This is a genomic window from Photorhabdus cinerea, assembly GCF_011189575.1.
Classification (GTDB): Bacteria; Pseudomonadota; Gammaproteobacteria; order Enterobacterales; family Enterobacteriaceae; genus Photorhabdus; species Photorhabdus cinerea.
Genome location: NZ_PUJW01000011.1, coordinates 115,343 through 173,013, shown reverse-complemented (window position 1 = coordinate 173,013; position 57,671 = coordinate 115,343). Strand labels below are relative to the sequence as shown.

Below are 57,671 nucleotides of genomic sequence, written 5' to 3'. Positions count from 1 at the left end.
GGCGGCATCCGCTTTGGTATTACGAGCCACAGCAGGAATAAATCCCACTTGCTCACGAGAAACAACATCCAATGCTGTATAAATTGTCGGGATAAGTCCCGTCAGGGTATTTCCTGCCATTTGTCACTCCAATTAATCTATGATTGACACGCCGTCTTTAAGTGCTGTTTGCTTACCCGCAATATCAAGTGAATCAAAAGCCGAGCGTTTCATTGTTTTTTGTCCGTGCTGATGCTGCGTCTGTTGTGAACCGCCGCCGCTATTGCCGGATGCTTTAAGAATGTGATCTTTCTGTGGATACTGTTCGACCAAGAATTCCAGTGCTTCATCAAAATCAGCAAGCTCACCGGGTTTAGTGCGTGAAAACACTTTGTTGCCTGATGGGTCATATGCAACCACTTTGCCATCTTCGATTTTGAATGACTGACCGAAGCGTGCCTGAACAAAATCAGAAGGAATTGCTATCTTATCTTTGATAAACGCAGAGCTACCAAAGCGCCCGCCGATCATCTCTTTATAAAGCTGCTCTTCCAATGTTTTGCTCTTGCTGTTGGCCTCATCAAGCTGCGTCTGGAATGCCTTAGTAATTTCTGCCTTAACCTGGTCAACCGCACCAGCATCAATCAGTTTTTTCTGATCGATTTTGGTCATAGTTTGCAGGGCTTCAATGGCTTTAGCCGGGTCGTCAATACCAGCGAATTGCGTGAGTTTGGCTTCCGCCGTTTCTTTCGCTTCACGATGCGTTTTTGCTTCACCATTCAGCGCTGTAATTTTGCTCAACGCGGCAGGAGCGTCGAATGGGATTTCTTTGCCGTCATCATGCACATATACCGGCATACCGTTCTCAACAACTACTTTTCCGTCTGCATCTAATTTCAATTTCATGAGTTAATCTCCGAACCTTCCGGCTTAAAATAAGGTCATCCGACCCGCGCACCGCTTCGCATCCGCTAGCAGCAGGTAATAAAAAACCTGCCGAAGCAGGTTGTGATTTGAATTAAAAGAAATATCTAAAATCATTCATATCCAGCATCTTCAAATGCCTTTTCATCCAATTCTTTAAGCTTATCCAAATTGATAAATTCGCCCTTGTCTGTGAAGAACGCCGAAGGATCTATACCGCCGTCGCGCATTAGCCTGGCTCTTGTTTCACCGAGTATTTCAATTTGCCGTTTAAGTGGCTGGTTTTTAAGCCACTCAAGATAAGAAATATCAGCGGGAACTTGTCCATCCATACTGGCACGTGTCCCTACAGGCATTTCGTTAGCATTAATACCCAACTCTTTCCAAGATTTAGTCACAAGATTTTCAGTGGAACGGCAACAGAAATGTATCCTGCCGGGACCTTGCAGATAAGGGATTTTGTGGCCGATAGGTTTACCATCAAGCGTATATTTCTTGTGGTCACGAATAATGCACATTACTGATGTTTTATTATCAAGAGTGGAAAGCCATTGTTTGCACTTAATCAACCCACTGTTTGCGTGAGCAAATTCATTGCGGGCAATTGACTGCAAGTGACTAACGGCTGTTTTTGCAATGCTGGTAGCATTAGCCCAGCTCATCTGCAATGCACCGTCACTATAATTTAGCGCTGCATGGCCTCTGATTTTTTTACCGATTTCATAAGCACTATCGCCGTTAAGATAACCATTCTTGACTGTATTACTGATGCGAACCAGCCGATCCTGTTCAAGTCCTGAAGCCCACTCAGATAGCAACTTGCCTTGAAATGGCCTTCCCATCGTAGTCGCATAAATCATATCCTGAGTGATCCCCATCAACGGATAATGTCGAAGAACAACATCAGGCAATAATGATTCAAAAAGTGAGGGATAATAACCCGCCTCATATTTAGCTAATGCCAATAACTCATCAGCCAAATCAGTAAATGCGACTGTCACTGATTGCTTGTTTATTTCTCTGACACTACCAAGCAATGATTCAAGTCGTTTTACTGTGAATGATTCAGCGCTTAAGTTACTATCATCAAGAGCCATTACCAACTTAGTCACTAATTCAGCGTCAAACTCATTGAGTTTTTTAACCATCCTGCGAGCAACGTGATTAGAATACCGGCCAGAAAATAACTTCCTTGCTATCGCTTCATCACGTAATTTGCTGTTTACCGTTGCCATTTAGTCACCTAACAAATCTGGACTCTGATTATTTAACTCATCTAAAACAGATTCTGAATCTGCATCAGGATCAATAATTTTTAGTGATTGAAGTGCTCTAATAACATCAATGCGCCGGATATCTCCACCTTGTCTCAGTGACTGGATAGCCAGAGCTGCCTGTGGGTTAAATACCTGCTCTGATGTTTCCAGTTCTGTTCTAACATCAACATTTCCACCAGCCGATAACTCAAGCCACTCAGCCATAATTTGAAGAATATTGTCCAATGCATCTTCAAGACTGTTTGCCATCGTATAGAGAGGAGATTGCTCTTGCATTTTCTCCTCAGTTACCTGATCTACAGCTTTTGTCGATGTATTCTCAGTACGCAGTAATTTGGCACCGGCCTGCCGCATTTGTTTTTCAATCTCATGCAATGACTCTTTACCTGCGCTGATGGCTGAACCGGAATGTTCTGTATATTCCATCCCCTGTTTTGAGCGATCGCTGAATCTTGTGGCTGTTGATGAGCCAATCGTTAGCTCCTGTCCATCCTCCAGTCCGAAAACATTAAGCAGAGGCACGCGAGCGACATGTAGAATATTGTCCTGTTCGCTTTGACTCTGCCAATGTTTGATGTTCAATAAAGCAAGATTTAACAGGGGCGGTGATGCCCGCATTAGCCCAGAACGTTTTGTATAAAGTTGAACAAAAGGTATATCTTCTCGTGATGTATCCCATTCATCGAATACAGCCCATGATGATGAGCCATTATTATCTGTTGATTTTCTATAAATAAACACATGACCTGGGACTATATGCCTAATCTGTTCTATCCGGTTCTGACCAAAGTCATCTGCATCAACCGTGATCACTTCTTTGATGCGCAATTCAGTAATGACTACTTTCCCACCAACAGTTTTTGACTTCCAGCCTATAACTTGGCGGGGATTCAACATGACCGCATACGGCCTTGCACCCATGATTTTTTCATCTGCTTTTGTACGTGTAGTGAAGTGATCGACACGAGGATACTCTACTAATGCATAAGCTACACCGTATTGAAGTGCCAAACTAAACCATTCTTGCGCCCAAACATCCAGCCTATTTCCCTCAAGATCAAAATTTTTACATAATTCAACTATCTCTTTTGGAACATTTTCGCTCAACTGCGTGGGTTCTGAAAATACGCGCCCTATGTCCTGTTTAATTGTTTCTTCATAGGCAGGAAGAAGAGTAGCAACAGCCAATCTTTTTTCATACGAGTCTTTATCTTCGTTGGGCCAACGCGGCATGTATTGCTCACCCGATTGACGCATATAAAGCGCACCACCCATTAAGGCGTCATTAATATCCCATGCTTCGATCATGTTATTATAATCAAGATTAGGGGTTGAAATATCTGGCATGATGATTACATCCGAAGTTTGGTGACTTTGCCGACTTTCTTCGGCGGTGAATGCAGAACGCGGTAACGTGTGGCGTCCCAATCGTGATCTTCTTGTGACGTATCCACGTCATCAGGATTCTTGCTATCTCTGACTAAAACAGGAATTCGACTTATCCAGCCACGACAATAATCAAATACGTAGAAAGCTGATTTTTCGGGCATGCCTGATTCGGTTTTCTTGCCTTCAATAACAGCCTCAAGCATGTCGGCAAAAAGAGATGCACCGTTAATGCGCGAACCCGGTTTTTTGTTTGATTCGACCCACTTCACGTCTTGTTTTTCCATCTTCTGCCCGATTGATAGCTCATTATCAGCGGTGTTATAAATTGCACTATCAGCAGGGCCTGGCATAACTTTTTTGCAGATACCCGGCATGATGTGCATCTGTCCTTGGCCTTTGGTTTCTTTCGGCTCTTCTTCTTCAATTCCCACCAGCCGCTTGTCTATCCACATGACACCCTTAGCAACGTTTGTAGATGACATGTTTAGCCCTGTGTTTAACTCATCAGGCGGACACCCATACCATTCACCGATTAGAATTAATGACCCAGCAGTAGGACAGAACTTGCGTCCATCGTGCAACGTTGCTTCACTACCGTCAGATTGCGCCCACCACAGGTTAGAAAACGGCTTTGACTCCCCCCAGTCGTGAGAGCGATCAACTGTCCAACTATCAGGGATTTTAAACGGCTTGATAACATGTAAATTTGCATTCCAAAGATGGTCAAACCTACCGCCGCTTGTTACATCCCATGAGCCTCCTACCCACGCTTTTTTTCGATTAGGGTCTTTAATGCTCATCAGTGTGGCAATGTACTGCGGATCAAGATAAGGGTTTTCTTTATACGAGCCGTGAATAGCAACGCGGGTTAATGTGACTTCTTCATCTTTCTCTGTTTGTGGATTAAATACTTTTTGAGTTTCACGAATTACCGTCCCTCGTGGCACTGGTTCAATAAACCGTTTTTTCACCCATGCATGACCGATCCCAAACGGGTTTGTTGTGCTGAATGTTTCCAGTTGAATCGGCTTTAATAAAGATCCATCTTCTCTGGGGTAGTCTTCTGGTCTAAACGATGAACGTCGACACGAGAACATCATTTCATAAAAATCAGAGGATGGTTGCTTTGTTAGCTCGTTAAATCCTATAAAAGGAAATTCCTGCCCGTGGTAATCCCAGTAATCCTCCGACTCTTTACCAAATCGGAATAAAAGTTCTTCCCCGCTAGGCCACACCCAACGCAATTCTGATGCAGAAGAAAGAAACCTAGCACCATCATTAAACAGGCGATACATACGCTTTGACTGTGTAATAATATCAGCGAGGTTTTTATACTCAGTGTCGAAAATAACACCGCGCCAAAATGAACCATATCCAATACCAACATTACGCCTAAATCTTGCTAGCTGCGCCGCAGTTTTACCAGGTCCGCGAGTCCCCTCATACAGAATTTCATTACATGGGCAACTCAAAGCCAACGATTGAGATCCCGGCAATGGCTTCCAAACTACTTTGTAACTCATTCACCAAGAGCCTCACTCTGCTGTTTTTGTGCTACTGATTCCCAATCATCAACATTGTCACATGTCGGAACTGGCATAATGTTATGAGTTACAACAGACTTCTGTTCAATTTGATCTTTAAAAGCTTGAACACTCACATGCTTACCAAGCAATTCAAGATTTTTAACTTTATCCGGCCATTTAATTTTCTTAAGTAACGTTTCGGTACTTTCTTCTCCCGACATTGCAATGACATCTAGTCCCGATAACGTTGTACGCCAAACTACCGGCCATTCTTTCACTGATTTTAAATCGCCATCATGAGTGAGTATGTCCAAGACATCCATTTGGTCAATTTCGACTAAGCGACGAAGCACATATTCAGCGTCAACCTGTACACGCTCGTTTCGCTTTGATTTCAATTCAGCAATACGGGATTGAATGTTATGTTTTGCTAAGTTTTCACAGCCAATATTTCGTGCTGTACTTTCACTGTACCCAGCACGAATGGCCGCCTGTGTCGCGTTCAAATCAACAAGGTACTCGCAACAAAACATTTCCTGCTTGTCTGTGAGTGACATTTAATTAATTCCCTTAAAATAAAAAGGCCGCATTGGGCGACCTGTTATCTGATTATATGCCTGCTTGTTAACCCACTCAGGCGGCGCGGGTTTCCTGCTTTCCACATCAAAGCCCTCACTGAACCCTTTCCATCTTGGAAACAGTTGGAATCAGAATTTCCTGCTAAAAAGTCAGTATCCACCCGCCGGGCGTCCATAAAGAAATCACTACTATCGAGCACTCTATTAGCAGAATGCTCTGAATGAGTTACTCTTCGTCTGCCGATGAAATCTCACTTTCATCGAACCATGCCTCAGATGCGCGACCGTCAGATGCCCTATAGATGACTAAATAGTCATTGAGGTTGTTTATATATTCAGCCCGGCCTTTAATCTCACCCACTTCACCGCTGATGTTGATTTTGACAGCTTGCTTTAAATTATATCTGAACATTGTATTTTTCCTGTTTCTGATAGATATCTCTTTCAACTTTCCCGCCTGTGCCATTTATGAAAGTATCAACTGAAAAAAATTTTTCAGCTGCCTCCCCAAGAACTTTTGGTACTTTTTTCATAAAACTACGATGCTCAAGCTTCCTGTAGCTTTTACACGGAAAACCCATTCCCTCCGCTTCTGCTTTAGCCTTCCTGTCAGCATTGATGTAATCAACCATTTCAAGACTGGTCATGGTTGGCGCTTCGGTTACAGACGAATGGGTTTTGACTGTTAATTGCGTCATTATGCAATCCTTACTTAGGTAATGAACCTTTGCCGCATAGGAAATCAGCCCGTCGAAGTGCATCAGCTATAGCTGGATCCTCAAAGGCTCATTCCTAAATAAAGGCTCGACGTTTTAGTTGCGCTGCGGTGCGCGGTGAAATACGGATATAAAAAAGCCCCGAATTAAACGAGGCTGTTACTGACACTGTGTTTTAAAATGATCCTCTATTGCTTCAGACATCCTTTTCATCCAGTCCGCCAGCTTTAACGCGGCATCTTTCTCTGACGTCAGTTTCGGAAAGTCTTCAAATTCCATTTTCGCGGTACATCTACCGAATTGATTTTTGTTAATAATGAGAGTTTGCTCAAGGATTGTTTCTGAATTTGTGTGTGATACGTAGTATTTACTGAGTTGCGTGCCCTCTTCTCTGTCTTTCTCAAAGTAAATCAAGTCAACTTCCGTTTTCATTTTGTCACCTATTGACACTGAGTTTTGATGTAGTCCTGCAAGCCTAATACCTGCTGATTGATTACTGCTATTCGTTCTCTGAGGGTCCAATAATCCCTCTGAGCGGTGTCAGTAGGTCGGGCGGTGGCTGCATTAACCACGCCGGAGGGGGAATCTGCTTTACTCTTTGGACAGGTGGCTTTGACGAGCAACCGGCGACGACCATTGACAACATCATTGCGAAGAACGTCGATTTCAGATTTGGCATTGGCAAGCTCCTTTGTGTGCTTCACATCCAACTCAGACAGGCGCCTTATTCTCTCTTGCTGATTAACGATTTCACTCTGTTGTTCCAATAATTCACTCTGAAGTTGAACTGTTGTACTAAGCTGTCTGGTGTATTTACCGTAATAGTGATACGCCAGCAACGAAGCAAGAGCCAGGGCAATAATCGTGTAGCTATGAGAATTAAACTTCATCATATCACCCTACAAAAGTGAAAAAGCCTTATCAATCACCTCATCACTATAGGGCTGGCTACCATTTTCCACGGTAATAATGGCTTTAATCAGCTTTGCCATGAATGCCCGATCAAACACATTAATAGCTTGATCACAAGTCACCCCTGTGTCTTTACACACACGATTAACATAACCCTCGGTATTATTTTCATTGGGAGGCGCATATCGTGAAATGATCCCGCTCACTGTATTGATTCCATATTTTTTATGATAATTCTGAAGAATTTTAATTATTGCCCGGATACCATATTCAGGACTGGCAAACTGACAGAAAGATTTATCGGTACGCTGTGATCCAGGCACCAGACCTTGCCAATAATCCCCCCAGCGAATATTGCCGGGATTATTGTTTCGTATGCCCCTGCTTATTATACTCATTCTTTTATCCCCGCTTTACGATTCAAAGTCCCGCGCATGAGTTGGCCAAAAAAATCCGTTCCCAGATAACCAATAATCACGCTGCCGATGTACGCTAAGTCAGTACTCAGATTTAAGAAGACGAGCAAGTCACGAATAAACCATGCAATAAGTGCACACATCAGCGCGTCAATCATCGTCTTCCAGAACTTACCGCCGTTATATCGGCCTCTGAGATACGCCATTGTTGCAGCCAGTGCCGCCCCTAAACCCTGTTCTTTGACTGATAACAGCCATAACCATAGCTGCATCCAGATGTCAGGCTGCTTGTCCATGAGTTTCATATCCACCCCCATAAAATGGGCGTCCGTGGGGTGAACTATGTTACCCCTGTGAGTTGTAGTTAATTAAGGCGCCAACCGCAACAAAGATTGGAGTGTTGAGACATTGCGGCGGCGAAAATGAAAAAGCCTCGCAACTAGGCGAGGCTATATATTGAATTCATATTTTTTGGGGTTTTAACAACTGGCTTGCGTTTCATACACCTCAACGCGCATGCTGCAAACAACCTTCATCTGGCTCATACCCCATAACTACTTGGGGAGCATTGCGCTCTAAGCGTTCAGCCTGCTTCCAATTAATACCAAATTGTTCCATTGGAGTTTTACCATCTGCAAAAAGTCCAGAAATGATCTCTTCTGCCATTTCCTCTATTCGCTGCATTGAGTATGACATAATATCCCCTCGGATACGGTTCTTTCTTAAGAAAAGACACACCCTTATATGTCAGTATTTGAGATTCACTTGACAAAAAACCACTCTATCTTTGAGTGGTGTCACATGTTTTACGCCCGCTTAATATGCGATATAAGCTAAGTTATTTCAACTTATTTTGTTCACTTTTGTTCGCTTTTGTTCATTTTTAAGCGCAAGAATCATCGCCGGTGTGCCCCTGTTGTAGTCCTCATCATATCTAAACCCGCTTTCCAGGTAATATTTCTTCACGCCTTCCAATGGTGATACAATTGCTAACTTATCTACAGAATACCCCATTTTTTTCAAAAAGATGCCATAAGCAGCATATGAATCCAGTGCCAAACCAAGCATTTGATTTTTTAAATCTGCATGAGCATCCTTTCTTTTTTCCATCCAGCTTATTTCAACAGATGAACACTGATCATTATACCCACCAAAAGCATAACCAACCGGCAACCCTCTATAATAAACAACTAATTTTATCGGGTGATTATAAGAATAGCTGGTGAATACGGTCGATTTCAGCGAAGGAACCCACGTAAAATTCCCTAAGTTCTTTACGGCATCTAGATCTTGGAGGGCTTGTTCACTCGGATATTCTAATTTTAATGAGGGGTCCGGGTACTTGTATTTCAGGCGGTCTTGAACACTCTTGAAGACAGCAGATTGGTAATCTTCAGACACTATCAACACTCCAATATATTGATAATTATTATCACCGATCATACAACATTTTGATACTGTGTCACATCTTAAATTTATGTCTCAGAAGAAAAGTTATCCACAGCTAATACATCAATAATGAGACAAATATACCGCCAGAATCTAATCAAATACAAAAGCCATATTTACGTAGTATTGGGTATGCCACACCAGCCAGTATGCAGATAGTAACTATTGTCTACGACTGGGGGATGTGGGCTTTATATTCGATGTGTCTTTATTGATGAGGCTCTTTCGCTTCTTGCTCCCGAGCCTACCCGAAGAAATACTACTTGATTTCTCAGCAATCAATTAATTTAAAAATATTTTTGCGATAATCGTAATTCATAGACTCTATTTCCCGCTTAGTTTGGTTAAAGTACTCTTCTTCCAATTCTACACCCAAAACCCTACGATTCAGCTTCAGTGCCGCCTTTAGTGTTGCGCCCGACCCCATAAAGAAGTCCGCCACCAAATCCCCTTCCCGACTGCTGGAGCGGATAATATGTTCCATTAATTCGGCGGGTTTCTCACAAGGATGTTTACCTGGGTAATACTGAACAGGTGCAAACTGCCAGACGTCAGTATAAGGCACATCTACCGTCACCGAGAACGGACGGCGCAGCAGCCCATATTCCAGACTCAATTCCTCATACTGGCGTGATAAAGTAAGATGAGATCCTACTAACTCATGATATGGTCTGTTTAATTCTCCGCCCCGGTGTTTTTCTCTGGCTATTCGAGCAAACAGCGCCTGTAGCTTTTGATAATCCACTTCATTGGGTAATTGCCATCGGCTATCACTGAACCAGTGACTGGCCAACTTTTTTCCCGTCGCAGCGTGAATTTCTTTGGCTGTGACGCCCAACGCCTTTCGTGCATCACCGAAGTAATCTATTAGCGGTTTAAATACCGACTGTTTCAGTTCCCGACACTGGCGGAAATAACCCCCGCATTTCGGGTGATAGGGTCCTTGATAGTGTTCGGCAAAAATAATACGTTCGGTAGCCGGGAAATACATCCGCAGGCTTTCTTTATTCTGCCTGCGCCACGGACCAAAAGGTTTTGACCAGATAATCTGGTTAAGCACATTGAACCGCCCACGAACAAGGATTTCCGTATCAGATGCCAGGCGCGAACCACAAAACACATACAAACTGCCGTTGGGTTTCAGCACACGCCAGAATTCAGTCAGTATTTCATCCAGCCACACAAGATAAGCCGTTATATCCTCCCATTGTCTGTCCCAACCACACTCTTTTACCCGAAAATAGGGCGGATCGGTGGCGATTAGGTCGATGCAGTTGTCTGGTAACGTTTTGATAAATCGTAGAGAGTCGTCATTAATTAATATGATTCCACTTAAATTCACAGTATTTTCCAAATCGATACTGGCTTACTCGCGGGTTAGCACAGAACAGGCGAATGACAGGCGTCGTCAACTCCACCCGCCGTTCATTTTACCGCTTAAGAAGTTACTCCATCAGTGACAACGCTTGAAAAAGGTGTCGTTGTCCCGGCTTTCCATCAAGCCAGCCAGACAAAATTGAGTTAAAAGTAATTGGCAACGCGGTGTTGATAGCCCCGTCAGAGTGGAAACATCAGGAATAGAAACCCAGTCATACAGTGGCACTGTTTCCAACACACAAGCGGCAGTTGTTGTCATATCTTCATGTTTTAGCATGATAATTCAAACCTTTGGTCAGTTATTGTGCATAGACACACATGTAACTCTGAACAATGACAACAGCAAGTCTTATCTGAATTTCAGGCAATAAAAAACCCCGCACTGGGCGAGGCTTGTTAATTCGATAAGCTGCGTGACATAGCTATCACTCTTATCACAATAACACCCTTTTTACGATCGTAAAGTTTTTTGCTGTTTATTTTCAAAAATTACCGAATAATTAATATTGGCAGGTTCCCGCTCAATGTGTTTGTCCATTTCTAGCTTGATATTCAGCATCATTAACATGCCATCAATAACACCCTCCGCCTTTTGTAATTTTTTACCGATATGACCGTCAGAGCATTTATGATCATGGGCTAATTGCATGAATGTTTTTCCGAATACGTAATAGTCAAATAATAAATCATGAATGTCGCTATTGTTCTTGTTTAACTTTGCCATACAGCTAGAAATAACAATAGCGTCATCTTCACAGCATTGTGGCCGCGATTTAACTTTACTGGGTATGAGTCCCTTAAATCCAGCAGCAATAGGGGACCAATAAACGTCTTCCCTATTATCAGCCGTCCAAGCGCCCCAGCGCTCTAGAACTTGTTGAATATCACGCATATGTTTACCCCGGCTATTTTAAGTGTTCGGCAATACTGTTGCTATGCGACAATCATAACGAGTGCTATATACTTTACGTAGACGGCTCTCTTTATTTATTCCGACTTCTTGTCTGACTGTGAGAGTTCCATTTCGTTTTTGAGTGACAACATGATGATGCTTTGTTTCCTGTCGTAAAAATCTTGCTTCATCAATTGCCGCCGATATATCAGTGAAGATTGTCATTGCTTAATCTCCTGAGTTTCTTTAATTTCTCATCAAATTCAGTCTTGATCGCTTTGCACTCTTCGATAGTCCATCTATGACGATCATGATTACTCTCAATATCTTCAACAGCCTCAATACCAATGCGATCAATAAGCTCAATCCGATATGGAACCAGGTTCCCCGAGTGATGCCGATTGCAGACAATACATTGTTTATGTATTTGTCTTATATCAAAGCGTAATTGCGGCGCTGCTGATGTCGTTCTATAGTGCCCTGCGTCCCATTGTGATGATTCTGTAGTGCCGCATGAAATACACGGCTTATCTTTATCCCGATATCTGATATATGCATTAACAGAACGCTGGGCTTGCTGAATAAAATAACTTCTTGGCTTTACTGCTAACGAATTAAATTCAAAAGATGATATCTTATTTTTGAACAACTTTAGACAAGACGATCCATTAGCTCTTGCTATAGAAATAAGAAATAAAGAATGGGTTGGATATAATCCTGATGATAAATCAACCCGAGGTAATCAAGAGAGTATCATAATAGCTCTTGTTGATCGGGGTTTTTCAAAGAAACAAGCTGAATGTATAGAGCTTGTTGCGTGTCCAATAAAGAGATAACGTTACTATCAGGGTATATTCTTATGCCAATATCGCTCTTGTAATTTGAACGTACATAGGAGTAAACAAAATGGCTAAAAATTTTATTCGTCTACCCGAAGTTCAACGCAGAACTGGTTATAGCAAGGCGTGGATTTACAGACTTATCGCAGATGATAAATTCCCAAAGCAAGTTAAAATAGGTACTCGCTCAGTCGCTTTTGTTGAATCAGAAATTGATGGCTGGATAGATCAACGTATCGCTGAATCTCGCGGTGAGGTAATGTAATGAAAAAATTTATATTACCTACTGACGAACAGAAGAAATATGTTCTTTCCGTTTATGGAGAATTCGAGCGAAGAATAAGGGAAGCAGAGAGAAAAAGATTAACGAGTATATCGAGAGGACATTGCCACAAATTAGAAAGTCTAGGTCTATTTCCCCCTCGCTGTCATTTTGGTCGTAATTCCTGCGCGTGGCTTTTAAGTGATGTTTTATGGTGGATACGTAATCCTCCAACTATAGAAAACGTGAATAACCCATAGTGATTCTTGTTAAGTAAATTTTGACAAAAAATGTATTAAGAAATGTTAAATATATCGTCAACTACATTTTTAATAACTGACGGTTAAATTTATGATCAACAAACGTTTAAAAGCCGCTCGTTTGCGTGCAAAGATCACGCAAGAAAAACTTGGAATTGCAGCTGGCATAGATGAAAAGTCAGCACGAGCGAGAGTATCACAGTATGAAAATGGAACCCATCAGCTAACCTTCGAAATAATGTGTGCATTTTCCAAAGTATTAAACGTTCCTGAGTGCTATTTTTATATTGTAGATGATAATTTTTCTGATGTTGTTTTAACTATTCATCAGATTTTAGTGAATTACAAACACACTTCTAAAAATTGAATACTGTTTGAGACAGCACTGACACCTAATAATGGCGCTAACCGTATCCAGAGGTTAAGAGGTTAAATATCACCGCGACAATACATGTGGGAGAAAATGGAAATAGGTATATTCACCTGTCAGGGCATGCAGGTCTTAGACGCCTTGTCAGGGGAACACGATACGGTGCCAATCCCCCCCTAAAATGCTGGCAATGGGGATAGGCTAGCAAGGTCTTAATTCAAGTATTGTTAAAAGTGTTAGATTCTGTATTATCTTTTCTATTGGTTACCGAGTGATGGAAAGTATTTTTAAGGATGAATATACCTTAGCCGATTTTATCGGCAACATAACAATGGATATGGCTAAAACAGCTATTATTGCTGTTGCCGGAATAGTTTTGGTTACTGGTATTTTGGTAGCTTATGATTTAGACATTCTTGACAAAAAATATGGAATAAGTGAAAAATTAATAGCATTTTTAAGAGAAGCAATGAAAAGAACACCAGAAGCGGAATTACAATATTTTTTAATGGATTAGGAAGGTTGAGGTGAATAGTAAATATTTTAAAGCATTAGGAGGGATGATACTATTATTAATAGTGACATTTATATGGATGTCGCCCACAACTTATGCCAAAGACATTAAATTATGTGAGTAAAAAATTTTATAAATATTCTGTCCTCATGTTTTCGCCTGTTTAGACTCTGATTTTTAGGGGCTTTCCTATTATTTTTTATGGTATTAAATAGCCCTTTCCGTAAAAAATCACTAACCGCAGAAACACCATGAACAAATTACTTCAATTGCGCCAAAGGATGGTTATACCGTTATCCCTGAACTGATCTTGTGAACGGTGGCGGCAGTAAAAAAGCCAAAGGTTTTCTGGCTTATCCCCGTGACACCAAAAACGACAAGACGCGTGATTTTGCTACCCTGCAAGCTGGAAGCCCCTCCCCCTTGAGGACGATAGTCTGATTAATCTCTGAAAATTATTAATCCAGGCTCCAGTTATTTACAGAATTCTATCAATTAACGATTATGACTTAAGAAATCTTCTACACCACCCTATTCAATACTCATCGGAATTAAATAATTCACACATATGAATAGTATCTCATAGTTATATTAACTTATATTTAAAATTGATTTATCAAATAGTAATAATATTTTATTTTCCCAACAAATTAAATGTAATCAGTAAAAAAATCAGTTAAATAATTAAAAATTTCCATATCAGATATATCCCGCTCATTTTCTACCAACCGTTCAATTTGTCTTAACAGCACAATAGCACAAAAGTTTCCAATTGATAAATAACCCTCCCCTATTGCAGAATAAAATATCGTTAATTATGTTGACCATATTTACCCAAAATGTAATCTACAATGAAATATATAATTAACCGATTCTCGTAATAAAAATACCGATAATAATTATATTTCCGAAAAACTTGTCATTGCGGGTAGTAACGTATTAAACTGATTGCATAATTCAAACATATCAAGTTCGAAACCTAAAAATTAAAAAAAGGAATTATAATATGAGAAATAACGTAACTATATCATCTCAGATTATTAACACATTAACAGTAAGCAATGAGCCATGGGGAATCAAAGATAAAAATTCATGCTTCATTTATGGTAATCTGGCATTAAAATCTCTTCAGAATTTTTCAAATTCATTTGAATACGAGGGACATTATGAAAATGAGCTTCCTTGGGATAGTTCTAAATTTGCAGAAGAATTTATTAATCATGATAAAAAAGTGATGGAAAAAGAGCAAACGATATGCTCACTAGAAACACATATATTTGGCAAAACACAAATTCTATCATCTTATTTTTTTGAAAAATCACCTTTTTATCACGAAGATGGAAGTTGCATGGGAGTAATATATCATGGGTGGAAAGCAAAAGACTATTCATTAACTTGTCTACATCAATATCATGACAAATTACCTGCATCGATAATGTTCCAACCACCCACTGATCTTTTTACTCAACGTGAATGGGATATTATTTTTCTTTTTTTACAGAAAAAGACCAAAAAACAGATTGGACAGATATTGAATATTACCTATCGTACTATTGAATCTCATATGGTTCAGATATATCGAAAAACAGGCATTAACTCCAGCCAACAGCTAGAAGAATATTGTCTGGCTAATAATTTTAATCACTTTATACCAGAGAAATTTATATTGTCTTAGATTACGTATTAATTCCCAGTTTCTATATACTTCCTTTGTCTATTATTAATGGACAAAACAATCAGTTCCATTGGAATATATTTTTATTTACAAATATCATAATTATATTCAATAATTTTTTAAAGGTTATTTATGAGTGAATCAGGATGTCAAAAATCTCCTATTATTACCTCTCAGTTAACGAATACATGGGACAGAAGTTCCGAGGCATGGTTTGTAAAAGATAAAGAATTACGTTTCATTTATGCAAATACAGTATTTATTAAAGCCAGCAAGTTACCTGAAAACTTTAATGTTATCGGATATACTGATAAAGAATTACCTACACCATTTAATTGTTTTGCTCACCTTTTTGAACAGCATGATCGTAAAGTCTTAGAATGTATGCAACGGATATCATCTATTGGGATTTATCCTCAAGGCAGCGATCAACGACCCAAATCCTATTTTTGTAATAAATACCCACTAATGGATGAAAATAATCAATGTATTGGAGTAATATCCCACGCCAAAGAAATAGACCATTTTGCAGTATCTCATTACATCAAGAATAACACCTCTATATCTATTCGGCTTAAGCCACCTAACGATATATTAACAAAGAAAGAATGGATTATTATTTTTCTATTCTGTCGCGGTATCAGCAATAAATGCATTGCCGATGAAATGAAAATTTCATGCCATACTGTAGAAAAATATTTTGAATGTATCTATAAGAAGCTATCAGTCGGTTCAGCTATTGAATTAAGACTATTTTGCAAAGAAAATGGTTATGATACATTTATTCCATCAAAATATTTTAAACCTATAGGCCATTTTTTATTATAAATGTTCGAGTTTACTATTATGTATTTTTATATTGGTTATTTAGTTAACCTGAATTACTAATGAGATGTGTATAGATTTAACAGAATAACTTTATATCAATAAATATAATTTATGATTCACATATTATGTCTTTTACTTTTTGCCAACGATTTTCAACATCAGGGTAATAATTGATAATTATAGAATACAATCGGCCAATATACATCTGACCTAACATTACTAGTGCTTTACCGAGTGTATTGTAAGGTCATCATAATGGTTAAATTTTTTGTAAATTCCTTTGCAGTATATATCACTATTCAGCAAACAGACTCCACAGTAAAATATCTTAATTTGGAGAAATCAAGCTAATTTTTTCGTTCTAATGCTTATTACGCCTGTGCTGTCAAGATAAAAAGCCATTAATACAAACCACAGAATTAACGAGGTAAGGCTCCGATTGTTACAGATATCTAAATGGAATTTGAAATGCAACTTTATCTTTCGCAACTATACTGTTCTAAGTAAGTTTTCTATTTAATTATGCTTTAAAAACTAAATTCAGAAGAATGTAGCTAACCTTAATTTTATTTAAGAATAGCTATTTAAGAAGTTCCTTGCTCTTCCGGACTGAAACGCTCTGATAGTCAATCCTGCCGCCATATTCAACAAAAAGCTTATCGAATTACGATACTTAGAATGTTACATTTAAGAAAAAATCTTTAACTAATTCAGCACTATTTTAATTAGATCTATTTCCCCGGTATTATTCTGTTCCGAAGGAATAATACCTTTTATTTCATCCTGTTATAAGTATCTGTTATCAGAATAACTCTTAGATCTTCAATTCATGACAGAACATTTATGACACAGATCACTTATTGATCAATAGATTAAAAATCCAACTCATTAACCTGACTACTTAATAAATAGAACAAATAATCTCTATACAAAATAGTATTAACAGTGATATTTATTACCATTGAACATTACTTTGAAAAACAATAAAGAGTTTAATTAATAAATATATGTATTTTGACGAATAAATTATTATATTCTATTATATGACCAAGCTATTTTAAGTAGAATCAGGAAATAACCCCATCTCATATAACGGCTTGAATAATAGTTTAGGATCTGCAATGAAAAATATAAGAAACAAACCTAATAATATCACTCCACAATTAATCTATACGTGGGAAAGAAGTGATGAACCCTGGGGAGCTAAAGATCTCCAGTCACGATTTATCTATGCCAATCCCGCTTTCTATCGACTACTCAATCTGCCTGAAGATTTCGATATTACAGGGCTTTCAGTCAGTGAATTACCTTCTCCTGTTGCAGAATATGAAAGAGAATTCCGCCGTCAGGATCAAAAAGTTATTCAAACTATGCAACGGGTAACCTCGCTAGAAACACATCCACTTGGAGAAAATAGGGTTAAGCAAACTTACCTCTGTAATAAATATCCGCTTTGTGATGAAAATGGTGACTGTATTGGTATTACCTTTCATATATACAAAACACAGGATTTTTCTGTTTCTTATTATTATGAAAAAACATTGCCAGAAACGCTAAAGTTTATACCACCTAACGATATACTGACTCAAACTGAATGGGAAGTTCTCTTTTTAACTCTGCGTTCAGTGGATAAAGAACACATCAGTGAAGAATTAATGATAAGTACAGAAGATGTTGTTAATCATATTCAGTCTATTTACCAAAAATTTAACTTACCTAAGCATAAAGAACTAACGGATTTCTGTAAGGAAAATAAATTTGATCTTTATATTCCAGAAAGATTTATCACTATTGGTAGCATAGAGCTAAATTGATCATAAACTCAGATATTAAGAGTTAAACTCAAAAACTGTCAAAACGGAATGATAATATGAAGAATAAATTAACTATCTCATCCCAAGTCATTAACACAATGCAGCAAAGTAATGACCCTTGGGGAATAAAAGACAAAAATTCATGCTTTATTTATGCTAATCAGGCATTTAAATATCTCCAAAATTTTCCAAATTCCTTTGAATATGAAGGACTTTTCGATGACGAACTTCCCTGGGATGGTGCTGAATTTGCAGAAGAGTTTATTGCTCATGATAAAAGTGTAATGACAAAAGAACAAAGAGTATGTTCACTTGAAACACATGTATTTGGGAAAGAACAAATTCTGTCCTCTTATTTTTTTGAAAAATCCCCTATTTATCATGATGATGGCAGTTGTATAGGCATTATGTTTCATGGTTGGCCAGCCCAGGATTTTTCATTAACCCGTCTATACCACGGAAAACTCCCCGCATCAATTATGTTTCAACCACCGACTGATCTTTTCACCCAACGAGAATGGGATATTATTTTCCTCTCTTTACAAAAGTATACCAGTAAACAAATGGGGCGAGTATTGAATATCTCCTACCGTACTGTTGAAACCCATATGTCACGGATATATAAAAAGATCGGCGTGAGTTCTAGCTATCAATTGGAAGAATATTGTCGCTTTAATGATTATGATCTCTATGTGCCAGAAAGATTTGTGCACCCGGAAAGCAGAATGTTTCTTTAACCCATAGATTTATAAAGGATTTTCTACCAACATGAAGAAGAACTATGTAATATCACCTCAAATTATTAACACAATGGAGATGAGCAATGAACCATGGGGAATAAAAGATAGTTCTTCAAATTTTATTTATGGTAATTCAGCAACAAAAAAATCCATTCATAATTTCAAAGAATCGTTTGATTACGAAGGGCTTGATGATCATGAACTTCCCTGGGATGGTGCTGAATTTGCAAAAGAATTCATTGTCCACGATAAAAATGTCATGACCGAAGGACAGAGAGTATGTTCACTTGAAACACATGTATTTGGCAAAGAGCAAACTCGGTCCTCTTATTTTTGTGAAAAGCTGCCTTTTTATCACGAAGATGGGAGCTGCATAGGAATTATGTATCATATGTGGAAAGCTAAAGAGTACTCATTGGCCCACTTATATCAATATTATGACAAACTACCCTCTTCCATTATACTCCAACCACCAAATGATCTTTTTACTCTACACGAGTGGGATATCATCTTCTTATTCTTACAGAAACACTCCAGAAAACAGATTGGACAGATACTGAATATTGCCTATCATGCTGTTGAGACTCATATGACCCGAATATATCGTAAGGTTAGTGTTCATTCCAGTCAGCAACTGGAAGAATACTGTCTGGTCAATAACTTTAACCACTTTATACCAGAGAAATTTTTATTGTCTTAGATTACGTATTAATTCCCAGTTTATATATGCTACCTTTGTCCATTATTTATTGATAAAATAGATAGCTCTGCGGGAATATGTTTTTCTTCATAAAGAATATACCTACATTCAATAGGTTAAAAAACAATAATTACCTCGAAGGATATGTATGAGTGAATCAGCATTTAGAAAAGTCCCTTTTATTACCCGTCAGTTCACAAATATGTGGGATAGAAGCCCTGACGCATGGTTTGTAAAAGACAATGAATCCCGTTTTATTTATGCAAATACGGTGTTTATAAAAGCCAATAAGTTACCTGAAAACTTTGATGTTGTCGGATATACTGATGAACAATTACCAACGCCAGTCAATGGTTTTTCCCACCATTTTAAAGAACATGATCGTCATGTCTTAAAATGTATGCAACGAATATCATCTATTGGGACTTATCCTCAAGGTAATGGTCAACGACCTAAATCCTATTTTTGTGAAAAATATCCCTTGATGGATGAGAATAATCAATGTATGGGAATTATTTGCCATGCTAAAGAAGTAGAGCATTTTACCGTATCTCATTATATGAAGAATAGTACACCTATATCGATCAGCTCCAGGCCCCCGAATGATATTTTAAAAGAAATTGAATGGATCATGATTTTTCTATTTTGCTGCGGTATTAATAACAAAGATATGGCCAATGAAATGCATATGTCATGCCGCACTGTAGAAAAATATTTCGAAAATATCTATGAAAAATTGTCTGTCAGCTCAACTATGGAATTACGCTCACTTTGTAAAGAAAATGGTTATGACCTATATGTTCCACCAAGATATTCTCTATCTATAGGTCATTTTCTACTGTAAGCAATCGATTTTGCTATTATTTTTTCTCTTTGAATATATTGACAATTTGAGTAATAACTAGGAATACAATCAATGATATTGCAGATTCTTCTACTCCATCAAGTTATAAATCTTGACACTGACTCTTTATACTCCAAATATGTTAAAACGTTTTAAATAACTGATAATATACCGCCCATTGTGGCGGATGTAGCGCCTCTAAAATAACCCTCTACTTATCTGACTTCTGATCACTACAAGGCAAGGCGATAGCCCGCGCACAACTTTCACTCAAAACTCGCATCACCGTTTCCGCACCACTTCGATTAGGATTTATTCGTATCATCCGCTTTTCTAAAGTGGAATCAGATTGACGGAATGTACCAGATAACCGGTAAAACAACGGTGGAATTTCGAACTTTGATTCAGCACCAACCGGATAAGGCAGCGCACCAAGTTCATGTGCAAAGCAAAGGACTTGTTCTGCAATCTCGTCATAAAATTCTACCAACAATACTTTAGATTGTGCGTTTGCAATCACTGCCTGTTTTACCTGCGGTATTATTCCCTGATTAAGCCAGGTAACCAACGTTTCACTCACTTGAGCCTGCACAGCATGCATTACCGGCGCAAATACCAGCCCGCGCAACACTTCCAATGCCTGAAATCCCTGCACCTGACTTCCTCCGGAATACATACTACGTCGGATGCTGTCGATTGCCGCTTTTTGACCTGCCACCACACCAACACCTTGCGGGCCAAACAATTTAAAACTGGAGAAAGTTGACAACGCAGCACCACATTCACAACCAATATGTTCTACTTTCATAACTGCGTAATTATCATCAACCAGTACCGGTAACGACGCAGCATTCATCAATGAAATTACAGTAGCCAACTCATAAGAATCATCGATTTTCTGGCGCGTATGTTGTACCAACCCGGCTACCGGACGATGTTGCAAAATCGCAGCATGTACTCGTTCAGATTGATTGAAATCAGCCCGTATAAGATTTAAACCCATCTGTCCAGCAATGGTAGCGGTTGTGGGATATAACGGTGCATCATGAACCAACAGAGTATCGCCCACGTTAACTAATGCCGCCAGACCACTGCGTATTGCCCCTGTTCCCGCTCCTTGCACTAATACAGCTGACTCAGCGGAAAAGAAATCTGCAATAACACATTCAACTCGCTGCGTCATCTGTGGTTGGTTCAGTCCCGGAACCAATCCCAAATCTCCAGTAGTCAAGAAATCGGCACCGGGAAAATGGCGGCAGATAATATCAACTAAATGGAACTGTTTTTGCTGTGCCTGTTCCATATTCAAGCTACGTAATGGATGAGTGTTCAATATCTGCTCTCCGACCCTCTCCCTTTCTTGTTGCCATCACAAACATCACAAAATAGAGGGAGAGGATCTATTTATTCAATTAACGAATACCTACCAGATGAATGACGTTAGCCAGAACACCAACCACAATCGTTGCAATAGGCCCAATAGCCATTTCAACTAAAGGACGCTTAGACGTGCGATTAAGCAGATAAATGCCCGCCACCACCATAAATCCCATTCCCGGCAGAATAGCGTTGGAAGCAATCATTCCCCCCACTAATAAGGAAACCTCCAACATGCGGGTAATGACTGTTCGAATATGGTCGCCACAGGCTTTCACGCCAGGATATTTATCCAGCCAGATAGCAATTCTTGCCAGTAGTTTGATTTCCATAAACATAATCACACTGCCAGCAATGAAGGCAATCCACAGGTTATTCGTGGCTAATCCGGCAACAAACACGAATTTCATACCCACCGGGCTATACACCCCGGTAGCAATAGCAGTCATGCCGACTAATGGAACAAAGCTGATTGCCCTGGCCAAAGCCACCAACGTAGCGTTAGCCCCTTCCCCCTGCGCCATCAATTGCAGTGATACCGGCCCTTCTGCCAGCAGACTGAGTGACATCGAAGCTGCCACAGCAGTCAAGCCACCACTCACTACCAATAGCCAGATGTTATTTTGAATACGCTGTATTCGCGTAGAAAATAATCCAACCAACATCTCATTTGCACCTTTAGCTGAAGCTTGTCCATCTCCTGCTTTGGGAGCACGTTCTTTCATTGCAAAGTAGAACATTACAATCATCGAAATCAGGAGCGCTACCCCGTTGGGGTCCAGTTGCACTGGTTTGCTCAGGGCTCCACCAAAACTTAGTGAGCCTATCGCTTTCGTCGCGATATACCCCACCAGTGTCGCAATCAGCACCCATATCCCTTTGCGATATCCATATTGATACGCCACAACAATCGCAGGGAATAACGCAAAGCAGGCAACGATAGGATCGCCAACCTTACTCAGATTGTTCATGAAATTAACGGGTAAATGGGCAAAGATATCAACAACAGATCGTAAACCCGTCATCAAAGCAACGGCATACAATGCCCCCAGGACACCAGAAATCACGAAACCTTTTTTACTGTTTGCGCACCAGGTACCGATCACATCTGTTCCCAGCAACAAGCTATGCACCAAGATAATCGGTGCTGTAAGCGAGAATGGAATGCCAAAACCGATAACCAGACCAAAACTTAAGGCAAAACTGGTCGCCGCTAAGGTTTTACGATTCATACGCCCTTCAAGATGTTCCGGGATTAAAGGGCGCAACCCGTCATGAAATACCGCAATACCACAGTTAGCCATCATGGCTGATATCCCACCAATAACAGCCAGCAAACCCGCTTTAAACGGATCAATTTCCATTAAACGTGTGAAAAATTCGTATTCCATCTTCTATGTCCTTATGAAGAAAAAATAGCCCTGATAATCACCGGGATGACAGCTTCTATATCCTGACCAATAAAACCAAATGCGGTCTTCCCGGCGTTCACATGCGCAATAATCTCTTCGTCAGACAGAATTTTTCCCGGCATACTGAGCGTGACACATTTATCTATACCCACGATAGCAATTGCCATTGCCAAGGCACCCCCACCAGTATTACAGGCACCCAAATAATAATCCGCACTGCCACTCTCCAGTGCCATGGCTGCTTCAATGTCGCTCATTAAGGTAATGGACGAAGCTTTATCTCCAGCCAAACGGCGTAAAGTTTCCACAATTTTTTCTTTCTCAATTTGTCCTCCGATAACAAATCTCATATGTTTTTCCTTTATTTGAAAAATACCGCGGGGTTGTCACGTAACATTAGATCAATTTCTATTTGCGTTAATCCAGCATTCCTCAGCATTGGAACAAAGGTGCGGATTAAATATTCAAAACCATTGCCACCATTGGCCTTAAGATGGGATCGGCGGGTTATATCCATCGATAACATGATACGGTTAAGCAGACCGCGCTGGGACAGTGTCTGTAGCATGGCGACACGTTTTTCATCCGGGTAGTAATCGTTCTTGCCAATCGTGTCAAATTGTATATAAGCCCCCTGTTCAATCATACGCAGGATATTGTCCAGATTGTCCCGCAAGTCACAATGTCCGATAACTACCCGCTCAGCATCTACACCATGCTTTTTCAGTAACGCCAGTTGCTCAAGCCCCATCGTACTTAATGAAGTATGTGTAGAAATGGGGCGTCCAGTTTCCAAATGCGCTATCGCTGCGGCATGAAATACTTTCTCTTCATCAGGTGTGATAACACCCTTACTGGAACCAATTTCCGCAATCACTCCAGCTCTCAGCGTTGTGCCATCAATACCCTGCTCAATTTCAGCGATCATTTCATCCGCCAGTTGCTGGGCAGTGGTATGCGCTACATGCTCAGGAAAAAAGGCAGACTGGTAATAACCCGTTGAGGCAATCACATTAATGCCAGAATTCTGCATCAAATCCAGCATAAACTGTGGATTACGCCCCATGTAACGATTGGTCATTTCCACAATATTGCCTACACCAAGGTTGACCAATGTTTTCATCTCATCACAAATCAAGTCATATTGATCCAGCCGACAATCAATGTTGTTTTTAAATGACGATAAATCAATATGCAGATGCTCATGTGAATAGGTATAGCCAGACGCATCAATCCTATTTTGCTTAGTCATCGGGAAGGCTGTCCGAATAAAATGGTGACAATGAATTTATTCACAGGTCATTTCCCCATTAACAGGAATACGGTTTCCCTGGCTGTCATAAAGTCCTTCCAGCACTGGATGCCCTGACTGGATACCGCTGACCAATGCCACATCACTACGAGTCACAAATATCTGAGTGCGAAAGCACAGCACCACAGCACAGCCAACTGGATATTCACCACCAAGAGAAAAGTGGTAATCAATACTGGTATTATCCATCGGTAACAAATGAGTAGATATAATCTGTCCATTTGGAATGAAGACTAACGCGTTATAAGCCTGCCCGCGGCGATAATGACCGCCTCCATAGCAATAGCTGTTGCCATTAAACCGGTGAGATATTTCCGTCAGATACAGCATAGCAACGCTTTCAGGCTGTTCTCCCTGAAAATTAGCCAGGATTGTGCCTGTCAGTGCATGTCCGGGTTCTGTATGGGTAACACCATACTTTGCGAGTAACGGTAGTGTGCTACAGCTTGATGCCGATGGCGCATTTATCTGCGTCACCTCAACCCCTGCCTGTCGTAAAATGTCTTTTGCTTTTAACAAAGTGAACAAATTTGGTGCAGGCACTGTTCGCTGCTGTGCCTCCTGCCACAATAAGCAAGGAAAATGGGTCAATCCCACTAGTTTTACGCCGGGCATCGCCATAATACGATGAGTAACGGCATTCAATGCCGATAAATGAAAACCTGCTTCCTGACCCGGATAAAGATGATCATGATCATCATAAATTTTTAGCATAATGCACTGCACATGTCCCTGATGCTGCGCAAGACAAGAAATTTCCTCCGCTTTTTCTAAAGAAAACACCGTGATCACTTCCGGGTGTTGCTGTATCACAGTGGAGACCATATTCCGCGGGATCTGCACCAGATGACCAGCATGAATAACTGGGATCTTCCGTCTTATCAATGTCCTTGCTTCCTTGAAATCCACCGCTGTGACACCCCGATAGCCTAATTCTATAAGCTTGCGTGCCAGCCAAGGATTACGCCCAATCTGTTTGGTCATCAGATACAGAGAAATATCATGACACTTCGCTACAGCAAGCAATTTTCTGGCATTTACCAAAACTTGCTCAACATCAATGACATAAGTATCAGGCAGCAAAACCCCTTGCGCCCATAACATATGGGCTGCCTCAATCAATGCCGGATTTTGTTTGTTCAGTGCATTAATAAATATGCTGTACCTCCTGTACTACTTCAGCGGTCAATGCCATTGCAATAAGTTAGATGTTCAAATCATCATTTTTTTGAATATTTGATGGAAAAAAAATTCCCTTCATCTCTGTTGTCGTGCTATTGCTGATCCTTTGCCGCCCAAAGGCTAAACAGGTTTGCCAGCAAATACCCTTCTTCACAGGGATGTAACTGCACGTCAAAATGTGCCAACAGCGAAGCGTTAATCACTTGCAAATGAGAAAAGGCATCAGACTGACGTACTTCCATCAACAGTTCAGTATCCAGTGAACCAATTTGTTCTCCCCGGCGTGAGCGCATCAACGCATTCGCCATATGTGTTATCGCCATTTCCCCCAACGCATTCCTGACGGGGATTTGCCAATCTTGCTCAAGCTGAATCACGACTTTCATCATGCCATCACAAATGTCCTGATCGATGACATTTCCCTGACAGAGCAGATTCAGTCGATTTTCCATTTCATTTTACTCCGTCCATTTTAAATCAGTAACTTGGGTCCTGTTGACCGGCCAGTACTCGTTGTTGATGAACCAATAATTCTGTTTTATCCACTGTGGTACGCAAAAGTTGCTGAATCGGAATATCATCAGCTCTGGTTAAAATTACCGCTTCAGAAGCTTGCATAAAACAGACATTTCCACGCAACGGTACCGCAATCAGCTCCCGGGAACTCAATTCAATTTCTCTGCTAACGTTCCAAATCACGGCATCAATGTCCCCTTTAACTACCTTATACAAACATTCGTGGTAAGAGATATCCACCAACGTGATATCCTGCCCGGCAAAGTACACTTCGGTCATGATCTTCTGGTCGGCAGAACGATTATCTAACCCAACACGACTGATGTTATGCTCTTCACCCTTGCGGTAAATCAGTTGGTGTCCACCAACATAGGTGTGTGGCCCCAATTCAAGTACAGCGAGAACATCACGCTGTTCCAAATAAGTTTGTGCAGCCAGACCTGACACTACAGCCATGTCATAAATACCGTTACGCAGACATTCTACCCGGGCATCCGAACCTCTCATGTGAGCAAAGTAAAACGGAATACCACCAAACTGCGCTTTTAAACCACTCGCCAGCCCTTCGTACAATCGGGTATAAGGTAACGGCATCGCACAAACTACATTACCGATATCAGCATGTGCCAACAGTGCTTTGTGATCCATGCTAACCAGATAACTGCCATTACGCCCCCGCCGATCCAGGCGAACCGCACCAGAATTCTCCAGTTTTTTTAATGCAAATTGTACCAATCCAACAGACAGCGCATAGTCAGATGCCAGCTCATCAATAGTCTTTAAACGATTACCACAGCACTCACCTAGCAGATAACGCGCCAGATACGCCTGAGCAACCCCCTCTTTTTTAAGCAGCTCACGACTCATAATTATTCTTCATTTTTTTGAATGTATTTATATCCAACTTAAGAGGATAAATAACAATCGGAAAATAACAAAAATGCGAATCAAGTCACGAATAAGGGGGTGATTTTTACAATTGAGGAAGAGAATCTGCCTTACCTTTGTACTGAGGCAACTCAGGAGGGAAATTCCTGTTAGTGGGTGAAAATTGCTCGCTCAGTGTCTGGTTTCTGCTTCAGCCGCCAAGCCAGCAAGAAGGGTTATATCAATTGGGGTGAATTACAGTATCTCAGGGCAATCAATGTCGATTTAAAGAAAAAATGGACGCCTATAAGGCGTTCATTCCAGACAATGGTTATTACTGTAGCCCTATTTTCTGGATTATGGATATACCCGTTATCTTTCAAGTTGCCTCTTTGTTGGCTGCACTCACTCACCCCGGTCACAGAGTTATCTATGCTCCCGGGGATTCGCTCCCTTGCCGTCGCGATCCATCTTGAAATCCATTGGGTATAAACCGTTAATCAAATCATTAGCAATCAACCAATAAGATGATAATCAACAGAAAAAATAGGCAAAATACCATACATAATCCCGGATAAGATGACCTTTGTGTATGCGCCCTTAACAGGCGCATACATCAGAATCACTTATTCAACTGAACAAGCATCAGCCCTTGGGATATAATCAAAGTGTAATTCTCGATACCGATTCCTTTTTATGCTCCAAACACCGTGAAAACGTTCTGCATTACTGGCGGTATACCTCACCGTGTGGCGAATGTTACTGTGTCCAAGATAATCTTGTATCAGCCGGGTATCCACTCCCCTGTCAGCAAGAGCAAAACCACAGGCATGGCGCAACATATGTGGATGGGAACCTACTGAAATATTAGCCTGTCGCCCTAATTGGTTAATCAATTGATAAATACGCTGACGTGTAAGCGGTTTTCCGGAGCGTGACAAAAATAACCAATCGCTTTCCGCACCTCGAAAAGTTTTACGTACTTCAAGCCACGCGTTAATCGCCTTGATTTCATAACCCAAGAGGGGATGGTTTGTACAAAACCCGCCTTTTAAGCGACGAATATACAAACTTCCATCATCCAAATCCAAGTCGGATAACCGTAAATACCTGGCTTCACTAACACGTAAGCCATGAACAAAACTCATGTATACCAGGCAATAGTCGCGCTCACCATTAGCACTACTTTTTGCCACTGCCAGCATACTTTCCACTTCGTATTGTGTTAGATGTCTACGTTGACGCATTATGGTCTATCCCAAATATTTTTTATCTCAACGCATGTAATATTTTGCGTTATCTGTAACTGATTCAGACCAGGAACCAACCTTAAATCCCCTATGGTAAAAATGTCTAAACGAAATTGCTTTTGCTGTGCCTGAGCTTCGCTCAAGTTGTGTAATTGATAGGTATTCAATGTCTGTTCTCCGGTAGCCCCCTATATTCTTACCATCATAAGATGAAAAGAAAAATACTGATTCAATTAACCATCACTCGCTAAATAAGTTGATCTGTCTGAAAAAACAACAGAAATTATCATAATAAGCCCAACAATCATTTTAACAAAGGATAGGCCAATCAGATCGATTTTTGCTTCAAATCACGCAGGGTCTCGGTAAATCTTTGCAGGCCCATTTACCGATTATTTGACACAGAAATTACAAGCGCCAGGGAAACAGCTTCTAGCTCTAGTCCGGGAAACAATCGTAGAATTTTCCTCAGTAATGCAGTGAAATATGAAGTTTTTATTGCTATCTCTCGCAGAGGTCAAACAGAGCAAGTATTGGATAAAGCATATATTGCTCATAATGTTGGTATAATTGGTATGATGGCAATTGCATTTACACGTGTATCAATCAATTCACTGGCTGATGTGTACTTTGCATTATATGACAAAACAATTCATTTAACAATTAGAATAAATTATCAGTAAATAATCTAAATAATTTCAATATTAACTACCTATTCCAATGACGTTATTGTTGTAAACCATTATTAAGAATGTGTAGTTAACATCAGCAACGTACAAAAACTGGAGTGCACACGCAGTACGTAAGGAACGATTCACTTAGCTTCCCCGTTAAAGTTCAATTAAAAGTGGGGGCTTTTGTTTAAACGTTGCTCATTTTCGCTCCTTATGACAAAAATGGTAAACAAAATATTCTAATAAGATAAAAATAAAATAATATTGATAGCTATATTTTTCTACATGTGAATATCTTACACAAAAGAATAAATGATTTAATTAACAGATGCAGATAAAATAAAAAAATCTTATCTTTTTACAAATTAATTATTGCAATCCATTATATATTCAGGTTATTTTAAGTGAAATCAGTAAAAAACCACTCAGATAGTTACTTAAATAACAACTAATGAGTTATCATGTCAAATATAAAAAACAAATCGAATAATATCACTATGAAATTAATTTTTATGCAAAAAAAAAGTCATAATCCTTGTGAAACCAAGAGTTGTCAGTCAGAATTTATATATGACAACTCTACCTTTTACCAAAAGCTCGATTTACTTAAAGATCCCAATATAACAGGGTTTTCAATGGGTGAATTGACCTCACATATTGCAAAATATGAAGAGGAATACTACCGCCAGAGTCAAAAAGTTATCCAAACTATTTCAAGAGTGACTTCATTAAATACCCACTCGTTTGAAAAAAATAAAACTAAGCAAACTTGTACCCGTTATGAATATTCACTTTGTAATGACCATGATCGTTGTATCGGTACCACTTTGCAGATGTACAAAGCTCTAAAATTTTCTGTTTCTTACTGAGGTTAATCTCTACGCACCAGAGATATTTTTGCAACCAAAAATCATAATGTTTTCTTAAATCAAAATTTATATAAAAAAATATGACTAGAAAAAATTTTATTATTTCATCTCAAATAATAAACACCTTGGAAACTAGCAACGAACCATGGGGGATAAAAGATAAATCTTCCTGTTTTTTTTATGGAAATAATGCATTGACTAAGCTTCAAAATATAAATTCTAATTATGATTATCAAGGTAAATATGATAGTGATATTCCGTGGCAAGGCAATGAATTCTCTGAATATTTTATTAAACATGATTTGAGGGTGATGGAAAATGAAGAAAGCATTTTATCATTAGAAACACATGTATTTGGACAGGATAGAATTTTATCATCTTATTTCCAAGAGAAACTTCCGCTATATAATGATAATGGTGAATGCATCGGCATCCTTTTCCATGCTTGGCAAGCCCAGAATCATTCACTAACTCGCCTATTTCACAATAAACTACCTGCTTCCGTTATATTTCAATCACCGACTGAACTTCTCACTCAGCAAGAATGGGAAATCGTTTTCCTTTTTTCACATAAATATAGCAAAAAACAAATCAGTCAATTACTTAATATCCCTTACAAAACCATAGGGAAGGATATGAGAAAAATTTATAATAAATTAGATGTAAATTCTGATTTACAACTGGAGGAATACTGCCAAATAAATAGTTTTAATCTCTATGCACCAAAAAGGTTTTTATTGTCTTACTTATAAATGTCGTTTATTTGTTTATTCAAATTTTTTATAAGGTAATAATGTTATAAAGGTCAAATATGAGTCAATCAGGATGTAAAAAAGTCCCTTTTATTACTCCTCAATTAACTAATATGTGGGATAAAAGCTCAGAATCATGGTTTGTGAAAGATAAGGAATTCCGTTTTATTTATGCAAATACAGAGTTTATTAAAACCAATAAGTTACCTGAAAACTTTAATGTTGTCGGATATACTGATGAAGAATTACCTACACCGCTTAATCAATTTGCTCACCTTTTTGAGGAACATGATCGTAAGGTCTTACAATCTATGCAACGAATATCATCGCTTAACACTTATCCTCATAGCAAAAACGAACAATCTATATCCTATTTTTGTAACAAATACCCATTAATGGATGAAAATAAGCAATGTGTTGGTATCATTGCCCATGCCAGAGAAGTGCATAATTTCACCGTGTCTCATTATATAGAGAATGATATTCCTATATCGATTAGATTTCAGCCGCCTAACAATATATTGAAAGAGAAAGAATGGACAGTCCTTTTTTTATTTTGCCGTGGCGTTAACAATAGGTATATCGCCAGAGAAATGAAAATTTCATATCGTACCGTAGAAAAATATTTCGAAAGTATCTATGAGAAACTATCAGTTAACTCAGCTATTGAATTAAGAATATTTTGCAAAGAGAATAATTATGATCTCTACATTCCACCTAAATACTTTAAATCTATAGGCCATATTTTGCTATAAATAATCGATTTTATTATTACATATTCTCTCTATTCTGTTTAACTAATCTGAGTTTTCTCTTAATCTGATATATGGGCAACAACTTGATGTAAAAGAGATCGAGACAGGGAGTCTATAACCCTGTTTCAATCCCGAAATTCCAGCGACCCCAAATCAACGAACAATAACGCCCAACAGAATACCTAATGCGCCAAAGTCAGCATCACTAAATGTCGCGTTGGCAATACCGATATTCCCCAAGACAGGTAATAAGAATACGGGCAGGAAAGTGATCAACAAGCCCTGAGTAAAGGCACCAAGAATAGCTCCTCTGCGGCCACCTGTTGCATTACCGAAAACCCCAGCCGCAGCACCAACAAAAAAGTGTGGCACAACACCCGGAATAACTACTGTCATACCCAATGCATACAGTACAAACATACCGATAATACCCGCAACAAAACTGCTCAAGAAACCTACCAGTACCGCATTAGGAGCGTAAGAGAATACAACCGGACAATCCAATGCAGGTTTAGCATTCGGAACCAACTTGTCGGAAATTCCTTTAAATGCAGGAACAATTTCTGCAATTATCATTCTCACACCTTGTAGAATGATATATACACCGGCAGCAAAGGTAATAGATTGCATTAACGAAAACATAAATCCATTTTTACCACCACTGACTTCTCTTACAAAATCACCACCAGCAAACAAACAGGTGATAATAAAAATAATCGCCATTGTGAAAGCAATAGCAACCGACGTATCACGCAGAAACAGCAAACTTTTCGGAACATTCATCTCTTCCGTTGAATGTTCTTTATTGCCCAGTTTACTCCCAATAAAACCAGACAGGACATAGGAAAGTGTAGAAAAATGCCCAATAGCAACTTCATCAGAACCTGTTACTTTCTTCATATACGGATGAGCAATCGCCGGAAAGAAAACCATAGCAACACCAACAACCACAGAACCTATAACCACTAGCTTAGTTCCGCTGATCCCAGCAGTTGCCAGAATCACTGCCACCATCATGGACATAAACAAGGTGTGATGCCCTGTCAGAAAGATGAATTTCCAGGGTGTAAAACGGGCAATCAGGATATTGATCACCATGGCAAAGAACATAATCATTGCCATTTCTTTACCAAAACTTTTCTGTGCAATGGAAACAATCGCTTCGTTATTTGGTACTACCCCCTGAATACCAAAGGCATGTTGGAAAATTGCAGCAAAATCCCCCAGTGAAGAAACGACTAACCCGGCGCCCGCCCCCAAGATCACAAAACCCATTATGGTTTTTATGGTGCCTTTGATACATTCAGTCACTGGTTTTTTTTGTGCGATCAGACCAATAAGTGCGATAAATCCCACCAAAACCGCAGGTTCTGACAGCACATCACTCATCAGAAAGTGGAAGAATTCCATAGCTACCTCCGGTTACAGTGCACCAAGCTCAGTTAATGCCACGGACAGGCGTTGTTTCATTGCGTTTTTATCCACCATGTTGTCCAGTGCAACAATTTTGCCATTGACTGCCTGAGCAACTAATTGTTCTGCAATATCTTTTGTACCAACAAAAATATCGCTTTGAGTTGCTTTTGCTGACCCCAGATCAACGTGATCAACACTGGCATCTATTCCTATATCCTTCAGGATATTTTTGATGCTCATTTCCATCATCAAGCTGGTACCTAATCCATTTCCGCAAACGACTGTAATTTTCATACTGTTTTCCCATAGCAAAAAATAATGAATTAATATTTGTTGATAACAGAAAGAATCTCTTCTTTACGCTTAGCTCCCATCAATAACTCTGTATCTTGTTGATTATCAAAAAGCGCTGCAAGCTGAGAGATCACTTCGATATGACTGGCACTGTCGATCGCTGCCAACACGATCAGTAATTTAACTGGATCATTTCCTTCAGAACCGAATTCAACTCCCTGGCTAACAACGGTTAATGCTAACGATAATCTGTTCACCCCCTCTTCAGGTCTGGCATGTGGCATAGCAATTCCCGGCCCGACAACGTAATAAGGCCCAATTTCTTCATGAGAACGATAAATAGCATCAATATAACGGGGAGAAATTGCACCATTTTCCACCAACGGTTGGCAAGCAACCGCGATAGCTTCTCGCCAATCTTTAATATTCGGGATCAATTGGATCACATCTTTGGTGAGTAAAGTTTTTAGCATCAGCCTCTCCTGGTCGAAACTTTATTCTGTTTAATGATGTTCAGCTTTGTCAGGAAATGAAGCAGATCGTCAAAACACCCTAAATCCGGCTCTGGCATCTCAAACCATATCATTCACAATATGAATATATTTCATCCTTATTCTGCTAAACCTAACTTCAAATTCGCTTTCTGGTGATATTAGTCACAAATGGTAGCGCTATCTACCATCATAAGTCATTATTGTGATAGCGCTATCATTTGTTATCTGAATGATTTACCAGAATGGCCACGCCCATCATGTTTTTTTCCCCCACGATTTACTTGAGATAAGGTAGAATCCCATCGTCAAATTCATAGCCGTTAATTAAAAAAATAGAAAAATATTGATGGAAAAGACACGAAAACGCCGTAATACAGGGCGAGTAACACTACAAGATGTTGCTAAGTATGCCGGTGTCGGTTCAATGACAGTCTCACGCGCATTGAGAACGCCAGAAATGGTATCGGATAAATTACGGGAAAAAATTGAACAAGCCATACAGGAATTGGGATATATTCCAAATGGTGCTGCTGGAGTACTCGCCTCTGGCCAAAGCAATATTATCGCGGTTCTTGTTCCATCATTGACAGATAAAGCCTGCGCCACATTTATACAATCATTACAACAGGTGCTAAATAAACATTCTTTCCAGGTTTTACTTGGATGTCATGAATATAACCGTAATAAAGAAGCTGAAATTATCATGACATTGCTGCAAAGTAATGCGGCGGCGCTGATTATCTTCGGTTCCCAATTGACAGATAAAGCCTACAACAACATTTCTCATATCAATATCCCGATTATCAATGTTGCAGGATCTCATCAACAACAGACGACTATCAATATAGAAATAGATTTTTCCGAAACTGCCTATACTCTGACTGAGTATATGCTTAACAAAGGTAGGAAGCATATTGGTTATATTGGTGCACAAATGGATAACCGTTTACAAAATCAGCAAATTAATGGCTGGAACAAAGCAATGCTACATCACTATCAGAATGCAGACCAAAATATCACTACCCCCGATGCTGCCAGTATGCAATTTGGTCGCCAGGCAATTACTGAGATGTTATTACGGCAACCTGAACTGGAAGGTGTTGTTTGCAGCCATGAAGTGATTGCCTTAGGAGTGATGTTTGAATGCCAACGTCGTCTACTAAAAATACCTACTGATCTGGCTGTCGCTTGTTTAGAAGGCTCAGATAATTGTGATCACACACAGCCAACACTGACATCCATCCGCATTGATTACCCCAAAATAGGCAAGGATACGGGAAAATTACTGGTAAGGTTACTCAATAAACAAGGTGAAGATGAGCCAGAATGTCAAAATAATCAACATCATCTGTTTTCGTATAAGTTTGAGCCCAGACAAAGCACTTAGCAGAGATGAAAACCTCAACCCCAGTAGCGGCACAAATTGTAATGAAAGCTTATAAAAACGCTAATTACTTAGCTACTGCCTAAATCTGGTGGCTTAAAAGGAAAACCGGCGCAATCTTCAACTCTATTTGCCATATCAGCGATTGTCGTTTCAGCAAGAGCTGTTTCCAGGACACAAGTAATGCGCGCAAACTCATTTTCCAACACTGGGGTAATATTGTGCCCAATATAACATTTAGGATTAGGTTTGGAACGATGCAACGTAAAATACAGCGGGTCTTCAACTGCACGATAAATATCTAGTAATGAAATTTGCTCCGGTGGCCGGGCCAGTAACGCACCGCCACCTTGACCCATTTGCGAATAGGTAAGTCCCGCATCTGCAAGAGCCCCTAAAAGCCGACGGACTACGGTCGGGTTAGTATTCACACTTCTTGCGATATCTTCAGAACGCACGGCTTGTCCATGATAAAGCGCAATATCAGTGAGAATATGAATAGCCACAGCAAAGCGGGTAGATGTTGGCACCGGGGTATCCTATATACCTAAGGATGTTATTGAGAAACGGCAGAAAACTGGAAAAAAGATTACATAATATGTAACTAATTTTGCCACATAATAAGTAGTGGAATTCGGAATGTCAACCTGTTCGATTAACACCCTTACTCCTTCAGCTCTGCCGTCACATACAATACCATCTAAATACATACTTCTATACAAGAGTGACCTTATATCCCATTAAGACTTCGTTACATTGATCTCCCTTTTTTTAAATTGCATGAGCACGATCAATCTGAAGCGTATCGGCGGTCTGCTGTAATTTTACTAGCTGTTCGCCCTGCACTGTCCATATATGAACGAAACGAGAAATAAATCGTTTGCCGTTCTTTACTTTCCCTAAATAATTACCTAAAACAATCACATGATCACCTGACTCGAAAAATTCAGAACTTTCTACAATAAATTCCTCAAAGTCATTAAAAAATGGAACAAAAAAGTTATTTAATACATCGTCAATTCCTTCATAAACTCCACCATGTAGAGCTCCTTCGGTAATATCCCAAATAATGTCATCCCCCATCAACTGGCGAACAATATTGATATCACCCATAGACTCGTAAAAACGACGAACAATAGATACATTTAATGAATCTGACATTAATAATTCTCCTTCAAATTATCCTGCTATGAAAAATGGCTGGCTCTTATAAAATAAAGCGAACCGGCCTGTATCTTGGGATGTTCAGTGAAAAAAGCCTTAACTAGCACCCCTAGAAAATGATGCGAGCATCTTTCATCTTAGGCAATATATTGCGAGTAAGATATCCCCTTACTTAGGTAAGCATGGGTATATATAGCAGTCATCACACATTTTTGGCGTTGTAAATATCATCTGGTCTAGACACTGAAATATCGATTTAAGCTGCCCTTTAAGGTATTTCGTTTATTTCTCCCAATGTTACCCCGGATTGAGCCATTACATTTGTCGCTAACCGGGTCAGTTCCTTTGCGGAATATTATGACAATAAAGGGATTGAGCAGAATTGATGAACCGGGCATCAAGCCCGGTGATAGAAAAATCAAATGTATACTTAATATCAATACTCTTTAGGATTAAAATTGTGTAGATATTTATAATTAGATAAGCGCAGGATAATCGGTATAGCCTACTGCCCCAGGAACCATAAATGTTTCTGGCTGTTGTTCATTAAATGGCGCTTCGGCTAAAAACCGGTAAGGTAAATCTGGGTTAGAAATAAATAATTGACCAAAACTCACCGCATCAGCTCTGCCATCAGCAAGAACTTGTTCCGCACTCTCTTTAGTCAGTTGCTCGTTAGCAATATAGGTTGACCCAAAGGTATTCTTTATTTCCTTACTGAGATCACCGTCAACAGCAGCATCCCGCGAGAAGATGAAAGCAATACCTCGTTTACCGAGTTCACGCGCGACGTACCCGAAAGTCGCAATAGGGTTGGAATCCTCCATAGAATAAATACCACCGCGTGGAGACAAATGCATACCAACACGTGATGCTCCCCAGACAGAAATACAAGCATCTGTTACTTCCAGCAATAACCGGGCACGATTTTCTACTGAGCCACCGTACTGATCCGTACGTATATTGGCGTTGTCTTGTAAGAATTGATCGAGCAAATACCCATTAGCGCCGTGTATTTCTACTCCGTCAAATCCCGCCGTTTTCGCATTTTCTGCTCCGCGTCTGAACGCTTCGACAATGCCGGGAATTTCATTAGACTCAAGCGCCCGTGGAACCACAAAGGGACGCTCTGGACGTAATAAGCTGACGTGACCATCAGCCGCAATCGCACTCGGGGCTACTGGTCGTTCCCCATTGAGGAAAACAGGGTCCGAAATCCGCCCTACATGCCAAAGCTGCATAAAGATACGCCCACCAGCGGCATGTACTGCATCCGTGACTAATCGCCAGCCTGCAACTTGTTCATCTGACCAAATACCAGGCGTATTAGCGTAGCCAACTCCCTGTGGAGTTACTGAAGTCGCCTCACTGATAATCAAACCAGCAGAAGCGCGCTGAGCATAGTATTCCGCCATCAGAGCATTGGGGATACGTTCTTCTCCTACTGCGCGGGTACGTGTCAAAGGAGCCATAATGATACGATTTGGCAAGTTGAGATCACCAATGCGAATTGGGTCAAAAAGTGTAGGCATATTTTTTCTCTCATATGGACTAAATAAATGCACTGCGTTGCAAATCATCAATACGTACATAACCAGGTAATACCGGAAGCAAGCAATGCCAGTTGGAGAATGTATCTATTCTCCAAACTTCAATAACGGCGGTGAACCGTCAATATGAATTAATGTAACTTACACAGTTACATTAAGCAAGAGGGATCTGATACCAGATGTCAGGATATCTGCAAGATTAATGCTATGACACAACAATGACTTTGTTTGAGAATGACATAGGGTGCCTGTCTGTTCATGGTTTATAACCCCAAAAGCTATGCTGTTCGCCAATATCGTTCTTTCCAAACTACCAGCCATCTGTGCAAACTTTTCGCTAACGCCATTAGAAAGGGCACAGTGAAGCCCGGTTTTATCTTTTTTAGTCACCCCCCTCAAAAATTGGTTATGATTATATACCCTATGGATTTCAAGATGCATCGCGGCGGCAAGGGAGCGAATCCCCGGGAGCATAGATAACTATGTGACTGGGGTGAGTGAGTGCAGCAAACAAAGAAGCAACTTGAAAGATAACGGGTATAAATAGCTTGCCTGATGCTGGCAGGCTGTTGGCCGATATGTAAAAAAATTGTTGCCCAGAGGATACATATATGAATTTATTAGATGGTTTACAAAAAAAACTGGACGGTTACTTTAATAAAACAAGTGAAATCAACTATGTAAAAATATTTGATACTCCCCAAATATGGGGGCTTCCTTTTGGAAAAGAGATAATGCCACAGGCTGTTAAAAGAGAAGAGGAATTTGAAGATGCTATTGTAAGCATTCTGGAAAACATGCGTTATCGCTGTGATATTTCCTCCTTAAATGCCCCGGATGCAGAGTGGAGAAAAGTTATCCTATCAGCCATTGATCGCGCATTTACAAAGAAAATAAACAGGAAGGACAGAACTCAGATAAGGTTCTTATTCGCTCAAACACCGACATCTTTGTTAAACGGGGTGGCTTCATACTTTGAAGGTACCCCTGAATATCTGGCATTGAAGAATGATATTATTAAATTAATTCAAGAAAGGAGAAATAATTGGGAGTGTATACCTGAAATATGGATTGGTCGGTTTTACAGGATAGTAGACGGACTTAAAATATCATTAGACAAGAAGCTGCTACCAGAGGAAATGATTCCAGAAGCTGATACCAGGATGACATGGAATCATACAAAAATTATCGCAGTTGATGGAATTGAGTCATTTGTCGGGGGCCATAATTTAAATATGGATCTTTTTAAAAATTACCCTCCAGTTCATGATGTTTCTGTTAAAGTTATAGGCGCGGCATCATTAGGCTCACAATTATTTTTAAATAACATGTGGGTGGCTGATACAGACCTCTTAACTAAAGAATTCTTTGATATAGATGAAAATAGATGGGTTAATGCAAATGGTATTGTGGGAAAACCGGAAGATCCATTTAAAAAAGAGCACATTACTGAATATGTAGATAGAAAGAAAGAAGAATGCCTAAAAAATCCACCTAAAGACCCAGAATATAAGAAAGCCAGCAGGATATTATCCGTAGGTAAATATTGGTCTGGGCCTGATATGCGAACGGATTATAAAAAAGGCTCTGAAATAATGAAAGAGTTTATAATAAAGAATGCAAAGAAAAAAATTCGCATGTCCCAACAGGATCTTGTCAGTGCATGGAAAAAACAATGGCGAGATCATCATGTGTGCCGATGGCTGATCGAAGCATTACTTTCCAACCCCGAGCTGGAAGTTCAAATTGTTGTATCGCCACTTGATGCAGCAGCAGGTGCTGCTGGTGATCAATATTCTTTTGGTTCTGGAGCCAAAAGAACGTTTGAAATATTTAAATACTATTTAACACATGATGAGCATACCGATGAGAAACTGGAAGATCCGGATGGAATCAGGCAAGCCGCACTGAAAAGAATAGAGGTTGCCCCTTTTTTCTATACAGACAAAGTACCTGAAGATCTTTTGATTGAAGGTACTACATACAAATGGCCAACCGCGGAGGAAAATTCTTATACTGCTACACTAAAAGAACCGTCTCTTTCTGAAAGACCTCCACAGATAGGTACTATAGGACGCCCATTCTGGTCGTTAATGAAAGCAGGTGGTCCTGAGCAGGTATATCCCAAAGTCCCCCCTGCTCCTGGGAATCATGCAAAAGTAACAATAATTGATGATGAACTATACGTGGTTGGTTCTGATAATCTCTATCCTGGGTATCTTTCGGAGTTCAACTATCTTATTGAGGGAGAAGAGGCGGTGAAAGCTTTCATAGAATCCTACTGGGAACCGTTGTGGAAATACTCAGGAACACATTCATTTAATTACAAAAATGTTTAATGTAAGTAACCAGTGTACTGATATATTCCCGCCAACTGCTGGCGGGAGTATAACTTGAAAAGCATTAAGGAGATGACTTTTCAGAGTAGAAAACCAAATTCAAAGTATTTTTCAGTAATAGCCAGCAGGACATTGAACCTGAGAAACCAGATACTGGCAACCAGATTGCCTCTGTGAAAGACACCATTTTCATTTTCAAATAATCTAGGTTTGAAGCCCGTTAAATTATTGACGATTAGATTTTGGCTATAGCCAGGTATTTTGTCATCTCATCATCGGGCACCATACCACCGCCAGTTGCCCAGACCAAATGCGTAGCCTGCTTCATCTTTTCTGCTGAAAGGTTCTTGGTATTTAGATAATTAGAGTTTCCACTAACACGAGCCGGCCCCGCCATTCCCGCCAACGCCGAAGGCTCTAACTGGATATCCTCATCACGATTAAGTAAACCCAACAGGTTATACATTTCCTGATCATTAATAGTGTAAAAGCCATCAAGCAAGCGCTCCATGGCTCGACCAACAAAACCGGAAGCCCTCCCTACCGCAAGGCCATCAGCAGCTGTGATATTATCGATACCGATGTCCTGTACACTGATATTGTCATGCAAACCGGTATATACCCCCAACAACATACATGGCGAATGGGTAGGTTCAGCAAAAATGCAGTGCACATGATCACCAAAAGCCAGTTTCAACCCAAATGCAACACCGCCGGGGCCACCACCAACCCCACATGGCAGATAAACGAATAATGGATGCTCTTCATCAACCACAATATTCATCTGCTCAAATTGTGCTTTGATCCGGCCACCTGCCACAGAATATCCCAGAAATAACGTCCTGGAGTTTTCATCATCAATAAAGAAACAGTTGGGATCAGATTCCGCTTCTTTACGCCCATGGGCTACAGCCATACCATAATCTTGTTGATGTTCTACTACATTGATCCCATGTGAACATAGCTTTTGCTTCTTCCACTCACGCGCATCGGCAGACATATGCACACTGACGTTGAAACCCAGTTTTGCACTTATGATGCCAATGGATAGCCCCAGATTACCGGTAGAGCCTACGGCAATGCTGTATTGGCTAAAAAACTGGCTGAATTCCTCTGAAAACAGTTTGCTGTAATCATCATTTTCAGAGAGTAAACCAGCTTGTAATGCTAATTTTTCCGCATGAGTTAATACTTCATAAATACCACCACGAGCTTTAATCGAACCGGAAATTGGCAAGTGACTATCTTTCTTCAGCAGAATTTTACCTTTTATATCAATATTATAATACTGTTCCAGTGTTTTCTGCATCGCGGGAATAGCCACTATCTCTGATTCAATAATGCCATTCGTAGCTTTTGTCTCCGGAAAAGCCTTACATAAATAAGACGCAAAACGCTTCAGGCGTACTTCAGCATCCCTGACATCATCAGCATCCAAACCTACAAAAGGTAATCCCTCTTTAAAGGTTGTATTGCAAGGGTTAAACCAGAAGATTTCCTCTAATTTCATTAAATTTTTTACTAATGGATATTCATTTAGTAATTGTTGAATCTCTGTACTTTTCATTTGTGTGTTAACCCAAGATTGGTGTTTCCCTGGTATATACCCTTCATCTTTCAAGCTGCTGCTTTGTTGGCTGCGTTCACTTACCCCAGTCACATCGTTATTTATGCTCCTGGGGAGGCGTTCACTTGCCGCCGCGCTGCAAATTGAAATCTATTGAGTATATAAAAAAATAATGCTTACTTTCTTAATTATTAAAATTTTTATTATATTCACTATGTTATGTTTACTACAATTTTCCTACAAAATATCACTTTTTATTTATTTTTTTATCTTCCCCTTATTTTGATTAGTATTTAATTTTCTTTTTATTTTAGCTATAAAAGCTGCCTATTTTCTAGGCTTCCCTGGTATTGACACACTCGCACTTCTTGTTCTTATCTTTCAACGACTGAAATATTATTCTTCCCATTATACAATGGTAGAAAGAAGAAACGTCCCAGCCAATGCAACAACAGATGCAATAAATGTTGCGGTTGTATAATATTTAAAAGTTTCACTGAGCGTTGTTCCGCAATATTGCTTAACCAGCCAGAACAGTGAATCAGTAACAATAGTACAGCCGATAGCACCAGAACCAATAGCTAAGGTAATGATTGCCGGGCTGATATCTGGATATAACGGTAGCATGGGTGAAACAATCGCTGTTGCTCCCACCATTGCTACGGTTGCTGAACCAACCGCCGCATGCAAGATAATGGCAACCAACCAAGACAAAAGAATTGGGTGCATATCCAGATTTGACAAAATAACGGCCAACGTATCACTAATCCCGCTTCCTTTCAGAATGCTATTAAATGCTCCGCCTGCGCCGATGATTAATAAGATATTGGCGATAGAGGCAAAACAATCTTCTGTTTTTGTCAACAGCATACTCATGCCCATATTTTGTTTAATACCTAAGGTGTAATAGGCAACAAATGCAGCAATAAACATAGCAGTAATAGGATTACCGATAAACTCCAACACTATGTAAGACATGGTGCCTTTTTCTATATTCAGTTCAGCAAACGTTTTAATCAGCATCAACCCAATTGGTAATAACACAGTAAACAATGTGATACCTAAAGAGGGTAAATCTTCTTCCCTGCGAACTTCAATATCAGAAAATTCATCAGGAACCGATTTGAAAGGCAGACGGCTACTGAGAAATCGCTGGAATAACGGACCACCGACCAAAGCCGCAAACAAACCGATTATGAGTCCATAAACAATCACCGAACCAATATCCGCGCCCAGTTTATTAGTAACAAATAATGCCGCTGGGTGTGGAGGCACAATACAATGAACCACCATCAATGCCGTACACAACGGAATCGCTAATTTCAACAATGACGTATTAGTTTTCCTGGCAATAGAAAACGCTAATGGGATCAACAGTACTACCCCTACTTCAACAAACAAGGTAATACCACAAATCAGACCAATCAGTACCATAATGATATCTGGTGAGAGCCATCGGCATTTTTGCAATGTGATACCAATACGCTCTGCTGCACCAGATATCTCCATCATCTTGCCCAGAATGGTTCCCAAACCAATGACTGCGGCCAAAAAACCCAACGTACTACCAATCCCCGCTTCAATGGCTTTCACCACATTGACGGGGTTCATTCCCATTAATACGCCAACATAAAAACTTGCCAGCAGTAACGCCAGAAAAGGGTGAATTTTTAATTTAATTATCGTAAATACAATTAACACAATACTTGTGAGTAACGTACCAATCACCCAAGGTTGTGAATCCACTTAATCATTCTCCACAGTTAACCTCTGTTCGTTACATGCGTTTTCACTATTGAATATGAATATTCAATTTTTGACAAATGATCAATACATAGCCATGCATGAACTCTGTTGAGTCAATTCAGTGATACCGATCAAAATTTTCACTTTATTTGCGACTTAAATCACTAAAACTATCTGAAATATACACCCTTGATGATACGGTTGTATTATCCCACTTCGATGAAAAAGAAACATTATAAATATGTACACAGATGATAATTTCATGGTTGTAAATAAGTTACTAAATGGAAGCCAGTTATCAAAGCTGCATACATTTGAGATAGCCGCTCGCCACTGCTCTTTCGTTCAGGCTGCTGATGAATTGGCTATTAGTGCCAGCGCTGTCAGCCATAGAATCAGTTCACTGGAACAAGAGTTGGGACTCAAACTTTTCCAACGTTTTCACAGAAAGCTTGAATTAACTTGTGAAGGAAAGCGTTTATTTTGGACAATTAAATCGACACTGGAACATCTGAATCAGGAAATTCTGGAAATAAAAAACCAAGAGTTATCAGGAAACCTGACTATCTACTCCCGTCCTACCTTTACCCAATGTTGGTTAGTTCCTAAATTGGCTGATTTTAACCAGCTCTATCCATCCATTAATCTGAACATCTTGGTTGGCAACGAAAATGTGAATTTCCGCGGTTATGGTATAGATCTAGCAATTTATTTTGATGATATTATGTCCGATGAATTATCCCATCAGTATTTGATGAGTGAATATATTACCCCGGTCTGTAGTCCACAATATGCCGAAAAATATAACCTGATGGGAAATACCGATAATTTGCAATACTGCACATTATTGCATGACAAACAAGCATGGAGCTACGATTCTGATACAAAAGAGTGGGATACCTGGACAGAACATTTTGGTATTACCCTGGACCCATCACAAAAATGTATAGTATTCGACCGTTCCGATTTAGCTGCGGTCGCCGCAATGCACCATGCTGGTATTGCCATGGGCAGAAAAAACATGATTGGGGAAAAAATTAAAAGCAAAGAATTAGTAGCCCCTTTTCCCAATACCGAGGTGCTATGTAAACAGTATTACTATACCTGTACCCTTCCTCAACAACAGAATGAGAAAGTCAATGCATTTGTCCAATGGTTGAAATCAATCATAGACGAATAAAAAATACCATCGGTCATTAAATAGGTACAACCATCCTTTTTTTCAAGTGGCGATAGCTAATCGCCATTATAATTTAAGTATTTACACCGCTTACTTTTAACCATAATCGTTAACTCTTCCCCAGACTATATTGAAATCCATAGGGTATAGATCCCAATATAGTTACTACGAAAAAGGCTGAACTCTGTTCCCTACAAAGCTCAGCCTTATCAATTTAAGTTTAACCCCTAGTGATTATATTGCAGTCATGTATTTACCTTTTCAAGAATATACGTTTTCAATTAGGTTATCAATATATCTATCAATATCCTCCCTTGTTGTCATTGGGTTTATAAACACCGCCTTCTCACCTGGGATATAAGAAAAATTTCCCTTTGAGTCATATTCAGAACGGGCAATAAATTCAACCCAATTGGTAAATAACCCAATTTTATCCCTATTGGTAAATATTCTTCGATGAAACTGATAATTACTTTGCATAAAATTCATAGCATCCTGAGAATCCATACATGTCAGCTCATACTCAAATGCTATATCAACATCAGTTATAATCTTAGGATTATAAATCTTAAATCCAACACTTGGCCCCTGATTCTCTGGCACAATAAGCTTAACATAGCCCAAATCTTGCAAACACCTCCTGAAATAGTTAGCATTTTGTAAACAATGCGCCAAAATAACTTGGTATCCTTTCTTTCCCATATAGGTTAAAGCAGAGACAGCACCAAAAATTCCTGCGGCTCCCCGAGTACATTCAATTGTTGATTGTAAATGCGTTTTCCCTTGCATATCATTCTCAAAATAAGAGAAATGCTGTGGCTCATTCTCCAATGCTTTTAGATCGGATTTATCTTTTATCATCACTAAGCTGGAAATATAAGGCACATATCCCCATTTATGAAAATCTATGGTAAATGAGTCGGTATATTTAATTTCCTGGAATTTGTCCCTATTACTCTTTATACCTTGTAAAGTGCTTTCATTTATTGACAGAGGGTTTGATTCAAAATCATAATCAGCAAAGAACAACATTGACCAGCCAATAGCTGCATCTGCATGAATATGCGGTTTAACTTTTATGCCATATTCTTCACATAAGCGATTACGTAAGTCATAAACTAGTTTTACCCTATCAACTGCAAACGTATCCGTCGTTCCCAATGTAAGCATAATTGTCGGAATCAAACAGTTAACGTTAAAACATGCGCGCATTTGGTGTTCCAAATGAGCCAAATCAATCTCATTAGAGGACGTAATCCTAATTCGTATCGTTTTATGTTTAATATTTACACCTAACAGGGATAAATTCGTCATATTTGAATAATGTCCTCCCTGTGAGTTAATAATACAATAATCATCACCGGAATCGAGACCGGTAAGCCGGGCATTTGGTAATGATTTTCTGATCCCTAAAAGATACCCATACAAATTACAAAAAGTTCCCCCTTGTGTGAAAATACCGGTTGCTTCCATAGGATCATAGCCAGCCAATGTTGCCATTTGCCTGACTGCCATTTTTTCTAATTTCTCAGCCATGCCCGCATACTCGCTATAAACCAAATTAGGGCTTACAAGCTGGGATAACATTGAACCATAAATAGCGGGATCACAAGGCATAGCAATAGCATTTTCGACAGCACCAGGATTTTCCCAGTCTTTTGACAATGCCACAGCAAAGAGCAACAGAGGATCAAGTCTGCCTCCCGGTTCACAATACGTTTCAGGTATATGTTGCTCGGTTTTTATCTTTTCTAACAGAAAACTACCCTCAGGATAGGCATCAACACGTTTCAACGGATGAAGATTCCGCCCCCTAAACTCAATAATTTTCTTCATCTCCTGTTCATGAAATATAGGCCACTTATTGGAATCTCGGCTAAAAAACCATTCGATAACCCGTTGGTATTCAATTTTAAAATTAGGTGAAAGCCCGTCCTCTGAGATAATATAATTTTTATTTTTCACGGTATTATTAACCTTTGCTTATTGTGTTATATGTGAATTTTTCGTTACCCAACAACAAAATTAGGAAGTGTCTTGTCATTCATTTCTCTGATTAATTGCAATAAAAATATAATAGGTATGTCATACAAATAAACAGTCTCTTATAATGTCAGCGATCACAAATTCAATGAAACATATGTATTTATGTAAAAACACCTCACCGCAATTACCCTAAAATAATAATTTATTATATAAATCATCATCTTGATATAATGTTTATTATTTTATTAATAGTAACCAATCTAATGTTAGATACAACAATTTAAATAAGACAAGTATTATATGAAAAATAATATATTACAATTAACTCATGTAAAATTAAATAGTTATATTTTATATGACGTAAAAATATTCAAATACCTTTAACTCATCAATCTTTAATTGTATCCAGGTGTATTCCGACCATTCACACTGAAATGTGCAAAAAAACAACTTACCTTTTTCACTTATCATAGTAAGCGCCAAAAATTTAATTTCACTAGTTACTATTGGAATAGAACGTAGAAACGCGGGTTCTTCTTAATATAAAAATGTGGAATCTTTAGTATGAATAATTATCGGTAAGCAAAGAAAGAAGAATCCCAAAGTTAACAATTAATCAATATTGCAACAACAAAGATATTATTTATACTAATAAAGCAAGATTACTCCATAAATATCTACAAAGAAGAAAATAGTAATAATAGTTAGCGAATCGTGTATAAGATCTAATTTTATAGAAAAACATATACTAATGATTTAAGTTGTGATATTTATTATACCCATTGGTGATAAAGCCATTTTAAACAGTTACAAAGTAGTTCATTACGAAATTATATAGAGTGTAATTAAATGCAAAAATTTTTACTAAGCTGTGGCATTATTTTTTCTGCGTGTGCAATAACCTTACCAGCTCAAGCTGAACAACATACCGCTTCTATCGGTTATGCCTATGTAAAGCCACAAGAAATTAAAGCACTAAACGGTGCAACAATAAGTTATCGATATGAACTGGATGATCAATGGGGACTGTTATCATCATTTACCTTTGCTAAAGGGGATGAAAAAGAGACAGAAGAATACTCTAAACTTGATGCTAAGTATTACTCTTTGATGGCGGGTCCGACTTATAGAATTAATGATTATGTTAGTCTATATAGCCAACTGGGGTTATCCAGAATGAATGTAAAATTCTCCGCCACCTATGCAAATGGGTACACTGAGAAAACAGAAGGAAACAATAATGCTTTGGGCTGGGGAGCGGGTTTAATTGTCAATCCGACAACCAACACATCCGTTACAGTTGGTTATGAAGGCAGCCGCTTTAATGCCAAAGAATATGGCGGGGAAGGCAAAATATCCACTAATGGCTTTAATGTAACCGTCGGCTACCGTTTCTAATTTAGCCAACAAAAAGATTATAGAATCATCAAGGCTAAATATTTTATATGATTTATAGCCTTGGTGATTTATTTAGAAATTTTTATTCAATTCTGCATATCAGCAAAATAAATTCATCGTTCCCCCCCAAAGAAAGTAACTCGAAATCGATTTAATATATTACGAATCTTTTATTGAGCAAAACCAGAACTAAACAAGGTTATTTTTATAAAATCAATTTAGGTGATGAAACTGAAGAATGACCTCCGGCTGTTCCTGAATACAGAGATTTGTAACTTACCCTATATAAAATTTTAATGTTAAGTATGCACCCTATTCGCCTTTATATATCTTTACTGGTACACAGTTGAAAGATGCAAGAAAATTTTCTTGAAGGTATATTCTAACAAGAATTGAATTATTTTTGTTGACCTTGCTGGTTATATAAACGAAGATGTCAAAATGAGTAACATTAAACTGATGTAAGGAGGGAATATGACATATAAAAAATATAATCCCAGTGCGGAAGGTTACATGGGGGATTTTTTAAGGGGTAATGTAGGTATTAATCAGTTAAAGCCACAACATGAATTCTTTGATGCCATAGGGTTAGAAAAAGTATTAAGTGATAATACCATATATATTGCCCTTCTCACTCCAGAAGAAGCGGTGAGTATCTTAGGTGATATCAATCCTTTTTCACCAACAAGACCAAGAATAAAATTAAATAATTACCATGAGAAGGTTTTTTCTGTTACCGATTCGATTTCACCTTTTGCCGGAAATATACATGATTTTTTTGCATTTGCCGCAATTGTCAAAGAGTTTAGAAATATAGGGATCACCGCAACAGAATATTTTGATAAAAATGGAAAATGTTATATAAAAATATCAGGTCATGCCGGTCTTAGACGTATTATTACAGGAACACGATACGGTGCTAACAATCCTAAAATGCTGTCAATGGGTATAGGGCAGCAAGGTCTTAATTCAAGTATCGTTAAAGGAGTTAAATTTTGCATTATCTTCTCTGTTATGTATCGAACAATTGAAGCTGTTTTTAAAGATGAATATACCCTAGCAGATTTCATTGGTAACATTACTGTTGATATGGCTAAAACCGCCATTATAGCAGCTACTTCTTGGGCCCTGGGTTCATTCGTGACTGCTACAGCTATTTTAGGTGGTAGTATTATTGCCGCTGCTGGAATCATTATTCTTGTTGGATTTGGGATTGCTATTGGTTTAGAAATTCTCGATGCAAAATATGGAATAAGTAAAAAATTAATAGAGTTAATCAAAGAAGAAGTGAAAAGAAAACCAAAGTCACCAGAAGGAAATTTACAGCATGTATTTAACCGGTTAGGTAAAATAAAGTGAATAATAAGCATGTAAAAATCTCATACGGAACAATATTATTGCTAATAGTTACACCTGTAATGTACTTAGTGAGTGACTGTATTTTTTCATTGATTTTAATGAAAGAAAAAATAATATTTTCTGGCGCTATTGTTATGTATTTCATTTCATTTCCTTTAATATTTTATGCTATATCAGGTTCTATTTTTTTCTTTATTTTTGATCGATTGCCTAAATTTAATAAGCCAATTATCAGATACTTAACTATGCTGATGATTGCATCATTTATCGTTAGCTTTCCTATCTCTTTTTATGTTGGTTATAAGTTAAAAAATGACGGCTATTTAGTGTGTGATAAAATCTCATGGATGTCGCCTACAACTTATGTCAAAGACATTAAACTATGTGAGTGAAAATTTTATAAATATTCTTCTCTCATGTTTTCACCTGTTTAGCTCTCATTATTTGAGGGCTTTTTATTATTTTTCAGGGTGTTAAATAGTGCTTGCTGTAAAAACCATTCACTGCAAAAACACCACGAAAGAATTACTTGATATTCTGAACTATGAAACCAGAAATAAAGCCTTATATTACTGGATCTTTGCTGCATTTATGCTGTTTATCTATTTTACTTTCGATGCTGTCTGTCTGATGTCATCATCATTATGGAGACATCCATTCTACCAAATAAGAGAATTGGGCTTAATTCTTAGATACTTACGATATAAATGTAACAGACAAGATTTACCTTATAATGACAAATCTATATATAATCTCTATTAATGCTCTTAAATACCACTCTTAGGTATCCTGGATTCAACTGGTGGGTTGTCGGGGGATCGAACCCCGGACCAATTGATTAAGAGTCAACTGCTCTGCCGACTGAGCTAACAACCCAATATGAACAATTATTATCCCATACACAGCTATCGTCAATATTATTTTATACCCGTTATCTTTCAAGTTGCCTCTTTGTTGGCTACACTCACTCACCCCGGTCACAGAGTTATCTATGCTCCCGGGGATTCGCTCCCTTGCCGTCGCGATCCTTCTTGAAATCCATTGGGTATAGCTATTTTTTTCTAAACGAATAATTCATATTCAATTTTAAGGGTACTAATGAGTTAATTTGTAACCAATTTGTTTTTAAAATGAAATCAAGCTGTCATTATTATAGTAATTTGTGTCACAATATTTTTCGCAAACACCGTCAATATAAGGCCACTTAAAGAGCCGTTACAATTTACCTAAGAAAATGAAAATATTGGATACTATATATTATGGCAGAAAATATACCCACTTCACTTTCCGCTAAAACCGGGGAAACGCAGTTACAACGCAATCTGAGCAACCGACATATACAACTTATTGCTATCGGGGGTGCTATTGGCACGGGGCTGTTTATGGGATCAGGGAAAACAATCTCCCTTGCCGGGCCATCGATTATATTCGTTTATATGATTATCGGTTTCATGTTGTTCTTCGTGATGCGCGCAATGGGCGAATTATTGCTCTCAAACCTGCAATATAAATCATTCAGTGATTTCTCCGCAGATTTACTGGGTCCTTGGGCAGGTTTTTTTGTTGGTTGGACTTATTGGTTCTGCTGGGTTATTACCGGTATCGCCGATGTGGTAGCCATTACCTCATATATCAGTTATTGGCAACCCGATTTTCCACAATGGGCCACTTCCCTACTCTGTGTTTCATTGTTACTGGCGCTCAATCTAGCAACCGTAAAATTATTCGGAGAAATGGAATTCTGGTTCGCTATGATAAAAATCGTTGCCATTATCGCTTTAATTGTGACAGGCGCTGTTCTGATCGGTATGCATTTTCAATCTCCAGCCGGCCATACTGCTTCACTGGCAAATATATGGAATGACGGAGGATTCTTTCCCACAGGATTAAGTGGATTTTTTGCCGGATTCCAAATAGCCATATTCGCTTTCGTGGGAATTGAGTTAGTAGGTACTGCTGCCGCAGAAACTAAGGACCCAGTGAAATCGCTTCCCAGAGCAATTAACGCCATTCCAATTCGTATTATCACCTTCTATGTGCTGGCACTCATGATTATTATGTCAGTCACCCCATGGCGTTCAATCATTGCAGACAAAAGTCCTTTTGTTGAGCTGTTTGTTCTGATTGGTTTACCTGCTGCTGCAAGTATCGTGAACTTTGTGGTATTGACTTCTGCCGCATCTTCAGCAAATAGCGGGGTTTTCTCCACCAGCCGTATGCTATTTGGGCTAGCAAAAGAAGGTGATGCACCACAGCAATTCAGCCGCCTTTCACGCCGTTCGGTGCCTGCATCAGGGTTAATTTTTACCTGTTTATGTTTATCCTGTGGTGTCGTGCTGATTTATTTAATTCCTGATGTTATGCATGTATTTACCCTGGTAACCACCGTTTCAGCCATTCTGTTCATGTTTATCTGGAGTATGATCCTATGTTCATATCTGGTTTACCGGAAACGTCGCCCTGCATTACATAAAGCTTCAATCTATAAAATGCCACTGGGTATTATGATGTCGTGGGTCTGTCTGGCATTTTTTGCATTTGTTCTGATATTACTCACTTTACGGGATGATACTCGCCAGGCATTAATCATCACACCTGTTTGGTTTCTGGTTTTAATTATTGGTTTTCAAATTGTAAAAAAACGTAGAACACGTTTGTACAGCTAACTTATTCAAGTTTTTAATACCTATATGACCTGTTGGAATAATACTCCACAGGTCTTTTTTATTGCTGCGATTTACTAAATTACCACTACACTTATTCTGCCGACTAAGAAAATCTTTCTTACAAAATAAGGTAATTTCACCTTGTTACATCAATAATATTGATGAATTAAAATGACAGGCTGCCGTTATTGTAAACTTCGCAGCCACTTTTTAACCCTGTTGGAGAAAGTAATATGACTAAAATTCTTGTACTTTATTATTCCATGTATGGGCATATTGAAACGCTGGCATCCGCAGTTGCAGAAGGCGCAAAAAAAGTCACTGACGTAGAAGTCACCATTAAACGCGTACCAGAAACTATCCCACCAGAAGCATTTACCAAAGCAGGTGGTAAAACAGATCAATCTGCTCCGGTTGCATCCATACAGGAGCTGGTTGATTATGATGCAATTATCATCGGCACCCCAACCCGCTTTGGTAATATGGCCGGCCAGATGAGGAACTTTTTAGACCAGACAGGCAGCTTGTGGGCCGAAGGTAAACTCCACGGCAAAGTCGCCAGCGTATTCACTTCCACAGGGGTTGGCGGTGGTCAGGAAATGACCATTACTTCAACCTGGACAACACTTGCCCACCACGGCTTTATTATCGTACCGATTGGTTATGGTATTCCTGAAATCGGGGATATTTCACAGTCGCAAGGGGGAACCCCTTATGGGGCCAGTACTTTCGCTGGCGGTGATGGTTCACGCTTCCCCAATGAAAACGAATTGAAAATCGCCCGTTATCAGGGGGAACATGTCGCTAAGATCACTAAAAAACTGAAAAACTAATTAGGGTGTGAAGGCATTTCGCCTTCACACTTTTTTACCTATTTCTATTCACTTAGCTTTGTATTGCGCCTCAGCATCAATAAAACGCTGTTGTGCTGCTCTGCTCGGCGCCTTGCCCAACAGACTCACAATCACAATTGCAATAGAAGCAAAGATAAAGCCAGGAATAATTTCATACAGCGCAAACCACTGGCACTTCATCCACACTAATACCGTGCCTGCTCCTACCAACATCCCTGCTAATGCGCCATTACGTGTCATACGTTTCCAAATAACAGAAATCAGTACAACCGGACCAAACGCAGCACCGAATCCAGCCCATGCATTACTAACCAGAGCCAATACTTTATTTTCAGGGTTAGTTGCTATCACCATCGCGATGACTGCCACCAGCAGCACCATTAAACGCCCCACCCACACCAACTCCTTCTGGCTAGCGGATTTACGGATAAAGGGCTTATAAAGATCTTCTGTCAATGCACTGGCGCACACCAACAGCTGACAGCTCAAAGTACTCATGACCGCCGCCAGAATAGCTGATAATAAAATACCTGCTATCCACGGATTAAACAGAATAACCGCCAATTCCATAAAGATACGCTCACGATTGGCAGCTACCGGGCCAGACAGGTCAGGACGCATTTCAAAATAAGCAATACCGAAGAAACCAACCGCAATAGTTCCTGCCAGACATAACACCATCCAAGTCATACTGATACGACGAGCCTTACGGATAGTGTGATGGGAATCCGCCGCCATAAAACGCGCCAGGATATGTGGCTGACCAAAATAACCTAATCCCCAACCTAACAACGAGATAATGGCAATAAAGTTCAACCCCTTAAACATATCCAGATACGCTGGGCTTTTTGCTTCTATCAGAGCAAGAGAAATATCAATGCCACCGACAGAGAAAATAACAATAACCGGGGTCAAGATAAGCGCGAAAATCATTAACGAAGCCTGGACCGTATCTGTCCAACTCACCGCCAGGAAGCCACCAAGAAAAGTGTAAGCAATCGTTGCTGCTGCACCAAGCCACATGGCTTTTTGATAACTGATACCAAAAGTGCTTTCAAATAACAAACCTCCGGCAACAGCGCCAGAAGCACAATAGATGGTGAAGAAAATCAAAATAACAAGTGCAGAAATAATGCGCAGAATCTTGCTGCTATCTTCAAAACGACTGGTGAAATAGTCCGGCAATGTCAAGGCATTGTTATTGACTTCTGTCTGAATCCGTAGCCTGCCAGCAACTAATTTCCAGTTAAGGTAAGCACCTAAAGAAAGACCAATGGCTATCCAGCTTTCTGAAATACCAGCGAAATAAACAACGCCAGGTAAGCCCATCAATAGCCAACCACTCATATCCGAAGCACCGGCAGACAAAGCCGTTACCACGCTACCTAATCGCCTTCCCCCCAAGATATAATCATCAAAATTTTTGGTCGAGCGATAAGCTAAAAAGCCTATCAACAACATCCCAGTAATATAGACAATAAAGGTGATTAGCATTGGTGTATTTACTGTCATGCAGGTTCTCCATAGTTTATCTGTGTTTGCAAAGCCGCAGTTCTCCTGGGCACACAGAGTTTTCCCTGTCAGGTTCAGGAACGTTGTACCTGATTGCACCTAAAGATGATTTATAATTCTAAATTGAAATAATTTTTTTTGTAACCAATTAAAAAGTTACAATGAATCCTAGATTAGCACCAGGTAATTTAACAACTAATTAACGCCATTTTTTACAAGAAACGTTTGCTGAATCACATTTATTTGATTTAAAGGTTATGCTTTTTAACCATTTCACGATTCCACCCCAGTGTTAGCCATAAAATGATAAGCCAATATATATCAATTAGATAAAGTCACAATAACAAATATACCCGTCTAATTATAATAAATGGATTAATTTCACAAAAACAAAACAAGCAATTTGCATAAGGTTGCACAAAGTTGCAACATATCAGATATTATCATGCAAATTAGATAAACCTTACCTATTAAAGGAGCGAGGATGGGTAGTACAACAATGGGCGTGAAGCTTGATGAGGCAACTCGTGATCGCATTAAAGCTGCGGCACAACGGATTGACCGCACTCCACACTGGCTGATTAAACAAGCTATTTTTAATTACCTTGAACGTCTTGAAAATGACGAGCAGATTACTGAGTTATCTGCCAGCCAAGATCTTGCAGAGAAAATAACTGGAGAAGAAACTGCAATAGTAGATTCCTCTCATCAACCTTTCCTCGACTTCGCCGAGCATATCCTGCCTCAATCAGTAAAACGTTCTGCAATCACTGCGGCCTATCGTCTGCCAGAAACACAGGCAGTTCCAATGCTGCTGCAACAGGCGCAATTACCGGAAGATCAGGCACAAGCAACGCATAAGCTGGCTTACAGCATTGCAGAAAAATTGCGTAACCAGAAAAACAGCGTTGGACGCTCAGGTTTAGTTCAAGGGCTGTTGCAGGAATTTTCACTTTCATCTCAGGAAGGTGTTGCCCTGATGTGTCTTGCGGAAGCCCTGCTTCGTATTCCTGACAAAGCCACCCGTGACGCGCTGATCCGCGATAAAATCAGTAATGGCAACTGGCATTCTCATTTGGGCCAAAGTTCATCTATGTTTGTCAATGCAGCAACATGGGGGCTGCTATTTACCGGAAAACTGGTTTCTACCCATAACGAAGCTAAACTTTCTAATTCACTGAATCGTATTATCAGTAAAAGTGGTGAACCATTAGTCCGTAAAGGCGTAGATATGGCAATGCGCCTGATGGGTGAACAGTTTGTGACAGGTGAAACTATTGCTCAAGCGCTGGCAAGTGCACGTAAATTGGAAGAAAAAGGATTCCGCTATTCCTATGACATGCTGGGTGAAGCCGCTTTAACTGAGAAAGATGCTCAGGATTATATGGTTTCCTACCAACAGGCGATTCATGCTATCGGTAAGGCATCTAATGGCCGCGGTATTTATGAAGGTCCTGGGATTTCCATTAAGCTTTCTGCTCTACATCCGCGTTATAGCCGTGCTCAATATGAGCGAGTAATGGACGAACTGTATCCACGTCTGCTTTCACTGACATTACAAGCACGTCAATATGATATTGGTATCAATATTGATGCAGAAGAAGCGGATCGTCTGGAAATCTCTCTCGATTTGCTGGAAAAACTCTGCTTTGAGCCACAACTGGCTGGCTGGAATGGCATTGGTTTCGTTATTCAGGCTTATCAGAAACGCTGCCCATTTGTTATTGACGCGATAATTGATTTGGCACAGCGCAGCCGTCGCCGCCTGATGGTGAGACTGGTAAAAGGCGCTTATTGGGATAGCGAAATTAAGCGTGCTCAAATAGATGGACTGGAAGGCTATCCAGTTTACACCCGTAAAGTTTATACCGATGTTTCTTATCTGGCTTGTGCCCGCAAACTATTGTCAGTGCCAAATCTGATTTACCCCCAGTTCGCTACCCACAATGCTCATACTTTATCTGCTGTTTATCATATGGCCGGCCAAAACTATTACCCTGGTCAATATGAGTTCCAGTGCTTACATGGCATGGGAGAACCACTATACGAACAAGTGGTCGGGAAAATCGTTAATGGCAAATTAAACCGCCCATGTCGCATTTATGCGCCAGTAGGCACTCATGAAACGCTGCTGGCCTATCTCGTCCGTCGTCTGCTGGAAAATGGTGCTAACACTTCCTTCGTCAACCGTATCGCCGATACCACACTACCACTGGATGAACTGGTTGCTGATCCAGTGAAAAAAGTTCAGAAGCTGGCTGAAACCGAAGGCCAAATCGGTCTTCCACATCCGAAAATCTCTCTGCCTCAAAACTTATATGGCAAAGATCGCGCAAACTCAGCGGGTTTGGATCTTTCCAACGAGCATCGTTTAGCTTCTCTTTCCAGTGCCTTACTCAGTTCTGCTACCGAAGAACGGTATAGCGAACCATTACTGGGCGGTAATTATTACCATCAAGGTGAGTTACCCGTAGCTAAACCGGTCATTAATCCGGCTGAGCCTCTGGATATCGTTGGTCATGTTCGTGAAACAACCGAGCAGGAAGTTGGTCATGCTCTGGATGTCGCAACAGAGGCTGGAGCAATCTGGTTTGCGACTCCACCATCAGAACGAGCAGCAATTCTGATTCGTGCTGCTGAATTGATGGAAAACCAGATGCAATCGCTGTTGGGTATTCTGGCTCGAGAAGCAGGCAAAACCTTTAATAATGCGATTGCGGAAGTACGCGAAGCCGTCGATTTCCTCCATTATTATGCTGGGCAAGTTCGCCATGATTTCGCTAATGATACCCACCGTCCACTGGGACCTGTTGTATGTATCAGTCCATGGAACTTCCCATTGGCTATTTTCACTGGACAGATAGCTGCTGCACTGGCTGCCGGAAACAGTGTCTTAGCAAAACCTGCGGAACAGACCCCATTAATTGCAGCACTTGCAGTCAAAATACTACATCAAGCAGGTATTCCCCATGGCGTATTGCAATTATTACCTGGCCGAGGTGAAACCGTTGGTTCTCTTCTGGTTGGTGATGAAAGGGTACGCGGTGTGATGTTTACTGGCTCCACTGAAGTTGCTGGTCTGTTACAACGCAATATTGCCGGACGACTTGATGCGCAAGGACGACCAACACCTCTCATTGCCGAGACCGGTGGCCTGAATGCAATGATTGTTGACTCTTCTGCTCTCACAGAACAAGTTGTTACTGATGTCGTCGCCTCTGCTTTTGACAGTGCAGGTCAACGTTGCTCTGCCTTACGCATCCTTTGTATTCAGGAAGATGTGGCAGAACGAACTATTACTATGCTGAAAGGGGCAATGTCTGAATGCCTGATGGGTAATCCTGAACGTCTTTCTACCGATATCGGACCAGTCATTGATGCTGATGCCAAAGCCGGTATCGATCGCCATATTCAGGCAATGCGCACCAAAGGGCGCACGATTTACCAAGCAGCATACAGCAATACGGTTGACAGTAAAGAGTGGGAACAAGGCACCTTTGTTAAACCAACGCTAA

Annotated in this window: 57 protein-coding genes, 1 tRNA gene and 4 pseudogenes (2 of these 62 running past the window's edge); 24 read left to right on the top strand and 38 right to left on the bottom strand. The window is 39.7% G+C overall.

Annotation, left to right across the window (positions count from 1 at the left end):
- The 19 genes and pseudogenes from C5469_RS12680 to C5469_RS12590 form a co-directional block, all read right to left on the bottom strand.
- On the bottom strand, positions 1–120 hold the 5' end (the start) of the coding sequence (locus C5469_RS12680; protein ID WP_166306958.1) for a major capsid protein. It extends 1,026 nt beyond the left edge of the window; 120 of the gene's 1,146 nt are visible here — the first part of the coding sequence; the start codon lies at positions 118–120; its stop codon lies off the left edge, out of view.
- 12 nt (positions 121–132) lie between these two features.
- A complete protein-coding gene (locus C5469_RS12675) occupies positions 133–885 on the bottom strand; it encodes a DUF6651 domain-containing protein (RefSeq protein WP_036841100.1) in 753 nt (250 codons plus the stop codon).
- A gap of 131 nt (positions 886–1,016) precedes the next feature.
- Positions 1,017–2,138, bottom strand: coding sequence for a hypothetical protein (locus C5469_RS12670; protein WP_166306955.1), 1,122 nt, complete (start codon positions 2,136–2,138; stop codon positions 1,017–1,019).
- Entirely contained in the window at positions 2,139–3,527 is a 1,389-nt protein-coding gene (locus C5469_RS12665) for a DUF4055 domain-containing protein (protein ID WP_166306952.1), read from the bottom strand.
- A 5-nt stretch (positions 3,528–3,532) separates the two neighbouring features.
- Positions 3,533–5,092, bottom strand: coding sequence for a terminase (locus C5469_RS12660; protein WP_166306949.1), 1,560 nt, complete (start codon positions 5,090–5,092; stop codon positions 3,533–3,535).
- Positions 5,089–5,652: a terminase small subunit gene (locus C5469_RS12655; protein ID WP_166306946.1), complete on the bottom strand. Its 564-nt coding sequence runs from the start codon at positions 5,650–5,652 to the stop codon at positions 5,089–5,091. Before C5469_RS12655 ends, C5469_RS12660 begins: the two co-directional genes overlap by 4 nt.
- A 247-nt stretch (positions 5,653–5,899) precedes the next feature.
- Positions 5,900–6,085, bottom strand: coding sequence for a hypothetical protein (locus C5469_RS12650; RefSeq protein ID WP_166306943.1), 186 nt, complete (start codon positions 6,083–6,085; stop codon positions 5,900–5,902).
- Between the two features lie 22 nt (positions 6,086–6,107).
- Positions 6,108–6,371 (bottom strand): annotated as a pseudogene (locus C5469_RS12645) (Rha family transcriptional regulator); the annotation flags it as partial.
- A 177-nt stretch (positions 6,372–6,548) separates the two neighbouring features.
- Positions 6,549–6,821, bottom strand: coding sequence for a hypothetical protein (locus C5469_RS12640; RefSeq protein ID WP_166306940.1), 273 nt, complete (start codon positions 6,819–6,821; stop codon positions 6,549–6,551).
- Positions 6,822–6,829: 8 nt separating this feature from the next.
- The gene (locus C5469_RS12635; RefSeq protein ID WP_166307072.1) at positions 6,830–7,279 is read right to left on the bottom strand and encodes a lysis protein; all 450 of its coding nucleotides are present in this window, start codon (positions 7,277–7,279) and stop codon (positions 6,830–6,832) included.
- Between the two features lie 9 nt (positions 7,280–7,288).
- The gene (locus C5469_RS12630; protein ID WP_166307069.1) at positions 7,289–7,690 is read right to left on the bottom strand and encodes a structural protein; all 402 of its coding nucleotides are present in this window, start codon (positions 7,688–7,690) and stop codon (positions 7,289–7,291) included.
- 5 nt (positions 7,691–7,695) lie between these two features.
- Entirely contained in the window at positions 7,696–8,022 is a 327-nt protein-coding gene (locus tag C5469_RS12625) for a phage holin, lambda family (protein ID WP_166306937.1), read from the bottom strand.
- 202 nt (positions 8,023–8,224) lie between these two features.
- On the bottom strand, positions 8,225–8,413 hold the full coding sequence (locus tag C5469_RS12620) for a hypothetical protein (protein ID WP_166306934.1): 189 nt from the start codon (positions 8,411–8,413) through the stop codon (positions 8,225–8,227).
- A gap of 147 nt (positions 8,414–8,560) precedes the next feature.
- On the bottom strand, positions 8,561–9,118 hold the full coding sequence (locus C5469_RS12615; protein WP_166306931.1) for a hypothetical protein: 558 nt from the start codon (positions 9,116–9,118) through the stop codon (positions 8,561–8,563).
- A gap of 319 nt (positions 9,119–9,437) precedes the next feature.
- Complete coding sequence (locus C5469_RS12610; protein WP_207628982.1) at positions 9,438–10,520, bottom strand: DNA-methyltransferase; 1,083 nt, start codon at positions 10,518–10,520, stop codon at positions 9,438–9,440.
- Positions 10,521–10,619: 99 nt separating this feature from the next.
- Entirely contained in the window at positions 10,620–10,820 is a 201-nt protein-coding gene (locus C5469_RS12605; protein ID WP_166306925.1) for a hypothetical protein, read from the bottom strand.
- 174 nt (positions 10,821–10,994) lie between these two features.
- Positions 10,995–11,435 (bottom strand): antiterminator Q family protein, encoded by a 441-nt coding sequence (locus C5469_RS12600; RefSeq protein WP_166306922.1) that lies wholly within the window; start codon positions 11,433–11,435, stop codon positions 10,995–10,997.
- A gap of 18 nt (positions 11,436–11,453) precedes the next feature.
- The gene (locus C5469_RS12595; RefSeq protein WP_166306919.1) at positions 11,454–11,660 is read right to left on the bottom strand and encodes a hypothetical protein; all 207 of its coding nucleotides are present in this window, start codon (positions 11,658–11,660) and stop codon (positions 11,454–11,456) included.
- Positions 11,644–12,045: pseudogene (locus C5469_RS12590) on the bottom strand (recombination protein NinG); the annotation flags it as partial. The gene C5469_RS12595 and the pseudogene C5469_RS12590, both read right to left, overlap by 17 nt.
- A gap of 296 nt (positions 12,046–12,341) precedes the next feature.
- On the opposite strand from C5469_RS12590, the gene C5469_RS12585 reads away from it, so the two are divergent.
- The 10 genes and pseudogenes from C5469_RS12585 (at position 12,342) to C5469_RS12540 (ending at position 20,281) form a co-directional block, all read left to right on the top strand.
- Positions 12,342–12,539: a helix-turn-helix transcriptional regulator gene (locus C5469_RS12585; protein WP_166306916.1), complete on the top strand. Its 198-nt coding sequence runs from the start codon at positions 12,342–12,344 to the stop codon at positions 12,537–12,539.
- A complete protein-coding gene (locus tag C5469_RS12580) occupies positions 12,539–12,796 on the top strand; it encodes an AlpA family phage regulatory protein (RefSeq protein WP_166306913.1) in 258 nt (85 codons plus the stop codon). Before C5469_RS12585 ends, C5469_RS12580 begins: the two co-directional genes overlap by 1 nt.
- A 91-nt stretch (positions 12,797–12,887) precedes the next feature.
- Positions 12,888–13,163 (top strand): helix-turn-helix domain-containing protein, encoded by a 276-nt coding sequence (locus C5469_RS12575; RefSeq protein ID WP_166306910.1) that lies wholly within the window; start codon positions 12,888–12,890, stop codon positions 13,161–13,163.
- Positions 13,164–13,231: 68 nt separating this feature from the next.
- Positions 13,232–13,697, top strand: a pseudogene (locus tag C5469_RS12570) (hypothetical protein).
- A gap of 989 nt (positions 13,698–14,686) precedes the next feature.
- Positions 14,687–15,355 carry a PAS and helix-turn-helix domain-containing protein gene (locus C5469_RS12565; protein WP_166306907.1) on the top strand — a complete coding sequence of 223 codons (669 nt, stop codon included), beginning with the start codon at positions 14,687–14,689 and terminating at the stop codon, positions 15,353–15,355.
- A 132-nt stretch (positions 15,356–15,487) separates the two neighbouring features.
- Complete coding sequence (locus C5469_RS12560) at positions 15,488–16,183, top strand: helix-turn-helix transcriptional regulator (RefSeq protein WP_166306904.1); 696 nt, start codon at positions 15,488–15,490, stop codon at positions 16,181–16,183.
- 1,121 nt (positions 16,184–17,304) lie between these two features.
- Entirely contained in the window at positions 17,305–17,997 is a 693-nt protein-coding gene (locus tag C5469_RS12555; protein ID WP_166306901.1) for a PAS domain-containing protein, read from the top strand.
- Between the two features lie 56 nt (positions 17,998–18,053).
- Positions 18,054–18,734: a helix-turn-helix transcriptional regulator gene (locus C5469_RS12550; protein ID WP_166306898.1), complete on the top strand. Its 681-nt coding sequence runs from the start codon at positions 18,054–18,056 to the stop codon at positions 18,732–18,734.
- A 31-nt stretch (positions 18,735–18,765) separates the two neighbouring features.
- Entirely contained in the window at positions 18,766–19,437 is a 672-nt protein-coding gene (locus tag C5469_RS12545) for a helix-turn-helix transcriptional regulator (protein ID WP_166306895.1), read from the top strand.
- Positions 19,438–19,585: 148 nt separating this feature from the next.
- Entirely contained in the window at positions 19,586–20,281 is a 696-nt protein-coding gene (locus C5469_RS12540) for a helix-turn-helix transcriptional regulator (protein WP_166306892.1), read from the top strand.
- Positions 20,282–20,492: 211 nt separating this feature from the next.
- On the opposite strand, the gene C5469_RS12535 is transcribed toward C5469_RS12540, so the two are convergent.
- The 7 genes from C5469_RS12535 to yhfZ all read right to left on the bottom strand — a co-directional run bounded on the left by C5469_RS12535 (position 20,493) and on the right by yhfZ (position 26,947).
- Positions 20,493–21,614: an aminotransferase class V-fold PLP-dependent enzyme gene (locus C5469_RS12535; protein WP_166306889.1), complete on the bottom strand. Its 1,122-nt coding sequence runs from the start codon at positions 21,612–21,614 to the stop codon at positions 20,493–20,495.
- A 79-nt stretch (positions 21,615–21,693) separates the two neighbouring features.
- Complete coding sequence (locus tag C5469_RS12530) at positions 21,694–23,049, bottom strand: YhfT family protein (protein WP_166306886.1); 1,356 nt, start codon at positions 23,047–23,049, stop codon at positions 21,694–21,696.
- 11 nt (positions 23,050–23,060) lie between these two features.
- Complete coding sequence (locus tag C5469_RS12525) at positions 23,061–23,420, bottom strand: DUF2620 domain-containing protein (protein WP_166306883.1); 360 nt, start codon at positions 23,418–23,420, stop codon at positions 23,061–23,063.
- An 11-nt stretch (positions 23,421–23,431) separates the two neighbouring features.
- The gene (locus C5469_RS12520) at positions 23,432–24,322 is read right to left on the bottom strand and encodes a phosphotriesterase-related protein (RefSeq protein WP_166306880.1); all 891 of its coding nucleotides are present in this window, start codon (positions 24,320–24,322) and stop codon (positions 23,432–23,434) included.
- Positions 24,323–24,358: 36 nt separating this feature from the next.
- Entirely contained in the window at positions 24,359–25,540 is a 1,182-nt protein-coding gene (locus C5469_RS12515; protein WP_166307063.1) for an alanine racemase, read from the bottom strand.
- A 116-nt stretch (positions 25,541–25,656) separates the two neighbouring features.
- Positions 25,657–26,016: a PRD domain-containing protein gene (locus C5469_RS12510; protein ID WP_166306877.1), complete on the bottom strand. Its 360-nt coding sequence runs from the start codon at positions 26,014–26,016 to the stop codon at positions 25,657–25,659.
- 25 nt (positions 26,017–26,041) lie between these two features.
- Positions 26,042–26,947 carry a GntR family transcriptional regulator YhfZ gene (gene yhfZ / locus C5469_RS12505; RefSeq protein ID WP_166306874.1) on the bottom strand — a complete coding sequence of 302 codons (906 nt, stop codon included), beginning with the start codon at positions 26,945–26,947 and terminating at the stop codon, positions 26,042–26,044.
- A gap of 296 nt (positions 26,948–27,243) precedes the next feature.
- Between yhfZ and C5469_RS12500 the strand changes: the two genes are divergently transcribed.
- A complete protein-coding gene (locus C5469_RS12500) occupies positions 27,244–27,423 on the top strand; it encodes a hypothetical protein (protein ID WP_166306871.1) in 180 nt (59 codons plus the stop codon).
- Positions 27,424–27,573: 150 nt separating this feature from the next.
- On the opposite strand, the gene C5469_RS12495 is transcribed toward C5469_RS12500, so the two are convergent.
- Positions 27,574–28,194 carry a tyrosine-type DNA invertase gene (locus tag C5469_RS12495; RefSeq protein WP_166306868.1) on the bottom strand — a complete coding sequence of 207 codons (621 nt, stop codon included), beginning with the start codon at positions 28,192–28,194 and terminating at the stop codon, positions 27,574–27,576.
- 387 nt (positions 28,195–28,581) lie between these two features.
- On the opposite strand from C5469_RS12495, the pseudogene C5469_RS23615 reads away from it, so the two are divergent.
- From C5469_RS23615 to C5469_RS12475, 4 genes and pseudogenes are all read left to right on the top strand, one after another.
- Positions 28,582–28,853, top strand: a pseudogene (locus tag C5469_RS23615) (phosphoheptose isomerase family protein); the annotation flags it as partial.
- A 479-nt stretch (positions 28,854–29,332) separates the two neighbouring features.
- Positions 29,333–29,740 (top strand): hypothetical protein, encoded by a 408-nt coding sequence (locus tag C5469_RS12485; RefSeq protein WP_166306865.1) that lies wholly within the window; start codon positions 29,333–29,335, stop codon positions 29,738–29,740.
- 80 nt (positions 29,741–29,820) lie between these two features.
- Positions 29,821–30,492, top strand: coding sequence for a helix-turn-helix transcriptional regulator (locus C5469_RS12480; RefSeq protein WP_166306862.1), 672 nt, complete (start codon positions 29,821–29,823; stop codon positions 30,490–30,492).
- 59 nt (positions 30,493–30,551) lie between these two features.
- Entirely contained in the window at positions 30,552–31,247 is a 696-nt protein-coding gene (locus tag C5469_RS12475; RefSeq protein WP_166306859.1) for a helix-turn-helix transcriptional regulator, read from the top strand.
- 153 nt (positions 31,248–31,400) lie between these two features.
- Here C5469_RS12475 and C5469_RS12470 read toward each other — a convergent pair whose 3' ends face one another.
- The 3 genes from C5469_RS12470 to C5469_RS12460 are packed head-to-tail and all read right to left on the bottom strand — an operon-like array spanning position 31,401 to position 33,430.
- Positions 31,401–32,657: a PTS ascorbate transporter subunit IIC gene (locus C5469_RS12470; RefSeq protein ID WP_166306856.1), complete on the bottom strand. Its 1,257-nt coding sequence runs from the start codon at positions 32,655–32,657 to the stop codon at positions 31,401–31,403.
- A 12-nt stretch (positions 32,658–32,669) separates the two neighbouring features.
- Positions 32,670–32,957, bottom strand: a complete 288-nt coding sequence (locus C5469_RS12465; RefSeq protein WP_166306853.1) for a PTS sugar transporter subunit IIB — start codon at positions 32,955–32,957, stop codon at positions 32,670–32,672.
- Positions 32,958–32,986: 29 nt separating this feature from the next.
- Positions 32,987–33,430, bottom strand: coding sequence for a PTS sugar transporter subunit IIA (locus tag C5469_RS12460; protein ID WP_166306850.1), 444 nt, complete (start codon positions 33,428–33,430; stop codon positions 32,987–32,989).
- A 367-nt stretch (positions 33,431–33,797) separates the two neighbouring features.
- Here C5469_RS12460 and C5469_RS12455 point away from each other — a divergent pair, with 367 nt between their 5' ends.
- Positions 33,798–34,838 carry a LacI family DNA-binding transcriptional regulator gene (locus C5469_RS12455; protein ID WP_166306847.1) on the top strand — a complete coding sequence of 347 codons (1,041 nt, stop codon included), beginning with the start codon at positions 33,798–33,800 and terminating at the stop codon, positions 34,836–34,838.
- A gap of 68 nt (positions 34,839–34,906) precedes the next feature.
- Here C5469_RS12455 and C5469_RS12450 read toward each other — a convergent pair whose 3' ends face one another.
- The 3 genes from C5469_RS12450 to C5469_RS12440 all read right to left on the bottom strand — a co-directional run bounded on the left by C5469_RS12450 (position 34,907) and on the right by C5469_RS12440 (position 37,531).
- Entirely contained in the window at positions 34,907–35,365 is a 459-nt protein-coding gene (locus tag C5469_RS12450; RefSeq protein ID WP_166306844.1) for an Rrf2 family transcriptional regulator, read from the bottom strand.
- A gap of 241 nt (positions 35,366–35,606) precedes the next feature.
- Positions 35,607–35,996 carry a nuclear transport factor 2 family protein gene (locus C5469_RS12445; protein ID WP_166306841.1) on the bottom strand — a complete coding sequence of 130 codons (390 nt, stop codon included), beginning with the start codon at positions 35,994–35,996 and terminating at the stop codon, positions 35,607–35,609.
- Between the two features lie 479 nt (positions 35,997–36,475).
- Positions 36,476–37,531 carry an alkene reductase gene (locus tag C5469_RS12440; RefSeq protein ID WP_166306838.1) on the bottom strand — a complete coding sequence of 352 codons (1,056 nt, stop codon included), beginning with the start codon at positions 37,529–37,531 and terminating at the stop codon, positions 36,476–36,478.
- 629 nt (positions 37,532–38,160) lie between these two features.
- On the opposite strand from C5469_RS12440, the gene C5469_RS12435 reads away from it, so the two are divergent.
- Positions 38,161–39,888: a phospholipase D-like domain-containing protein gene (locus tag C5469_RS12435; RefSeq protein WP_166306835.1), complete on the top strand. Its 1,728-nt coding sequence runs from the start codon at positions 38,161–38,163 to the stop codon at positions 39,886–39,888.
- A 235-nt stretch (positions 39,889–40,123) separates the two neighbouring features.
- Here the strand turns inward: C5469_RS12435 and C5469_RS12430 are convergent, their stop codons facing one another.
- Positions 40,124–41,455, bottom strand: a complete 1,332-nt coding sequence (locus C5469_RS12430; RefSeq protein ID WP_166307060.1) for a D-serine ammonia-lyase — start codon at positions 41,453–41,455, stop codon at positions 40,124–40,126.
- A 408-nt stretch (positions 41,456–41,863) separates the two neighbouring features.
- Entirely contained in the window at positions 41,864–43,201 is a 1,338-nt protein-coding gene (gene dsdX, locus C5469_RS12425) for a D-serine transporter DsdX (protein WP_166306832.1), read from the bottom strand.
- Positions 43,202–43,442: 241 nt separating this feature from the next.
- Here dsdX and dsdC point away from each other — a divergent pair, with 241 nt between their 5' ends.
- Positions 43,443–44,381, top strand: coding sequence for a DNA-binding transcriptional regulator DsdC (gene dsdC / locus C5469_RS12420; protein WP_166306829.1), 939 nt, complete (start codon positions 43,443–43,445; stop codon positions 44,379–44,381).
- 261 nt (positions 44,382–44,642) lie between these two features.
- Here dsdC and C5469_RS12415 read toward each other — a convergent pair whose 3' ends face one another.
- Positions 44,643–46,346, bottom strand: a complete 1,704-nt coding sequence (locus tag C5469_RS12415; protein ID WP_339414269.1) for a pyridoxal phosphate-dependent decarboxylase family protein — start codon at positions 46,344–46,346, stop codon at positions 44,643–44,645.
- An 870-nt stretch (positions 46,347–47,216) separates the two neighbouring features.
- Here C5469_RS12415 and C5469_RS12410 point away from each other — a divergent pair.
- The 3 genes from C5469_RS12410 to C5469_RS12400 all read left to right on the top strand — a co-directional run bounded on the left by C5469_RS12410 (position 47,217) and on the right by C5469_RS12400 (position 49,516).
- The gene (locus tag C5469_RS12410) at positions 47,217–47,765 is read left to right on the top strand and encodes an Ail/Lom family outer membrane beta-barrel protein (protein ID WP_166306826.1); all 549 of its coding nucleotides are present in this window, start codon (positions 47,217–47,219) and stop codon (positions 47,763–47,765) included.
- 474 nt (positions 47,766–48,239) lie between these two features.
- Positions 48,240–49,124 (top strand): hypothetical protein, encoded by an 885-nt coding sequence (locus C5469_RS12405; protein WP_166306823.1) that lies wholly within the window; start codon positions 48,240–48,242, stop codon positions 49,122–49,124.
- A complete protein-coding gene (locus tag C5469_RS12400; RefSeq protein WP_339414266.1) occupies positions 49,121–49,516 on the top strand; it encodes a DUF1240 domain-containing protein in 396 nt (131 codons plus the stop codon). The genes C5469_RS12405 and C5469_RS12400 overlap by 4 nt, the downstream gene beginning before the upstream one ends.
- 408 nt (positions 49,517–49,924) lie before the next feature.
- On the opposite strand, the gene C5469_RS12395 is transcribed toward C5469_RS12400, so the two are convergent.
- Positions 49,925–50,000, bottom strand: a tRNA-Lys gene (locus C5469_RS12395).
- A gap of 383 nt (positions 50,001–50,383) precedes the next feature.
- Here C5469_RS12395 and cycA point away from each other — a divergent pair.
- Both cycA and wrbA read left to right on the top strand, forming a co-directional pair.
- A complete protein-coding gene (cycA, locus tag C5469_RS12390; RefSeq protein WP_166306820.1) occupies positions 50,384–51,790 on the top strand; it encodes a D-serine/D-alanine/glycine transporter in 1,407 nt (468 codons plus the stop codon).
- Positions 51,791–52,023: 233 nt separating this feature from the next.
- Positions 52,024–52,623 (top strand): NAD(P)H:quinone oxidoreductase, encoded by a 600-nt coding sequence (gene wrbA, locus C5469_RS12385; RefSeq protein ID WP_166306817.1) that lies wholly within the window; start codon positions 52,024–52,026, stop codon positions 52,621–52,623.
- 48 nt (positions 52,624–52,671) lie between these two features.
- On the opposite strand, the gene putP is transcribed toward wrbA, so the two are convergent.
- A complete protein-coding gene (putP, locus tag C5469_RS12380) occupies positions 52,672–54,156 on the bottom strand; it encodes a sodium/proline symporter PutP (protein WP_166306815.1) in 1,485 nt (494 codons plus the stop codon).
- A gap of 484 nt (positions 54,157–54,640) precedes the next feature.
- Between putP and putA the strand changes: the two genes are divergently transcribed.
- A protein-coding gene (gene putA / locus C5469_RS12375; protein ID WP_166306812.1) for a trifunctional transcriptional regulator/proline dehydrogenase/L-glutamate gamma-semialdehyde dehydrogenase crosses the window boundary here: on the top strand, positions 54,641–57,671 show its 5' portion. Its footprint extends 950 nt past the window's final position; only the first 3,031 of its 3,981 coding nucleotides appear in the window; the start codon lies at positions 54,641–54,643; the stop codon falls past the right edge of the window.

Bases quoted from the DNA above. Each gene is read 5' to 3' on its own strand.
- C5469_RS12675 (WP_036841100.1), bottom strand. From the start codon at position 885: ATGAAATTGAAATTAGATGCAGACGGAAAAGTAGTTGTTGAGAACGGT.
- C5469_RS12670 (WP_166306955.1), bottom strand. From the start codon at position 2,138: ATGGCAACGGTAAACAGCAAATTACGTGATGAAGCGATAGCAAGGAAG.
- C5469_RS12665 (WP_166306952.1), bottom strand. From the start codon at position 3,527: ATGCCAGATATTTCAACCCCTAATCTTGATTATAATAACATGATCGAA.
- C5469_RS12660 (WP_166306949.1), bottom strand. From the start codon at position 5,092: ATGAGTTACAAAGTAGTTTGGAAGCCATTGCCGGGATCTCAATCGTTG.
- C5469_RS12655 (WP_166306946.1), bottom strand. From the start codon at position 5,652: ATGTCACTCACAGACAAGCAGGAAATGTTTTGTTGCGAGTACCTTGTT.
- C5469_RS12650 (WP_166306943.1), bottom strand. From the start codon at position 6,085: ATGTTCAGATATAATTTAAAGCAAGCTGTCAAAATCAACATCAGCGGT.
- C5469_RS12640 (WP_166306940.1), bottom strand. From the start codon at position 6,821: ATGAAAACGGAAGTTGACTTGATTTACTTTGAGAAAGACAGAGAAGAG.
- C5469_RS12635 (WP_166307072.1), bottom strand. From the start codon at position 7,279: ATGAAGTTTAATTCTCATAGCTACACGATTATTGCCCTGGCTCTTGCT.
- C5469_RS12625 (WP_166306937.1), bottom strand. From the start codon at position 8,022: ATGAAACTCATGGACAAGCAGCCTGACATCTGGATGCAGCTATGGTTA.
- C5469_RS12620 (WP_166306934.1), bottom strand. From the start codon at position 8,413: ATGTCATACTCAATGCAGCGAATAGAGGAAATGGCAGAAGAGATCATT.
- C5469_RS12605 (WP_166306925.1), bottom strand. From the start codon at position 10,820: ATGCTAAAACATGAAGATATGACAACAACTGCCGCTTGTGTGTTGGAA.
- C5469_RS12600 (WP_166306922.1), bottom strand. From the start codon at position 11,435: ATGCGTGATATTCAACAAGTTCTAGAGCGCTGGGGCGCTTGGACGGCT.
- C5469_RS12595 (WP_166306919.1), bottom strand. From the start codon at position 11,660: ATGACAATCTTCACTGATATATCGGCGGCAATTGATGAAGCAAGATTT.
- C5469_RS12585 (WP_166306916.1), top strand. From the start codon at position 12,342: ATGGCTAAAAATTTTATTCGTCTACCCGAAGTTCAACGCAGAACTGGT.
- C5469_RS12580 (WP_166306913.1), top strand. From the start codon at position 12,539: ATGAAAAAATTTATATTACCTACTGACGAACAGAAGAAATATGTTCTT.
- C5469_RS12575 (WP_166306910.1), top strand. From the start codon at position 12,888: ATGATCAACAAACGTTTAAAAGCCGCTCGTTTGCGTGCAAAGATCACG.
- C5469_RS12565 (WP_166306907.1), top strand. From the start codon at position 14,687: ATGAGAAATAACGTAACTATATCATCTCAGATTATTAACACATTAACA.
- C5469_RS12560 (WP_166306904.1), top strand. From the start codon at position 15,488: ATGAGTGAATCAGGATGTCAAAAATCTCCTATTATTACCTCTCAGTTA.
- C5469_RS12555 (WP_166306901.1), top strand. From the start codon at position 17,305: ATGAAAAATATAAGAAACAAACCTAATAATATCACTCCACAATTAATC.
- C5469_RS12550 (WP_166306898.1), top strand. From the start codon at position 18,054: ATGAAGAATAAATTAACTATCTCATCCCAAGTCATTAACACAATGCAG.
- C5469_RS12545 (WP_166306895.1), top strand. From the start codon at position 18,766: ATGAAGAAGAACTATGTAATATCACCTCAAATTATTAACACAATGGAG.
- C5469_RS12540 (WP_166306892.1), top strand. From the start codon at position 19,586: ATGAGTGAATCAGCATTTAGAAAAGTCCCTTTTATTACCCGTCAGTTC.
- C5469_RS12530 (WP_166306886.1), bottom strand. From the start codon at position 23,049: ATGGAATACGAATTTTTCACACGTTTAATGGAAATTGATCCGTTTAAA.
- C5469_RS12525 (WP_166306883.1), bottom strand. From the start codon at position 23,420: ATGAGATTTGTTATCGGAGGACAAATTGAGAAAGAAAAAATTGTGGAA.
- C5469_RS12520 (WP_166306880.1), bottom strand. From the start codon at position 24,322: ATGACTAAGCAAAATAGGATTGATGCGTCTGGCTATACCTATTCACAT.
- C5469_RS12510 (WP_166306877.1), bottom strand. From the start codon at position 26,016: ATGGAAAATCGACTGAATCTGCTCTGTCAGGGAAATGTCATCGATCAG.
- yhfZ (WP_166306874.1), bottom strand. From the start codon at position 26,947: ATGAGTCGTGAGCTGCTTAAAAAAGAGGGGGTTGCTCAGGCGTATCTG.
- C5469_RS12500 (WP_166306871.1), top strand. From the start codon at position 27,244: ATGGACGCCTATAAGGCGTTCATTCCAGACAATGGTTATTACTGTAGC.
- C5469_RS12495 (WP_166306868.1), bottom strand. From the start codon at position 28,194: ATGCGTCAACGTAGACATCTAACACAATACGAAGTGGAAAGTATGCTG.
- C5469_RS12485 (WP_166306865.1), top strand. From the start codon at position 29,333: ATGTCAAATATAAAAAACAAATCGAATAATATCACTATGAAATTAATT.
- C5469_RS12480 (WP_166306862.1), top strand. From the start codon at position 29,821: ATGACTAGAAAAAATTTTATTATTTCATCTCAAATAATAAACACCTTG.
- C5469_RS12475 (WP_166306859.1), top strand. From the start codon at position 30,552: ATGAGTCAATCAGGATGTAAAAAAGTCCCTTTTATTACTCCTCAATTA.
- C5469_RS12470 (WP_166306856.1), bottom strand. From the start codon at position 32,657: ATGGAATTCTTCCACTTTCTGATGAGTGATGTGCTGTCAGAACCTGCG.
- C5469_RS12465 (WP_166306853.1), bottom strand. From the start codon at position 32,957: ATGAAAATTACAGTCGTTTGCGGAAATGGATTAGGTACCAGCTTGATG.
- C5469_RS12460 (WP_166306850.1), bottom strand. From the start codon at position 33,430: ATGCTAAAAACTTTACTCACCAAAGATGTGATCCAATTGATCCCGAAT.
- C5469_RS12455 (WP_166306847.1), top strand. From the start codon at position 33,798: ATGGAAAAGACACGAAAACGCCGTAATACAGGGCGAGTAACACTACAA.
- C5469_RS12445 (WP_166306841.1), bottom strand. From the start codon at position 35,996: ATGTCAGATTCATTAAATGTATCTATTGTTCGTCGTTTTTACGAGTCT.
- C5469_RS12440 (WP_166306838.1), bottom strand. From the start codon at position 37,531: ATGCCTACACTTTTTGACCCAATTCGCATTGGTGATCTCAACTTGCCA.
- C5469_RS12435 (WP_166306835.1), top strand. From the start codon at position 38,161: ATGAATTTATTAGATGGTTTACAAAAAAAACTGGACGGTTACTTTAAT.
- C5469_RS12430 (WP_166307060.1), bottom strand. From the start codon at position 41,455: ATGAAAAGTACAGAGATTCAACAATTACTAAATGAATATCCATTAGTA.
- dsdC (WP_166306829.1), top strand. From the start codon at position 43,443: ATGTACACAGATGATAATTTCATGGTTGTAAATAAGTTACTAAATGGA.
- C5469_RS12410 (WP_166306826.1), top strand. From the start codon at position 47,217: ATGCAAAAATTTTTACTAAGCTGTGGCATTATTTTTTCTGCGTGTGCA.
- C5469_RS12405 (WP_166306823.1), top strand. From the start codon at position 48,240: ATGACATATAAAAAATATAATCCCAGTGCGGAAGGTTACATGGGGGAT.
- cycA (WP_166306820.1), top strand. From the start codon at position 50,384: ATGGCAGAAAATATACCCACTTCACTTTCCGCTAAAACCGGGGAAACG.
- wrbA (WP_166306817.1), top strand. From the start codon at position 52,024: ATGACTAAAATTCTTGTACTTTATTATTCCATGTATGGGCATATTGAA.
- putP (WP_166306815.1), bottom strand. From the start codon at position 54,156: ATGACAGTAAATACACCAATGCTAATCACCTTTATTGTCTATATTACT.